General features: G+C 62.6%; 52 protein-coding genes, 1 other RNA gene and 2 pseudogenes (1 of these 55 running past the window's edge). 23 read left to right on the top strand and 32 right to left on the bottom strand.

Annotated features, from left to right (window positions below; translation table 11 throughout):
- Window positions 1-236 precede the first annotated feature (236 nt).
- Together VI26_RS24585 and VI26_RS13825 are read left to right on the top strand one after the other, a co-directional pair.
- Window positions 237-395 (top strand): hypothetical protein, encoded by a 159-nt coding sequence (locus VI26_RS24585; RefSeq protein ID WP_156183884.1) that lies wholly within the window; start codon window positions 237-239, stop codon window positions 393-395.
- A gap of 20 nt (window positions 396-415) precedes the next feature.
- On the top strand, window positions 416-3,172 hold the full coding sequence (locus tag VI26_RS13825) for an MHYT domain-containing protein (protein ID WP_156183883.1): 2,757 nt from the start codon (window positions 416-418) through the stop codon (window positions 3,170-3,172).
- Here the strand turns inward: VI26_RS13825 and VI26_RS24580 are convergent.
- Both VI26_RS24580 and VI26_RS13815 read right to left on the bottom strand, forming a co-directional pair.
- A complete protein-coding gene (locus VI26_RS24580) occupies window positions 3,099-3,653 on the bottom strand; it encodes a hypothetical protein (RefSeq protein ID WP_156183882.1) in 555 nt (184 codons plus the stop codon). The genes VI26_RS13825 and VI26_RS24580 overlap by 74 nt on opposite strands.
- A 195-nt stretch (window positions 3,654-3,848) precedes the next feature.
- On the bottom strand, window positions 3,849-4,703 hold the full coding sequence (locus VI26_RS13815; RefSeq protein WP_048410320.1) for an AraC family transcriptional regulator: 855 nt from the start codon (window positions 4,701-4,703) through the stop codon (window positions 3,849-3,851).
- A gap of 155 nt (window positions 4,704-4,858) precedes the next feature.
- Between VI26_RS13815 and VI26_RS13810 the strand changes: the two genes are divergently transcribed.
- Window positions 4,859-5,404, top strand: a complete 546-nt coding sequence (locus tag VI26_RS13810) for a GNAT family N-acetyltransferase (RefSeq protein ID WP_048410319.1) — start codon at window positions 4,859-4,861, stop codon at window positions 5,402-5,404.
- Window positions 5,405-5,426: 22 nt separating this feature from the next.
- On the opposite strand, the gene VI26_RS13805 is transcribed toward VI26_RS13810, so the two are convergent.
- The 3 genes from VI26_RS13805 to VI26_RS13795 are packed head-to-tail and all read right to left on the bottom strand — an operon-like array spanning window position 5,427 to window position 7,249.
- A complete protein-coding gene (locus tag VI26_RS13805) occupies window positions 5,427-5,783 on the bottom strand; it encodes a hypothetical protein (RefSeq protein WP_156183881.1) in 357 nt (118 codons plus the stop codon).
- 18 nt (window positions 5,784-5,801) lie between these two features.
- A complete protein-coding gene (locus VI26_RS13800) occupies window positions 5,802-6,341 on the bottom strand; it encodes a hypothetical protein (protein WP_048410318.1) in 540 nt (179 codons plus the stop codon).
- 5 nt (window positions 6,342-6,346) lie between these two features.
- Complete coding sequence (locus tag VI26_RS13795) at window positions 6,347-7,249, bottom strand: LysR family transcriptional regulator (RefSeq protein ID WP_048410317.1); 903 nt, start codon at window positions 7,247-7,249, stop codon at window positions 6,347-6,349.
- 271 nt (window positions 7,250-7,520) lie between these two features.
- Between VI26_RS13795 and VI26_RS13790 the strand changes: the two genes are divergently transcribed.
- The 3 genes from VI26_RS13790 to VI26_RS13780 all read left to right on the top strand — a co-directional run bounded on the left by VI26_RS13790 (window position 7,521) and on the right by VI26_RS13780 (window position 10,219).
- Window positions 7,521-8,390: an MBL fold metallo-hydrolase gene (locus tag VI26_RS13790; protein ID WP_048410316.1), complete on the top strand. Its 870-nt coding sequence runs from the start codon at window positions 7,521-7,523 to the stop codon at window positions 8,388-8,390.
- Window positions 8,391-8,656: 266 nt separating this feature from the next.
- Entirely contained in the window at window positions 8,657-8,845 is a 189-nt protein-coding gene (locus VI26_RS13785) for a hypothetical protein (RefSeq protein WP_048410315.1), read from the top strand.
- A 3-nt stretch (window positions 8,846-8,848) separates the two neighbouring features.
- On the top strand, window positions 8,849-10,219 hold the full coding sequence (locus VI26_RS13780; RefSeq protein ID WP_048410314.1) for an amidase: 1,371 nt from the start codon (window positions 8,849-8,851) through the stop codon (window positions 10,217-10,219).
- Between the two features lie 164 nt (window positions 10,220-10,383).
- On the opposite strand, the gene VI26_RS13775 is transcribed toward VI26_RS13780, so the two are convergent.
- Window positions 10,384-11,160, bottom strand: a complete 777-nt coding sequence (locus tag VI26_RS13775; RefSeq protein ID WP_048410313.1) for an enoyl-CoA hydratase — start codon at window positions 11,158-11,160, stop codon at window positions 10,384-10,386.
- A gap of 285 nt (window positions 11,161-11,445) precedes the next feature.
- A complete protein-coding gene (locus tag VI26_RS13770; protein ID WP_048410312.1) occupies window positions 11,446-12,354 on the bottom strand; it encodes a LysR family transcriptional regulator in 909 nt (302 codons plus the stop codon).
- A 110-nt stretch (window positions 12,355-12,464) separates the two neighbouring features.
- Between VI26_RS13770 and VI26_RS13765 the strand changes: the two genes are divergently transcribed.
- The 3 genes from VI26_RS13765 (at window position 12,465) to VI26_RS13755 (ending at window position 15,537) form a co-directional block, all read left to right on the top strand.
- A complete protein-coding gene (locus VI26_RS13765) occupies window positions 12,465-13,421 on the top strand; it encodes a DMT family transporter (protein WP_048410311.1) in 957 nt (318 codons plus the stop codon).
- Window positions 13,422-13,574: 153 nt separating this feature from the next.
- Window positions 13,575-14,051 (top strand): hypothetical protein, encoded by a 477-nt coding sequence (locus tag VI26_RS23285; RefSeq protein WP_053074421.1) that lies wholly within the window; start codon window positions 13,575-13,577, stop codon window positions 14,049-14,051.
- Between the two features lie 64 nt (window positions 14,052-14,115).
- Entirely contained in the window at window positions 14,116-15,537 is a 1,422-nt protein-coding gene (locus VI26_RS13755) for a hypothetical protein (protein WP_048410310.1), read from the top strand.
- 6 nt (window positions 15,538-15,543) lie between these two features.
- On the opposite strand, the gene VI26_RS13750 is transcribed toward VI26_RS13755, so the two are convergent.
- The 3 genes from VI26_RS13750 to VI26_RS13740 all read right to left on the bottom strand — a co-directional run bounded on the left by VI26_RS13750 (window position 15,544) and on the right by VI26_RS13740 (window position 18,062).
- On the bottom strand, window positions 15,544-16,635 hold the full coding sequence (locus VI26_RS13750; protein ID WP_048410309.1) for an SGNH/GDSL hydrolase family protein: 1,092 nt from the start codon (window positions 16,633-16,635) through the stop codon (window positions 15,544-15,546).
- Between the two features lie 116 nt (window positions 16,636-16,751).
- Window positions 16,752-17,243, bottom strand: a complete 492-nt coding sequence (locus VI26_RS13745; RefSeq protein ID WP_156183880.1) for a surface-adhesin E family protein — start codon at window positions 17,241-17,243, stop codon at window positions 16,752-16,754.
- A 312-nt stretch (window positions 17,244-17,555) separates the two neighbouring features.
- Entirely contained in the window at window positions 17,556-18,062 is a 507-nt protein-coding gene (locus VI26_RS13740) for a hypothetical protein (RefSeq protein WP_048410307.1), read from the bottom strand.
- A gap of 223 nt (window positions 18,063-18,285) precedes the next feature.
- Here VI26_RS13740 and VI26_RS13735 point away from each other — a divergent pair, with 223 nt between their 5' ends.
- Window positions 18,286-19,371: a chitosanase gene (locus tag VI26_RS13735; RefSeq protein ID WP_231581026.1), complete on the top strand. Its 1,086-nt coding sequence runs from the start codon at window positions 18,286-18,288 to the stop codon at window positions 19,369-19,371.
- Window positions 19,372-19,380: 9 nt separating this feature from the next.
- Here VI26_RS13735 and VI26_RS13730 read toward each other — a convergent pair whose 3' ends face one another.
- Both VI26_RS13730 and VI26_RS13725 read right to left on the bottom strand, forming a co-directional pair.
- Window positions 19,381-20,019 (bottom strand): CHAP domain-containing protein, encoded by a 639-nt coding sequence (locus VI26_RS13730; protein ID WP_048410306.1) that lies wholly within the window; start codon window positions 20,017-20,019, stop codon window positions 19,381-19,383.
- Entirely contained in the window at window positions 20,016-20,387 is a 372-nt protein-coding gene (locus tag VI26_RS13725) for a hypothetical protein (RefSeq protein ID WP_156183879.1), read from the bottom strand. Before VI26_RS13725 ends, VI26_RS13730 begins: the two co-directional genes overlap by 4 nt.
- 161 nt (window positions 20,388-20,548) lie before the next feature.
- On the opposite strand from VI26_RS13725, the gene VI26_RS13720 reads away from it, so the two are divergent.
- The 3 genes from VI26_RS13720 (at window position 20,549) to VI26_RS13710 (ending at window position 21,829) form a co-directional block, all read left to right on the top strand.
- Window positions 20,549-20,866 (top strand): hypothetical protein, encoded by a 318-nt coding sequence (locus tag VI26_RS13720; RefSeq protein ID WP_048410304.1) that lies wholly within the window; start codon window positions 20,549-20,551, stop codon window positions 20,864-20,866.
- 167 nt (window positions 20,867-21,033) lie between these two features.
- On the top strand, window positions 21,034-21,402 hold the full coding sequence (locus VI26_RS13715; RefSeq protein ID WP_048410303.1) for a LecA/PA-IL family lectin: 369 nt from the start codon (window positions 21,034-21,036) through the stop codon (window positions 21,400-21,402).
- A gap of 178 nt (window positions 21,403-21,580) precedes the next feature.
- Window positions 21,581-21,829, top strand: a complete 249-nt coding sequence (locus VI26_RS13710) for a hypothetical protein (RefSeq protein ID WP_048410302.1) — start codon at window positions 21,581-21,583, stop codon at window positions 21,827-21,829.
- A 31-nt stretch (window positions 21,830-21,860) separates the two neighbouring features.
- On the opposite strand, the gene VI26_RS13705 is transcribed toward VI26_RS13710, so the two are convergent.
- The gene (locus VI26_RS13705) at window positions 21,861-22,241 is read right to left on the bottom strand and encodes a DUF4180 domain-containing protein (protein WP_053074420.1); all 381 of its coding nucleotides are present in this window, start codon (window positions 22,239-22,241) and stop codon (window positions 21,861-21,863) included.
- A gap of 164 nt (window positions 22,242-22,405) precedes the next feature.
- Between VI26_RS13705 and VI26_RS13700 the strand changes: the two genes are divergently transcribed.
- Both VI26_RS13700 and VI26_RS13695 read left to right on the top strand, forming a co-directional pair.
- The gene (locus tag VI26_RS13700) at window positions 22,406-22,630 is read left to right on the top strand and encodes a hypothetical protein (RefSeq protein ID WP_048410301.1); all 225 of its coding nucleotides are present in this window, start codon (window positions 22,406-22,408) and stop codon (window positions 22,628-22,630) included.
- Window positions 22,608-22,931: a low molecular weight protein tyrosine phosphatase family protein gene (locus VI26_RS13695; RefSeq protein WP_048410300.1), complete on the top strand. Its 324-nt coding sequence runs from the start codon at window positions 22,608-22,610 to the stop codon at window positions 22,929-22,931. The genes VI26_RS13700 and VI26_RS13695 overlap by 23 nt, the downstream gene beginning before the upstream one ends.
- Before the next feature lie 61 nt (window positions 22,932-22,992).
- Here the strand turns inward: VI26_RS13695 and VI26_RS13690 are convergent, their stop codons facing one another.
- Window positions 22,993-23,694, bottom strand: coding sequence for a hypothetical protein (locus VI26_RS13690; protein ID WP_048410299.1), 702 nt, complete (start codon window positions 23,692-23,694; stop codon window positions 22,993-22,995).
- Window positions 23,695-24,030: 336 nt separating this feature from the next.
- On the opposite strand from VI26_RS13690, the gene ampH reads away from it, so the two are divergent.
- Entirely contained in the window at window positions 24,031-25,143 is a 1,113-nt protein-coding gene (gene ampH / locus VI26_RS13685) for a D-alanyl-D-alanine-carboxypeptidase/endopeptidase AmpH (protein WP_048410298.1), read from the top strand.
- Window positions 25,144-25,168: 25 nt separating this feature from the next.
- On the opposite strand, the gene VI26_RS13680 is transcribed toward ampH, so the two are convergent.
- Complete coding sequence (locus tag VI26_RS13680; RefSeq protein WP_048410297.1) at window positions 25,169-26,731, bottom strand: alkaline phosphatase; 1,563 nt, start codon at window positions 26,729-26,731, stop codon at window positions 25,169-25,171.
- 156 nt (window positions 26,732-26,887) lie between these two features.
- Here VI26_RS13680 and VI26_RS13675 point away from each other — a divergent pair, with 156 nt between their 5' ends.
- From VI26_RS13675 to VI26_RS13660, 4 genes are all read left to right on the top strand, one after another.
- The gene (locus VI26_RS13675; RefSeq protein ID WP_053074419.1) at window positions 26,888-27,676 is read left to right on the top strand and encodes a uracil-DNA glycosylase family protein; all 789 of its coding nucleotides are present in this window, start codon (window positions 26,888-26,890) and stop codon (window positions 27,674-27,676) included.
- 17 nt (window positions 27,677-27,693) lie between these two features.
- Entirely contained in the window at window positions 27,694-29,016 is a 1,323-nt protein-coding gene (locus tag VI26_RS13670) for an amidohydrolase family protein (protein ID WP_197081462.1), read from the top strand.
- Between the two features lie 103 nt (window positions 29,017-29,119).
- A complete protein-coding gene (locus tag VI26_RS13665; RefSeq protein WP_053074418.1) occupies window positions 29,120-32,212 on the top strand; it encodes a response regulator in 3,093 nt (1,030 codons plus the stop codon).
- Window positions 32,209-33,306 carry an HD-GYP domain-containing protein gene (locus VI26_RS13660; protein WP_048410295.1) on the top strand — a complete coding sequence of 366 codons (1,098 nt, stop codon included), beginning with the start codon at window positions 32,209-32,211 and terminating at the stop codon, window positions 33,304-33,306. The genes VI26_RS13665 and VI26_RS13660 overlap by 4 nt, the downstream gene beginning before the upstream one ends.
- A 138-nt stretch (window positions 33,307-33,444) precedes the next feature.
- Here VI26_RS13660 and VI26_RS13655 read toward each other — a convergent pair whose 3' ends face one another.
- Entirely contained in the window at window positions 33,445-33,888 is a 444-nt protein-coding gene (locus VI26_RS13655; protein WP_156183878.1) for a hypothetical protein, read from the bottom strand.
- Window positions 33,889-34,246: 358 nt separating this feature from the next.
- Here VI26_RS13655 and ssrA point away from each other — a divergent pair.
- Window positions 34,247-34,611, top strand: a transfer-messenger RNA (tmRNA) gene (gene ssrA, locus VI26_RS23910).
- 109 nt (window positions 34,612-34,720) lie between these two features.
- Here ssrA and VI26_RS13650 read toward each other — a convergent pair.
- From VI26_RS13650 to VI26_RS25325, 3 genes and pseudogenes are all read right to left on the bottom strand, one after another.
- A complete protein-coding gene (locus tag VI26_RS13650; RefSeq protein ID WP_048410293.1) occupies window positions 34,721-35,077 on the bottom strand; it encodes a hypothetical protein in 357 nt (118 codons plus the stop codon).
- Between the two features lie 265 nt (window positions 35,078-35,342).
- Window positions 35,343-35,504, bottom strand: a pseudogene (locus tag VI26_RS25330) (methyl-accepting chemotaxis protein); the annotation flags it as partial.
- A gap of 429 nt (window positions 35,505-35,933) precedes the next feature.
- A pseudogene (locus VI26_RS25325) lies at window positions 35,934-37,052 on the bottom strand (PAS domain S-box protein); the annotation flags it as partial.
- 30 nt (window positions 37,053-37,082) lie between these two features.
- Between VI26_RS25325 and VI26_RS24575 the strand changes: the two are divergent.
- On the top strand, window positions 37,083-37,463 hold the full coding sequence (locus tag VI26_RS24575) for a hypothetical protein (protein WP_156183877.1): 381 nt from the start codon (window positions 37,083-37,085) through the stop codon (window positions 37,461-37,463).
- Here the strand turns inward: VI26_RS24575 and argS are convergent.
- The 13 genes from argS to VI26_RS13580 all read right to left on the bottom strand — a co-directional run bounded on the left by argS (window position 37,441) and on the right by VI26_RS13580 (window position 55,142).
- Entirely contained in the window at window positions 37,441-39,159 is a 1,719-nt protein-coding gene (gene argS, locus VI26_RS13640) for an arginine--tRNA ligase (protein ID WP_048410291.1), read from the bottom strand. The two genes, VI26_RS24575 and argS, sit on opposite strands and share 23 nt — an antisense overlap.
- A gap of 167 nt (window positions 39,160-39,326) precedes the next feature.
- The gene (locus VI26_RS13635) at window positions 39,327-40,361 is read right to left on the bottom strand and encodes an MBL fold metallo-hydrolase (RefSeq protein WP_048410290.1); all 1,035 of its coding nucleotides are present in this window, start codon (window positions 40,359-40,361) and stop codon (window positions 39,327-39,329) included.
- Between the two features lie 95 nt (window positions 40,362-40,456).
- Window positions 40,457-41,953: a DUF3138 family protein gene (locus VI26_RS13630; RefSeq protein WP_048410289.1), complete on the bottom strand. Its 1,497-nt coding sequence runs from the start codon at window positions 41,951-41,953 to the stop codon at window positions 40,457-40,459.
- A 123-nt stretch (window positions 41,954-42,076) separates the two neighbouring features.
- Window positions 42,077-42,916 (bottom strand): ABC transporter permease subunit, encoded by an 840-nt coding sequence (locus VI26_RS13625; RefSeq protein WP_048410288.1) that lies wholly within the window; start codon window positions 42,914-42,916, stop codon window positions 42,077-42,079.
- Entirely contained in the window at window positions 42,913-43,821 is a 909-nt protein-coding gene (locus VI26_RS13620) for an ABC transporter permease subunit (RefSeq protein ID WP_048410287.1), read from the bottom strand. The genes VI26_RS13625 and VI26_RS13620 overlap by 4 nt, the downstream gene beginning before the upstream one ends.
- Before the next feature lie 291 nt (window positions 43,822-44,112).
- Window positions 44,113-45,213, bottom strand: a complete 1,101-nt coding sequence (locus tag VI26_RS13615; protein WP_048410286.1) for a polyamine ABC transporter substrate-binding protein — start codon at window positions 45,211-45,213, stop codon at window positions 44,113-44,115.
- Window positions 45,214-45,952: 739 nt separating this feature from the next.
- A complete protein-coding gene (yegQ, locus tag VI26_RS13610) occupies window positions 45,953-47,296 on the bottom strand; it encodes a tRNA 5-hydroxyuridine modification protein YegQ (protein ID WP_048410285.1) in 1,344 nt (447 codons plus the stop codon).
- Between the two features lie 33 nt (window positions 47,297-47,329).
- Window positions 47,330-47,749: a hypothetical protein gene (locus VI26_RS13605; protein WP_048410284.1), complete on the bottom strand. Its 420-nt coding sequence runs from the start codon at window positions 47,747-47,749 to the stop codon at window positions 47,330-47,332.
- Window positions 47,750-47,913: 164 nt separating this feature from the next.
- The gene (locus VI26_RS13600; protein ID WP_048410283.1) at window positions 47,914-48,129 is read right to left on the bottom strand and encodes a hypothetical protein; all 216 of its coding nucleotides are present in this window, start codon (window positions 48,127-48,129) and stop codon (window positions 47,914-47,916) included.
- 32 nt (window positions 48,130-48,161) lie between these two features.
- The gene (locus tag VI26_RS13595; RefSeq protein ID WP_048410282.1) at window positions 48,162-48,980 is read right to left on the bottom strand and encodes a ferritin-like domain-containing protein; all 819 of its coding nucleotides are present in this window, start codon (window positions 48,978-48,980) and stop codon (window positions 48,162-48,164) included.
- A 386-nt stretch (window positions 48,981-49,366) separates the two neighbouring features.
- Window positions 49,367-53,218 carry an ATP-binding protein gene (locus VI26_RS13590; protein ID WP_053074415.1) on the bottom strand — a complete coding sequence of 1,284 codons (3,852 nt, stop codon included), beginning with the start codon at window positions 53,216-53,218 and terminating at the stop codon, window positions 49,367-49,369.
- Window positions 53,219-53,229: 11 nt separating this feature from the next.
- Window positions 53,230-53,931 carry a response regulator gene (locus tag VI26_RS13585; RefSeq protein WP_231581025.1) on the bottom strand — a complete coding sequence of 234 codons (702 nt, stop codon included), beginning with the start codon at window positions 53,929-53,931 and terminating at the stop codon, window positions 53,230-53,232.
- Window positions 53,932-53,954: 23 nt separating this feature from the next.
- Window positions 53,955-55,142: an EAL domain-containing protein gene (locus VI26_RS13580; RefSeq protein WP_197081461.1), complete on the bottom strand. Its 1,188-nt coding sequence runs from the start codon at window positions 55,140-55,142 to the stop codon at window positions 53,955-53,957.
- Between the two features lie 376 nt (window positions 55,143-55,518).
- Here VI26_RS13580 and fliW point away from each other — a divergent pair, with 376 nt between their 5' ends.
- A protein-coding gene (gene fliW / locus VI26_RS13575; protein WP_048410279.1) for a flagellar assembly protein FliW crosses the window boundary here: on the top strand, window positions 55,519-55,836 show its 5' portion. 117 nt of this gene lie beyond the right edge of the window; 318 of the gene's 435 nt are visible here — the first part of the coding sequence; the start codon lies at window positions 55,519-55,521; the stop codon falls past the right edge of the window.

Genomic DNA, 55,836 nt, shown 5'->3' with positions numbered 1-55,836 from the left:
ATACACTGGTTTTCTTGGAGATATCAAAGACTTAATTACCGAAGACTGGATCAATAGAAACAAGCTTGAATCGATGAATTTTATTATCGATAGGCATGAGAATTACGTAAAGAGCGCACCGCCGGCCATTCAATTAACTGACGCAATGCCATGACAAGCTGTATTTAAAAATTAAATATAAGAGCACCAAATAACAGGCGACTATCTATTTACGTTGATCTTTTCATGAAGTTCGCATGAAAAACAAGTTCAACGGCATAAATATGCAGCAAGATGAAGGCACGGATCGCGCCGCCGCCTGTTGCCGGAGCACATCATGGATTGAGCGCCCACCGTTCGCCGGCTGCCGCCGATCGCGATCCCCCCATCTCGCCAGCGCCATTGTCTATACCTGAAGCAGGGTCCAAGAGCTTTATTGGCACCGCGTGATGAGACCAATGAAAATGGGGAGGCCATGCTCAGTTCATTCTTTATTGACGCTTACCAGTCCTATCTGTTCTTACCCACCCGCTACAACCCATGGCTAGTGACGCTGTCCTTGCTGGTCGCCATTTTCACTTCTTGCCTGGCATTGCAGATTGCCGGCCTGGCGCGCGAAGCCAGCGAACGCTGGCTGCGCCAGGTCGCCCTCGCCACCGGTTCTTGCGCAATGGGCGGCGGCATCTGGGCGATGCATTTTGTCGGCATGCTGGCGTTCAACGCGTGCAGCACCGTCAAATACGCCTTGCTGCCCACCCTCTTGTCCATGCTTCCCGCCATCGCGGCCTCCGGCATCGCCTTGCATTTGCTGTCCCAAGCCAAAATCGCCGGCAGGCAGTTATTGATCAGCGGCGTGCTGGTTGGATCTGGCATCGGCACCATGCACTATTCCGGCATGGCGGCCATGCGCATGGCGCCGCTGCTGCGGTATGACCCCATTTGGTTCGCCATTTCGATCTTGCTCGCCATCTTGCTGAGCACCTTGTCGCTTTGGATCCGCTTTGGTCTGGACAATAAAAAAATCGGCAAGGGAAAGATGACGCTGCTCAGCGGCATCGTCATGGGGGTCGCCATTGCGGGCATGCATTATTTTGGAATGGAAGCCGCCCGTTTCATCGGCATCGCTGATCCCAGCTTTCGCAATGCCATTGACGACAATGCCAGCTTGGCCATCGCCATCGCCATCATCGTGCTGATGCTGGGCACCATCGTATTCGCCGGAAATGTGCTCTTGCGTTACCGGCCCTTGTATCAGAGGGCGTTGAGCAATGAATTGAAACTGCAGGCCACCTTGAACACTTCGGTGGACGCCATCATCACCATTGATGAAAAAGGCCGCATCCAAACCGCCAATCCGGCGGTTGAACGCTTATTCGGCTGGCGGATTGATGAATTATTGGGTAGGAATATCAGCCTGCTCATGCCGGAACCACATCACTCCAAACACGATGGCTTCCTTGCCGAGTATATGCGGACGCAGATCGCGAAGCTGATCGGGAGAGAGCGTGAAGAAATCGCTCTCAAAAAGGATGGCACGCTATTTCCCATCCGCCTGTCGGTTGGCAAGGTGGTGCTGCCTGATCAAGTCATTTATGTCGGTTATATTGGCGACATCAGCGAGCGGAACCGCATACAGCATGAGCTGAGAGACAGCGAACGGCAATTTCGCACCCTGATCGACAACATCCCCGGCGTCACCTTCCGCAGCCACTGCCTGGAGCCCTGGAAAACGATTTTCATCAGCGACAATATCGAGGACTTATGCGGATGCCCGGCCAAGGCATTTGTGGATGGCCGAATTCAAATGCTGGACCTCATCCACCCGGAGGATAAGGAAAGAGTATGCCAGGCCATCCGCTCGGCACTGGATCAGCATCAACTCTATGTGGTCGAGTACCGCCTGCTTTGTCTGGACAAGGAGGAATGCTGGGTATTGGAAAGCGCGCGCGGCGTATACGATGAAGCGGGGACGCCGCTCTTGATCGATGGGGTGATTCTGGATATTTCCGAGCGCAAGGCGACAGAGTTCGCCCTGATTGAAGCCAAGAACCATGCGCTTTCAGCCGTCAAATCCAAAAGCGCCTTCCTGGCAAACATGAGCCATGAAATCAGAACCCCGATGACCGCGATTATCGGCTACACCGACTTGTTGCAAGGCACGCCGCTGGATGCCAAGCAAAAGGAGATGTTAAGGACAGTCAACCACTCAGCCAAAAGCCTGCTGGGCCTGCTCAACGATGTCCTCGATACCGCCAAGCTGGAACAAAATGCGCTGCAACTGGAAGAAGCCCCCTTCTCTTTGCGAGAAGTGGCCGAGCATGTGATCGACATCCTGAAATTAAGCGCGGACAAAAAAGGCATCGCCTTGCAGTTGAAATACCCGTCCATGACCCAGCACACTTTCTTTGGCGATGCGTTTCGGGTCCGGCAGATCTTGATCAATCTGGTGGGCAATGCCATCAAGTTCACGGAACGGGGCGGAGTTTGGCTGACGGTGCTATCCGAAAAAGATGATATCATCATAATGATTCGCGACAGCGGCATCGGCATGAACGAGGACACCTTGGCCAGGCTATTCCAGCCGTTCTCCCAGGCCGACGCGTCGACCACGCGCCGCTTTGGTGGCACCGGTCTTGGCACCAGCATTGCGCTGCAATTGGTGCAAAAGATGGGCGGGCGGATTGAAGTTCAAAGCACGGTGGACAAAGGCTCCATTTTTCAGGTTTATCTTCCTCTGCGCCCGGCGCCGCCGGAAAGCCTGCCCAACCCTGTCATCGCCAATACGGAGCACCGGCCCAAGCACGCTCGCCCGCTGAACATCCTGGTAGCCGATGACGATGCGATCAATCTGGACATCATCACCATGCTGCTGGAGGAATACGGCCATCGCATCTATACCGCGTGCAATGGGAAGGAGGTTATCAATGCCTGGCGGCATCATGATATCGACCTGATTCTGATGGATGTGCAGATGCCGGTCATGGATGGCATCGCCGCCTGTAAATTCATCCGTCAGGAGAGCGCGAACGATGACAAGAACGCCACGCCCATCATCGCCCTGACGGCGGGCGTGTTTCAGGAGGATCGCGAGGCCGCCATCGCCGCCGGCATGGATGGCTTCATGACCAAGCCGATAGACAGCATGCAATTGCAGGATGAAATCGAGCGCGTGATGAAACAGGTGGCCGGATAAGCCTGCCGCCGCAGGCTATTCGGACCAGGCGAACTCCGCTTGGCACCCGCTTGAATCCGGATATCCCGGCCCTGGCCAGCGCATCCGCCAAGCGCCTTGAAACCACGGGTTCGAAGCAATCCACATTCAGCAGGAAGAATATATCCAGGCCATGGGTTTTTGGAGCATGGATGCGCAGCGAGGCGCATGCGATGACTTTCGACGCCTCATCCAGAATGAACCGGGATTGCCCATAGTCGAAAGCCTCCTCCCAGCAATCAAACTCCAGGAAGACATACTCCTCCGCGGCCGGCGCTCCCGAGTGGCGGTCAATCTCCTCGGGCAGCGCCGCGAATCTTGCCTGAAAACCGGTCAGTACTTCCAACAGCTTCTTCGCCCCACAAAACCCGCATTCACCGTAAGCCAGTCCCGGCGCAGCCGCTTCACGCCGTTGATCAGGGTGATGTTGGCGCGGCAGCCCGCTATTCCATTGTCTACCCATGTGACTGCCCGCTTAGAACCTGTTTACGATCTCGCGAGCCAAGGTGAGACAAGGCATTGCGGCGGAGAAAGCGGAATGTACCCCTGGTACATGAGCGCTGAGCTTGGTTTCAACACCGTATCGCCGAAGCGCAGCAGACTTTGAACAGGTTCTTAGGACCTCAAGAAACAAGCGCAGCACATCAAGAGCCGGCCCTCATCGCGACGGCGCGCTCCCGCGCGCCGCTTTTCTATAGGCGGTCAACGACATACCGGTATGGCGCTTGAAATAACGGCACAGATAGGAGGCGTCCTCAAAGCACAGCTTGTCCGCTAGCTGGCCAATGGACAGATCGCCATAGGTCAGCAGCGATTTGATCTCCTGCACTACTTGCCGATCGATCAAGCCCTTGGGGCTGTCATTGAAGAATTTCCTGCTCAGCTGCGACAGGTAGAACGGCGTGATGCTGAGCGCCTCCGCGTAAAAGCTCACCTCGCGGCGCTGCGTCGAATGCCGGCCCACCAGCTCCCAAAAGCGCCAGCTCAGCATTTCGCCGCGGCTGAACTCCGGCTCGGCGCAGTCTTCCGCCGATACCCGCTCCGCGACCTTGAGGAAGAAATTCTGCAGCAGATTGCGCAGCATCGTCCGGCCATGCTGCGGACAATGGCCGGCTGCGTCTTCCATTTGCGCCAGCCACCCGCTCAGCAAGGCCGCGTCCGCCAAGGCGGGAATGCAATGCGGGTGCTGATGCAGGAAGACAAACAGGCTGTTCGGCAGCGGATAAGCCACTTCCGCCGCCCGGCTCTTGGGCATCAGACAGACAAAGGCCGCGAACCGCCGCGAGCGCCGCCGCAGCAGCGCAATCGTGTCTTCCGCCAACACCAGCACATGGTGCCGGCGCACCGCCCTTTCCTTGAAATTAATGGTGAAGCGCGCACAGCCTTCCACGCAGACCAGCAGCGCGATATAGGCGTGCCCGAAACCCAGCGGCAAGCCCAGGCCGTCCGCCAGCGTGCTCCTCGCAATCCGTATCGAATCATCCTGATTCAGTAGCTGGGGTACCACGCGCATATTAGAGAATCCCTGTAATTCCGGCGCCATCGCTCAAGGCCGTCAAGCATGATTGTTTCCAAAAGTACCGAAACCGCTCAGGAATGTCCATTCATCCCTCAGCCTGGACACGCTAATCTGCACGCATCCCCAAACGCCGATATGAGGGCATGACGATGAAACTGGAAACACCGCGCCTGATCCTTCGCCCCTGGCAAGACAGCGACGCCGCCGATCTCTACCAAGTGGCCAAGGACGCCAGGGTCGGCCCCATCGCCGGCTGGCCGCCGCACAGCAGCGTGGAGCACAGTGCCGAGATCATTCAAACCGTATTCAAACAGCCGGAGGTATACGCGCTGGAGCTGAGGGACGAGGGCCGCGTGGTTGGCTGTGTCGGCATCCTGGACAGCGCTGGCAGCAACTTCGAGATCGGCCCGCGGGATGGCGAGATCGCCTACTGGATAGGCGTGCCTTACTGGGGCCGGGGGCTGATCCCGGAAGCGGTGCGCGAGGTCATGCGCCACGCCTTCGAAACCCTGAACCTCAAGACGTTGTGGTGCGGCTACTTCGCCGGCAATGCCCAGTCCCACCGCGCCCAGGCCAAATGCGGTTTCCGCCACCACCATAGCGAGGAGAACAAATACAACCCATTCCTGGGCGACTACCGCACCGAACATATCAGCCGCATCACGCGGCGGCAGTGGCTAGCGCTGGGCCGATGAATCCGCGCCGCCCGTCCAGCCATCACGGCTCGGCCCGCCGCCAGCATGGGAAGCGAGCGTTTACGGCCATGGCCATCGCCATGATGGCGACATCGTGATCAAAGCCCGGCAGCGCCTGCAGCGCTTGCCGCAAGGCTTGCATCCCTTCCGCCGCATTGGAGATGCGGCATAGGCCCTTGGGGCCGGACAATAGCCAGAACACATCATCGACAAACGGGCCCTGGTCTGTGGTCTCGATATCGATTGCGTCCAGGTCCGCCCAATCAAACCGCGTCACCGCGCCGCGCAGCGGGGTATGGCTGATTGCGTGCTGGTCGAAGACGACGCGCTCCGCCGCGCGCCATGGCCGCCAGTTCAATAAGCGGGAAAGAAACAACATCATCACACTCCTCATCAGTCATTGGCATGGCCCGCTCTTGCCGCTGGACAAGTCCCGCAACGTGCATTCGGCCTCGACATAGCGGCGCCCATCATAACGAAGCCTGACCAAATAGCATCGGTCCACCCGGCATTGCGCTTCTTCGATGTCGAACAGCCCATGGCTGCTGCCGGGCAGGATGCTGAACGCGTCGGAACTACCGGCGTAAATCACCCGTTCTCCCTGTGTGATCCAGTGCATGAAGGCGTGGGCGCCGTAGAAAGCCGGGTAATAAGGCGCCGAACCGGGACGCACAAACCAGTAGCCATTGTGCTGACGGGACAGGCGGATGGGCCGGGCGACGAAGAATTGCCGGTAGTCTTGCTTCAGCCCATGCTCCTTGATCAGTTCGTCCACCTGTTCCCGCATCTCTTCGTGGGCGACGATGGCCTCCGCCAGCGCCGGCTCGACCCTGCTCCAGGATTCGGTTTCATCCTCGGTGGCGGAGGAAAAGCCGGCTCCGGGCGCGGCCAGCGCCAGCAGCGGCCAGGCCAATAGCAAAGCGGACAATGTTTTCATGGTTTTCACTTTTCCTGGCCCGTCTCGTGCCGCAACAGCGCCAGAAAACGCGCCAGCGCCGGATTGGCGGCGCCCTGGCGCCAGACAAAGGTCAGCGGCATCGGCAAGGACAGGTCTTGCAGCCGCAACAAGCGCGCCTGGGCCGGCGGACGACCCAGATTGGCGGAATTGACGATGGCGGCGCCAATGCCGGCGCAAACCAGCGACAGGATCGCCGTTTCGGTGCTCGCCTCCTGCGCCACCTTGAGATGCACGCCCAGTTGCCGGCAGGCGCTGTTCAAGCGGTCGTAATAGCCGGGATAGGCCGCGCGCGGCAGCATCACGAAGGGCCGCTCCGCCAAGCCGCGCAAGGCGATGGGGCGGGTTTCGTCGTAGTCCTCGTCCCAGCAGCGCGGCAATGCCAGCACCACGTCGTGCTCCAGCAGCGGCAGGCCGGCCAAGGCTTCGGGCAGGGGCTCGTATTGATAGATGAAACCGCCGTCCAGCGCGCCGTCGGCAATCGCGCGCAATTGCTCCGGCGTGTTGCGCACCTCCAGCGCGATCTGGACCTCGGGCGCTTCCGCCTGGAAATGGCTGAAAGCCCTGGGCACCAGGCCATCCCAGCCGGCGTTTTCCACGCAGCCCAGCCGCAACCGGCCCAGCAGGCCGGCGGCCACGCGGCGCGCGCTGTGGGCGGCCGCGTCCAGCGCCGCCATCGTCTGGCGCGCGTCGCGCAAATAGCTGTCGCCGGCCGCGGTCAGCTTGAGCCCGCGCGACGAACGCTCGAACAGCAGCAGGCCCAGTTCCTGCTCCAGGTCCTGAATCTGCCGCGACACCGCCGGCTGGGTGATGTGCAGTTGTTCCGAGGCCAGGCGCACGCTCTGGTGCTCGGCCACGGCGATGAAGTAGCGGAGATGGCGCAATTCCATGCGGGCTCTTTCGACTTGCGATGCTTTCAATTTATCACGAATTAAGAATTCGGCATTGGAAAGCATGAATGAATTCCGCGATAGTACAGGCCTGTTCCAAGACTCGCGAGCTAGGGCGAGACAAGGCGAAAGCGGCTGAGAAAGCGGAATGTACAAGCGGTACATGAGCATTTCGAAGACGGTTTCAACGCCGTATCGCCGACGCGCAGCAGATCGTAAACAGGTTCTAAGAGCCAAGCCGCCAACGGCATCATCACAAGCAGAGACAAAAATGAACGGCATCAATCCCACTTACCAAGTTGGCGACGCCAAGATCAGCCGTGTGACGGACACGCTGCTGCACGGCCTGGCCCCCTCCTATCTCTACGCCGACTGGGACGCGGCCTTGCTGGACGAGCAGCCGCAGTTGCGCGGCCTGCTGGACCCCGCCGGGCATCTCAGCCTCAGCGTGCATAGCTGGGTGGTGGAATGGGCGGGCCAGCTGTTCTTGATCGACACCGGCATCGGCAATGACAAGGAACGCGCGTTCAACCCCTTGTTTCACCGGCTGCAAACGCCCTTTCTGCAACGCCTGGCCGCCGCGGGCGTCCAGCCCGAGCAGGTGGACCATGTGCTGCTCACCCATCTGCACGCCGACCATGTCGGCTGGAACACGCGGCTGGTGGATGGCGAATGGCGCCCCACCTTTCCCAATGCCACCTATGCGCTGCCGCAGGGCGAGCTGGACTTCTTCGCCACGCCGGCGGCGGACAGCCGGCGCATGGTATTCGACGACAGCGTGGCGCCGGTGATCGCCGCCGGCCAGGCGCTTGCCATCAGCCGCGATGGCGGCGAGTATAGGGATGGCCTGCGCTTCCATCCCACGCCCGGCCATTGCGCCGGCCATATGGCGATCTCGCTGACGTCGCGCGGCGAAACCGCCCTGTTCACCGGCGATGTGATGCATAGCCCGATGCAGGTGTACCGCCCGGCATGGAATTCAGTGTTTTGCCGCGAGCAGGACGCGGCGCGGCAATCGCGGCGCTGGCTGCTGGATTTCGCTGCGGAACGCCGCGCCACCGTGTTCACCGCGCACTTTCCCGCCACTTCCGCCGGCCGGCTGGCGCGCCGGGATGGGGGTTTCCAGTGGCAATTCGTGTAAGAACCTGTTCAAAGTCTGCTGCGCTTCAGCGATACGGCGTTAAAAGCGAGCTCAAAATGCTCATGTACCACTTGTACATTCCGCTTTTTCACTCGTTTTCGCCTTGTCTCGCCCTTGCTCGCGAGACTTTGAACAGGCTCTAAGAGTCTGTTCAAGCCGCGGTTCTGCCCATACGGCAGATAAGCGATCGCCGCGGCACTCGCCGAGTCCATCCTCACCCCCAGCGGATATTGAGCCGCGTCCACACCCTCCAGAGGAGCCTAGCCATGACCCCCACACCCCTCTCCCCATCCGCGCTGGCCGCGCTGGCCAAGGACGCCGGCTTCAACTTTGACGCCGAGCGCCTGGAGGCAGTAGCCGCCACCCTGGCCTTCATCCGCGCGGAAATCGCCCGGCTGGACCGGCTGGACCTGGCCGACACCGGCGCCCATCCCTTTAATCCCGACTGGAGCTGAACCGTGCAAGCTTATCAATTGAGCATTGTGGACGCCGCCCGCCAGATCGCGGACGGCCAATTGTCGCCGGTGGAACTGACCCGCTCGGTGCTGGAACGCGCACAACAGCAGGAAACGCGGCTGTCCGCCTATGTCACCCTGGCCGCGGATCAGGCCATGGCCGCCGCGCGGCAGGCCGAGCAGGAGATACGCGGCGGCGGCTACCGCGGCGTCTTGCATGGCATTCCCTATACGCTGAAAGACCTGATAGACGCGGCCGGCCTGCCCACCACCGCCAGTTCGCGCGTGCGCCAGCACCATCGCGCCGAAACGGACAGCGCGGTGGCGGCCCAGCTCAGGCGGGCCGGCATGATACTGACCGGCAAGACGCACACCCACGAGTTCGCGTTTGGCCTGACCACGCCGCAGACCAACAATCCCTGGGCGCCGGAACGCTCTCCCGGCGGCTCCAGCGGCGGTTCCGCCGCCGCGGTGGCCTACGGCGGCGCGCTGGCGGCGCTGGGCACCGATACCGGCGGTTCCATCCGGGTGCCGGCGGCGTTGTGCGGGCTGGTGGGCCTCAAGCCCACTTACGGCCTGGTGTCCCGCCAGGGCGTGGTGCCGCTGTCCGATTCGCTGGACCATGTCGGGCCCATCACCCGCACCGTGGCGGACGCCGCTGCCATGCTGGACGCCATCGCCTCCGCGCGGCCGGCGCCGGCCGGCGGCTACCGCCAAGGGCTGGACCAGGGCTTGGAAGGCCTGCGCATCGGCGTGCCCGGCAATTATTTCTGCGATCATATCGCGCCGGACATCCAGGCCGGCTTCCAGGACCAATTGGCGGAACTGGCCGCCGCCGGCGCGGAGCTGGTGGCGGTCGAGATTCCGCTGGCCGATCTCATCCTGCCCATCCAATGGGGGCTGGTGGCGCCGGAAGCCGCCGCCCATCACCGGAACAGCTTGCGCAGCGTGCCGCAGCTGTATGGCGACGAGGTGAGGACCTTGCTGGAAGCCTGCGTGCTGGTGCCGGAGAGCGATCACACCAAGGCCCAGCGCGCCCGAGCCGCATTGCAGGCGGCCTGGCGACGGATGTTCGCCGACATCGACCTGCTGCTGGCGCCCACGGTGCCGCATACCGCGCCGCTTCACGGCCAGCACGGCTTCACCTGGCCGGACGGCACGGAGGAAAGCGTGGTGTCCGCCTATATCCGGCTGAGCACGCCGGCCAATGTGCTGGGCCTGCCGGCGCTGACCGTGCCGGTCGGGCTGGACCGGGCCGGGCTGCCGTTCGGGGTGCAGTTCATCGGCCGGCCTTACCACGACGCCACGGTGCTGCGCGCCGGCCAGGTGCTGGAGTCGCGCTGCCAGGTCCGCTTTGATCGGGTGCGTCGGTAAAGCGTCGCCTGGGCTGCGTTTAGAGCCGGTTTACGATCTGCTGCGCATCGGTGGAAAGATTGTGCGATGAGTGCCGTCTGCGGAATGCTCATCTAGCACCCGTACATTCCGCGTTCTCAGCCGCAACGCCTTGGCTCTCGAGATCGTGAACCGGCTCTTGGCGGCTAGCTCCGCTCCTTGTTGCGGCCCAGAAAGCCCCGCATCGCCTGCCGCGCCTCCGGGTAGTGGAAGGTCGCGCCGAAGGCCGGCACCGTCAAGGCGATATTGTCGGCCAGCGACGCACTCTCATCCCAGGCATTGCACAAGGTTTTCTGGATGCGCAGCGCATGCGCGGGACATTGCAGCAGGCCGGCAACGGCGTTTTCCACCGCCGCGTCCAGCTCTTCCGTTTCCACCACCTCGTCCACCAGCCCCCAGGACAGCGCCTTGGCGGCATCTATGGTCTGTCCGCTCAACAACCAGGCCCGCGCGCGGCCGGCGCCTATCTGGCGCGGCAGCAGCGCCGCATGGATCACCGACGGCAAGCCCAGCCTGACTTCCGGCATGGCGAAGCGCGCATCCGCCGCGATGCGGATGTCGCAGGCGGCGATGAATTCGACGCCGGCGCCCAGGCACCAGCCTTGCACTTGAGCGATCACCGGCACCGGCAGCTCGCGCACGCTATCGCACAAGGCCGCCAGTTCGCGGATGAAGGCCTGGGCGCTTTCCGGCTCCAGCTCCAGCATGTCCTTGATGTTGGCGCCGCCGATGAACACATGCTGACGCCCCAGGATCACCAGGCAGCGTAACCCGGCGATATCGCGCAGCGCATGGATGGCTCGGCTCAACGACCTGATTTCAGCCCAACCCAGGATGTTGGCCTTGCCCGCGCGCAACTCCAGCCTGGCAACGCCGCGTTGGTCGCAACTCAACGCATAGCAATCATCTTGATAAGCATTCATCGCCGTCGCCTCCGCCATCGATTAATTAAAATATTCAATTCATCCCGAGAAAACACCCACTGCCCGCCGCTTCAACCGGGATTGCCGACCCGGTCCAGCATACTGCGCGCCCTCTCGCACCGCCATCGCGCGCGGATAAGAGCCTGTTTACGATCTGCTGCGCGTGGTGAAACCTGACACGGTGAGTACCGCTTCGAAATGCTCATGCACCACGAGTCCATTCCGCTTGCTCAGCCGCGACGCCTTGTCTCGCCCTTGCTCGGACTTTGAACAGGCTCTAAGCGCTCACAAGCCGCCCAGTGAGCCGCCGCGCAGGCTTTTCACCATGGATTTGGAGGTTTGCAGGAAAGCCGCCACCGCCGGGCTCACATGTTTCTGACTGGGCACCGCCAGCCCCACCGAGCGCCCCACCACCGGCGACAGCGGCTTTTTCACCATGCCGGGACACAGCGCCATCAGCGGCGCCGGCACCGCGAGATCGGCGACGATGGACACGCCGGCGCCGCTTTCCACCATTTTGACGATGGTGATGATCTGGGCGTAGCGGTGCTTGACCATAGGGCGCAGGCCTGCGCTTTCAAACAACTTCTCGATCAAGGAGGTATTGCCCGCCAGCGTCATGATGAAAGGCATCGCGCACAGATCGGCCAGACGCACCGAGGGCTGGCTGGCCAGCGGATGTGCCGCCGGGATCAGCGCCACGAACTGGTCCGCCACCAGCGGCATGGTGTCGAAGCGCTCGTCGGGCAGTATCACGAAGCCCACGTCCACCCGGCGCTCGGCCAGCCATTGCGCCACTTCGTCGTCCTCGCCCTCTTCCACGAAGACATCGATTTCGGGATAGCTGGCCTTGAACTGCTCGAGTATGCGCGGCAACAACAACAGCGACGAGGTCGTGCCAAAGGAGCCGATGCGCAGCACGCCGCGGTTCAGGCCGCGCGCCGCCGACACTTCCTGGCGGATCGCCTCGGCCACGCCCAGCAGTTCGCGCACCCGCAGCAGCAGGCCGCGGCCGGCCTCGGTGGCCTCGATGCCGGCCTGGCCGCGCGTCAGCAAGGTCAGGCCCCATTCCTTCTCCAGTTGCCGGATCGCATGCGACACCGCCGACTGGCTGATGCCCAGCTTGTCCGCCGCCGCGGTGAAACCACCCAGTTCCGCCACCAGCGCAAAAATCTCCAACTGCGTGAACGTCATTCCCCGCCCTCATGAGCAAATGCTCATTTTTTCATGAATACAAACAATCAATAGTATATACACACCCACATAGCATTGGAGACCGGGTCTTGGACCCGGCATGCACACCCATGACACAATCAAGCACCGCAGCCGCCGTCATCGCGCCACCCTCGCCGCCGCCGGCAAGCGAACAAGCGGCCTTGCGCCCCACTCTGGCCGGCAAGCTGGTCCTGACCGCCATGTTCTGGGGCGGCACCTTCATCGCCGGCAGAGTGCTGGCGCAAGCCATGCCACTGATGAGCGCCGCCTTCTGCCGCTTCCTGGTGGCCGCCGTGCTGCTGGTGCTGGTGGCGAAAAAGTTCGAAGGCGGGCTGCCGCGCTTGAACCGCTCGCAACTCGCCACCACCGCCTTTCTCGGCTTCACCGGCATCTTTCTCTACAACCTCTGTTTCTTCGGCGCGCTGGCGCGCATTCCGGCCGGACGCACCGCCTTGTTCGTCAGCCTCAATCCCATCATGACCGCGCTGGCCGCCAGCCTGGTCTTCCATGAGCGGCTGGGACTGCGGCGCTGGGCCGGCATCGCCGTGGCCATGCTGGGCGCCATGGTGGTGATCACCCGCGGTGACTTCGCCGGCACCCTCCACGATTTCCACCAATCCTTCGGCGCCGGTGAAATGCTGATGAGCCTGGCGGTGCTGAGCTGGGCGGCCTACACCCTGGGTTCGCGCAAGGCGATGGAAACACTGAGCCCGATCGCGGCCACCACCTACGCCACCTTGTGGGGGCTGGCCTTCCTGTCCCTGGGCGCGGCCGGCGAGATCGTCTCGGTGCCGTGGGCGTCCTTCGGCTGGAAGATCTGGCTGTCCATCCTCTATCTCGGCGCCATCGGCACCGTGGTGGGCTTCATCTGGTACTACCAGGGCATCCGGGCGGTGGGGCCGTCGCGCACTGCCATCTTCACCAATCTGGTGCCGGCTTTCGGCGTGCTGCTGGGCGCGCTGTTGCTGGGCGAAAGCATTCTGGCGTCCATGCTGATAGGCGGCGCGCTGTCGGCCATAGGCGTATCGCTGACCAATCGGAAATGAGTGACGGCGCGGCCTGGCGCCGCGCCATCGGAAAAGCCCTTAGTACCAATACCTAAAATGCCCGATTTGGTTTGCAAAACGAATAAATCGTTTTGACAGTCCATATGGCGCCACCTAGGCTTCAATTCCCACACCACCTTAGGAAGAAGCCCCATGGCCAGCCCACTCACCCTGCTCATGCCGGTCATTCCCGGCACCAGCCTGGAAGCCATCGCCGCCACCTTGGCGGAATACGAACCCACCCTGCACCAAGCGCTGACGTCGATCGGCACCGTGCACTATGCGCGCACCTTGCTCTTGGACCGCTCCACCGCCAATCTGCAACCCACCGGCCAAGCCAGCGACAACTACGTGATCGCGGTGATCACCGAATACGACGGCAGCTTCAACGCCTATATCAATGACTTCGTCGCCCAGGTGGGCACCGTCTTCGACGCCTTGCTGCAATTCGTGGTGGGCGGCAAGGCGCTGATCCCGGTGGCCAATAATGTGGTGGCGTTCCAGGCCTTCATCGCCCAGAACGACGCGTCCCAGCATATTCCCAACAACGGCGGCGGCGGCAAGGACGACAACGGCTTGTACCAGGCCTACCCGTACACGGTGCAGACCATACTCGCCGCGCTGGATTGAAGCGCGCCCCAGGCGCAGGCGGTCAGCCGCTTGCGCCTGGCCCCCCCTTGCTGAAAGGCATGCGATGAACAGCCCCGCCCTCCCGTACGACGACATCCAAGGCACGATTCTGCGCGGCTACCGCGTGGACCTGGCCCGACATTTCATTCTGAGCATTAGCGACCAGGCCGCCGCCGGCGAGCTGATCCTGAAACTGGTGGAGGGCCGGGACGGCCTGCCGCGCATCACCAGCGCCGAGCGCTGGCTGCGGAAACCGAACAGCTTCCTGAACATAGGCTTCACCTGTCCAGGACTGAAACAGCTGGGCGTCGGCGACGAGCAACTGGCCAGTTTCGACCCGGCCTTCCAGCGCGGCGCCACCAATGAGACCACCGCCGGCATCGTTGGCGACATCGACGCCAGCGCGCCTGGCAAATGGATAGGCGGCCTGGCCAATGGCAAGCAGGTGCACATCGTGCTCAGCCTGTGGGTGGCCAAGGACCCGGCGCTGCTGGAAAGCCTCAGCGCGCGGCTGCGCCAGGCCTTCTCCGGCGCCGTCAGCGAACTGTCCGCCCATGACGCCCAGGCGCTGCCTGACAATCAAGTGCACTTCGGTTATCGCGACAGCATCGCTCAGCCCACCATCGCCGGCGCGCCGCCGCGCAAATGCCCGGCGCCGGATGATCAGGCCGTCATCGCCACCGGGGAATTCCTGCTCGGCTACAGCAACGAGGGCAAGGGCGTGTACTCGGTGCAACCGCCCGAACTCAGCCGCAACGGCAGTTATGCCGCTTTCCGCATCCTGGAACAGGACGTGGCCGGCTTTGACGCGTTCCTGAACGAATACGCGGCCAAGGCCGGCATCGATCCCGACCTGCTGGCGGCCAAGGTATGCGGACGCTGGCGCAACGGCAACCCGCTGACGCTGCGGCCGGACGAGGCGGGCGCCACGCTGCCGATAAGTCAATTGAACGACTTCAACTACGTCAATGCCCAGCCGTCCCAAGACGACACCCTGGGCCTGAAATGTCCGATAGGCTCCCACATCCGCCGCAACAATCCGCGCAATGGCGCGGTGGTGGGCACCGACAGCGCCCACCACCGCATCGTGCGCCGGGCCATGCCTTACGGCCCGGCCTACGACCCCGAGCATCCCTCGGCCGCGGCGCGCGGCCTGATCGGCTACTTCATCAACGCCAGCCTGAGCAATCAGTTCGAATTTCTCAGCAGCCAGTGGAACCTGCTCAGCGACTTCGTCAAATCCGCGACGGCGCCGGGCAACCCGGACGCCGGCAACGCGGTGTTCAACATCAGCGGAGAAGACGTTTTCCTCGGTGTCAACGACGCCGCGGACAGCAGCTTCACCCTGGCCGCGCCCGGCCGAGGGGGCAAGAACAACACCGTGTTGCAGGGTTTCTCGCGGATGATCACCACCCGCGGCGGCGCTTATTGCTTCCTTCCCGGCATCGGCGGGCTACGCTACCTGGCGCGGCTGGCCAGCGGCTGAGACGCGTCAGCCGGCCGCCGGCGGCCGCCCGTACTGCTCGCGGATGAAGTCCGTCATGTGCGCGGCCAGGATCTGGTGCACCTCCTGGCTGGGGTGCACCTCGTCGTGGAACAGATGACGGTGCGAGCTGTCCAGCGGCCGCGCGTCGCCGGCGAAGCCGAGCACGCGCGGCAGGTCGATATAGCCCTCGTGCTTATTGTGCAGGGTGTCGTACTCCACCTGCTCCGCCAGCTCCATCAGATAATCCAGCTTGGCGCCGATATCGAAGAAGCGGATGGTCACTCCGGCATCCTGGTAACGGGCTTGCAAGCTTTCCACCATCTGGCTCAGTTGCTGGTTATGCCGCTGCGACAAGTCGTGCAGCTTCTCGGCTTCCGCCTGCGGCTGCTTACGCGCATTCACGGTTTTGGACAGATCCGGCGCGCCGGCCACCAGGATATCCTTCACTCCCTTGGCCACCAGCTTGTCCACCTGCTGCTCATACGTCCGGATCACCTTGTCCACATCGGTCTTGCCGAAGGTCATATAGTCGTTGGAACCCAGCGCCAACACCGCCATATCGCCAGGCTTGAAGTCATGCTTGTTGATCTGGCGCTCCATATGGGAAATGAACATGAAGGTGGGATTCCACTTGGAGTACTTGCCGGCCACCGCGCCACCCTCGGCGTAATTCACCAGCGGTTTGCCCAGATAGGCCTTGGAGGCCAGGAAATCCGGCCAGGCGAAGCCATTGGTGAAACGCCCTTCATAATACTGGCCTGAAGACGGCATCACCCCCAGGCTCTTGCTGAGCATGCGGCCCTCGGAATCCGACAGGCTGTCGCCTATCACCACCAGCCGCTGAATATGCCCCAAGCCCTTGCCCTCCCCGGCGGCCCCCACCGGCGCCTTGCCCTGTACCGCCTGGTTTTTCAACGCCAGCGCGAACAGCGCCGTGTTGTCGAAGCTCTCCGAGTCCACCGCATCCGCCCGCGACAGCGGGGCGGGATCGTGTCGGCATTGCCGCAGCGACATCTTCAATTTGGAGACTTCAAGCCGCGCCTCTTCGTGCCGGGCGCAGTCCCAGCGCACCAGCAATTTACCGGGAGCGATTCTCATGGCGTGTGATTTCCTGTACGTGACTCAGTGACGCACAGAGTGCCAAACATCAATGGCATGGTCTTGCGCAAAACGATCATGCCAATGACGTGATTGCCTGCCGTGAAAAACGCCGCTCAATGGCCCTTGCCATGCTGAAACGCCAGCTGCTCGCGGACATAACGCCGCTGCTCCAGCAGAAACCCCTGTATCCCCTGGCGCATCGCCACCGCCATCTCCGGACGCTGCCGCGGCTTGCAGATATAGGTCCACAGGAAATCCTCCTGCGTATCCGGCTGGATGTCCTCCATCTGAGCCTGTTCGAACGCCTGCTCGCTCGAAGAGCCGTCCACGTCGAAGCGCACCGTCAGCGGCATCGCCAGCAGGCGCTGCTTGCAATGCACCTCGTACAGCGACTGCCGATAAGCGTAAGCCTCCGCCGGCTTGCCACGCTCGAAGCGAGGCGCGCACAAGGCCCAGAACTTGACCGTGCCGTCAGGAGTTTCGGCGATGCTGTCGCTGTCGATGAACAAAGCACCCTGATCGGGATTGAAATAAGTGAAATCCCAGCTCGAGGCATGGGCAGCGGAAACGAACAAGGCCAAAACCAAGGCAATAACTCTCAACATTATGATTCCCAATATCTTTCCAGCCGCTGCGGCTAAAGTCGCAGCGGTCTGGCATCATACCAGTTCCGGTTTTTTCTTGGGAAATGCCGGCCGCGGCAGCCGCAAACTCGAGCCTGCCGCTGGCGGCTTGCGGAGAGGTGTCTTAGAGCCTGCTCAAAGTCTCGCGAGCAAGAGCGAGACAAGGCGAAAACGAGCGAAAAAGCGGAATGTACAGGTGGTACATGAGCATTTTGAGCTCGGTTTCAACGCCCATTTCTATCCATCCCGCCGACGCGCAGCAGACTTTGAACAGGCTCTTAGAACCTGTTTCCATCACCGCCAATACACCCGCTTGGGCTTCTCCCAGGCGCTCTTGGTCCACACCTTGACGCCGAAGCGGCGGGCCAGCTCCAGCGCATGCTGCTTGTCCTCCTTCTTCAGACGGTGGTAGCGCACCGGGATATCCTTGGAGCCGCAACGCAATAGCGTCACCCACTGCACTTTCCACAAATGCCGCACCACCACCGCGCTGGGCGCTTGCCGGGTCACGACCCACTCGTCGCCCAGCAGCATCACCCCGTCCACCTGCTCCACCGGCATCGAATGCCAAGCCTCGGCCACCACCCGCCAGCCCACCAGCAGCAAGATGCCGACGGCCATCACATAGCCGGGCATCTCCCTGCCGTCGCTTTCGCCATTGGCGATGAACAACAGAAAAAAACCCATCAATAGCAAGGGGCTGTTCTTCAGCAACAGCCCCGGCAGCAAGGTGCTCACCTCCACCGCCGGCCGCACCGGCAGGCGCGCGCCGACAGCGCCGCGCTTATCATCCTCTTGCAAACCACCCTCCCTCTTCCAAAGCTCGCCGCTGGCCGAGGCCCGACGCGGAAAGCCCGCATTCTGCGATCAAGCCGTGCCCGGCATCAAGTTCGACGCGACCACCTCACGCCGCGCAGCCCGTTCCATTTGCCAGTGCCGCCCTCTTTCGCCACAAAAAATCATATGGCATTTTCTGCGTTTCAGCGGCGCGGCCCTTCGCCCGCGCGCTCACCTGGAGCATCCCTTGAAATCTCTAGCCATGATATTGAGCCTGGCCGGCTGCGCCTGGCTGACGCTGGCCAGCCACGCGCTGGCGCAAGGCGCGCCCGCCGGCAGCACGCAAAGACAGGCCGCGCGGCTGACGGTCTGCGCCACGCCGTGGAACGCCGCCATCCCCTATCCGGCCGGCAGCGTGGCCAGCCATCACGGCGTCAACTTCACCGCCGCTTACTGGACCCAGGGCAACCCGCCATTCGCCGGCAGCGGCACGGCGGAAATCGGCCAGCCATGGATAGCGGCTGCGCGCTGCGCGCCGCCGGCCAAGGCCAAGCCGGCCAGGCCTGACGACAACTTCTCCCCCGCCACGCTGAAATTCCTGCAAGCCAATACCGGCCTGGACGGCGAGCAATGGCACAACATCATGCAACTGGTGAACAAGCCGGAACAGGACTCGCTGGACTGGCCCAAGTTCTACGGTTACTGCGAAGACATCGACGATGAGCGCGGCTTCACCATCGGCATCTTCGGCGCCACCACCGGCGGCCCCCGCGATCAGGGGCCGGACGGCCCGGCGCTGTTCAAAGCCTTTGACGCCGCCAGCGGCGCCGGCAACCCTTCCGTCGCCGGCGGCCTGGCGCGCGCCGGCGTGCGCGGCGCCATGCAAGGGCCGGTGCTCAAGATCAGCGACAGTGAAAAAGTGTTCTGCGGCAAGATAGGCGCGCTGCAAAACAACGCCGCCTGGCGCGAGGCGATGTGGCAGACCTTTTACCAGGTCTATATCCGCTACAGCGTGCAACAGGCGCGCCAGCGCGGCTTCAGCAGCGCGCTGACCATAGGCTCCTTCGTCGACACCGCGCTGAACCAGGGCGCCAGCGGCGGCGCGGACAGCTTGCAGGGGCTGCTGTCCCGTTGCGGCGGCGGCGACGAAAAAACCTTTCTAAGCCGTTTCCACGCCGAGCGCAGCAAGGTGGTGGACAGCAATGAATACAATAAGCCGCCCAATGGCAAAAACCGCGTCAAGCAATGGAACACCTTGCTGAACATGGGCGAGACCGATCTGAAAAACGCCGACGCCGCGGTGCAGAAAGTCACCAACTGGAAGCTGAAATAAGCTCGCCGCTCAACCCTGGTCCGCCGGCGGGATGGCTTCGGCCGGCGCCGAGGCCTCCGGCGCGCGGCGCAGCCAGCCCAATACCCGCTGATGCCCCACGCGCGGCACGCCGTGCTCCATGAGCAAGGGCAGCCGCTCGCGGGCATCGCCGAACGGGCCGGGGTTCTGCTGAATGATCTCGATGAAATCCGGCCCGATCCGGCTGACGATGGCGACATGACCATAGCGGTTGAAAACCCAGGGCGCGAACACGATCAGGTCCTCTTCCCGCGGCGCGTCGCCGTCGCCATTGCGGTATTGCAGCAGGCCGCGCTCGGGATTGAGCGCGCCATTGTCCAGCCGGGGCAGGAAGAAGTCCCGGGCATGGCCCTTGTCCTGCGGCATTTTGTGGCCGAAGCGCTGATGGTAATAGCGTTTGACGAACTCCACGCACTGATAGCGCAAGCCCAGGTTGTAGCCATCCGGCGCCAGATTGCGCCCTTCCACATTCTGCACCCCGCCGTTGTAATACACGGCGACGCCGTTGAAGGCGTCCACCGGCTCGCCGACCGCGCGCGCCCAGTTGCTGTTCAGATGGGTGGCCGCCCAGTAAGCAGCGCTCAGCAACGCCAGCAGCGCCAGCGCCGCCTTGCCCTTGCCCAGCTTCATCGCGGTTCGGCCTCGGCTTTGACTTGCCCGTCCAGCCAATCATCCAGATGGCAGGACTCGCCGGAGCGGATCGCGTCCATCCCTTGCACCAGCAAGGCCGGCTTGCCATTCCGCTCCGCGAATTCGCCCAAGACCCGGGCCGAGGTGAGCGCCTTGCCCTCCAGCGCCGCCGGCGACACGCCTGGCCACGCCGTCAATGGCTGGCCCTCCGGGCTCAGCAATTGATAGACAGGCTTGCCCATGCTGCAGCGGGTCAGACGCAAGCCCCCTTCATGCACGCTCAACATGCCGATATAGAGATCCGCCGCCAGCGCGGCAAACGGCATCAGCGCGCCAAGCGCCGCCAGCATAGACTTTCGCGGGAACATGCTTTTCTCCTTGCGGCCGCCATCGGAATCGGCAGCCAAAAAATCGATCGGCATGTTAACAGTTGCCACCGTTATCGGCCAGCCGCAAGCGGAGGGCGGCTAGCCGTCGTCGGCCGCTCTTGCTATATTGGCGGCCTTCCATAGCCACACCCACGCCGCTCATGTCCATCCGCGTCCCACTCCTACTCGCCAGCCTGGCGCTGGCCGGCTGCAAGCCGCAGGCGATGCAGGCCAGCTATCACTGCGCCGACAGCAGCCGCTTCCACTTCAGCCGCCAAAGCCAGACCGTTGAATTGATCCGCGGCGAACAGCGCTTCCAGGGCTATATGGACGAACGCGGCCTGCTGACCTGGCCACGCGACGCAGCCGGCAAGGCGCTGCCGGACAGCTTTTTCATCACCCGCAAACAACCGGACGAGATGAAGCTCTACGGCGGCTTTGCCGGCACCGGCCTCGCCTGCGAGCTCGACAAGCGCTGATCCCCGGCGGCAATCGCGGTTGCCCTATCCCAATGGCCAGCAGAAAAAGCCGTCCCAGCCAACTTTAATGAAATAAGCATATAAAGTGACAGCAGGCGAATGCCGGCGGTCACGCGGACACCCTGCGCCGATATGCGTTCTCTCAAACGATTATCAGGAGATTCATCATGGCTTGGACCGGCACTGTCGCAGCGAACAACCCGAACGGGGAGCCCACCAGCATCACCTACAACCCGGGCGATTTGATCACCATCGTGGCTTCCGGCTGGGCCGGCTATGGCCCGCAACCCAACTGGGGCCCGCAGGGCGACAAGAACCAACCCAACCAAGGCCTGGTCTGCGGCGATGCCTACTGCGGCGCGCTGGTGATGAAGATCGGCAATAGCGGCTTCATCCCGGTCAATACCGGCCTGTTCCGCTGGAAAGCGCCGGCCAATGCCCAGGGCCAGATCACGCTGTATTACAACGATGTGCCCACTACCTACGGCAATAACTCCGGCTCCTTCCAGGTGAGCATAGGCAAAGACGCGGTCTGATCGCCCTCCGCCAGCCGACAGCCCCGCGACGGAGCTGTCGGCATTTCCTCCGATTGACGCTCCCGCCCACCACTGCTACCTTGCCCTTGGTGCTGAACACACCGACACACACTAGCGGCGACCCACGCCCGACAGACGTGGAATCTTGATCCATAGGCTTTGTATAGGAGCGATCTCCATGGATACCCGTCCCGCTTGCTCTCCCCATCTTTCCAAACTCGAAACCGCCGACGCGCTGGCCAACGGCCTGGACGCGCTCAATCTGCTGCGCCCGCTGCTGTTGAGCATGCGGCAACAGCTGGCCAATCCCCAGCCCAATCTGGGTCAGCTTGATGGCTTGTGCCAAGCGGCCAACTGGATAGCCGACGAATACCACAACTATCTGGAAGCGCTGCGGCAAGACGAAGCCCGCCGCACCAACAACTAAACCCACGGCCAAGTGGCCGGCGGCTCGGCGTTCAATGCTGCGCCGCCAGCCACGTCAGCGCCGCCTCCCGCTCGTCAAAGGCGCGGAACTGGCGCCCGTGGCGCGCTTCGCGCAGATATTCGCCAAAACGCTCGCCATGCGCGTTGCCGTCGGCGAACACCCCGGCCACCGCGATGCGGTAATTGACCAGCTTCTGGATGAATTCGCCGGCAAAACGGCTGCTCAGCTCGAAAAAATCCGCTGGCAGCGCGTCTTCCAGCAGCAGCAAACGCGGCGCATCGTGCTCGCCGCACAGCGCCACCAGCTCCAGCGCCTGCTCCAGGCGCTGCACGCCGGCGCGGCATTCGATCAAGCCGGTCTGTTGGATCGTGAGCAATTCGGCCTGCAAGGGCCGAGGCGCGGGCTTGGACATGGCATGCTTTCATTTGGTGATGAAAATACGCCAAATGATGCCACCGACATTGCAGGAGAAACAAGCGTGTCCGCTTGCATCCTTACGGCATTTATTGAATAATTTCGCCCTATTCCCGACGTGTTATCGCGGCTGCTGAACCCGATCAATACGCTGGAATCATCATGAGCCATCCCGACACTCGCGCGCTGCGCCGTCATCTGAACTTCTTCAAGCAAGCCGGCAAGCGCGCTCCCTCCGACTGGCCGCTGGAAAAGAACTGGAAGCATTTATATACCCGCCAGGTCAAACTGAACCGAGCGCGCCAACTGCGCATCGACTACCCCACGCGCAGCATGCGCCAACGCATCAACGAGGATTACGGCGATGAATTGGCTGTTTATCTGTAGCCGCAATCAATGGCGCAGCCCCACCGCGGAGGCGCTGTTCCGCCGTCATCCGCACATCCAGGCGCGCTCCGCCGGCACCAGCCCCAATGCGCGCAAGACCGTCTCCGCCGCTGACTTGCGCTGGGCGGACGCGGTGTTCGTGATGGAGGGCAAGCATCGCCAGCGGCTGCTGGCGCAGTTTGGCCGCTTGTTGGAGCACAAGCCGCTGCATGTGCTGGAGATCCCAGACGACTATCCCTATATGGACCCGGAGCTGATGGAGCTGCTGGAGCAATCGCTGGCGCCCCATCTGCCCGGCTGACATGCGCCCAAAACCAGGGCGGGCCTCCTTCCGGAGCCCGCCCTGTCTCATTGCCGCGCGGTCACAGGGTCTGGAAGTAGAAGCGGTAATCCCCCTGGCCAAACAGCATCGCCATGCTGGTCAGATTGCTATTCGCCGGCGTGCCCACCAGGGTCAGCACCGGAATTGAATCGTGACCGTATTGATAGGCCTGGGTCTGCGGGTTGTAGCCGAACTGATAGAAGGTATCCACGCTGCCCACCTTGAAGGCGTACAAACGATAGGTGCTGCCGTCGAACAACATGGACCAGCGGTGGAAGTCCGTGTCCGGCGGCGCACCGGTGACATTCAGCGTGGGGATGGAGTTATAGCCGTACTCGTAGTGGTTGGTGGCGCGATTGAAGCCGAACTGGTACAGCACCGTGGGCGCGCCCAGCCGCCGCAAATACAGCCGGTAGGTGCGGGTGCTGCTGTCGTAGAGCATGGCCAGGCTGCTGGCGTCCGCGTCCGGCGGCGCGCCGGTGATCTTCAGCTCCGGAATGGAGTGATAGCCGTACTCGTACTTGGACGTGGCCGGATTGAACGCGGCCTGGTACAAGGTGTCCGCGCTGCTGCCCTTGAAGCAGTACAGCCGGTAATACTCGCCGTCGTTGAGCATGGCCCAACGCGCCCAATTGGTGTCGCTGGGCATGTTGACGACCGCCATATTGGGTATGGAGCCGCCATAGGCGAATTTATACGTGCTGGTATTGGGCACATAGGCAAACTGATTGACTGATGACATGACGCTTTCCTCCGGTTGGGGCATTCCCTTGCGCGCGGGCGCAACTTGCCCGGCATGGGCAAATCGTTCGAACGGATGGAGAACCACTAGGTCGTCGATCAGGGGCGGGCACCTTGGCAGGCGAGGCGGGGCCGATAATGGCGGCGATAGGGACTTCATCGACTAGCCAGTAATAGCATCTCGAAAACCGGGCACGCCTGTACTTTTGGCCTGGGTCGGCCACCATGGTTACAGTTGTTACATATTGCGCGCTATGCCCCCCTCAGCGCCGCCCATAGAATACACGCCGTCGATAGCGCCGCCGGCGCGCCGCCTCACCCAAGGGAAACACAATAAATGAGAACAAAAGGATTCATCGGCCTGGCCCTGACCGCCCTGCCGGCGCTGAGCCAGGCCGCCATGCCCGTCGCCCAACTGAATCAGCACGCCGAGCGGATATTCAAGGACAGCCAGGCGGTGGGCATGGTGATGGTGGTGGTGGACAAGCAAGGCGCCCAACAGCGCTTCTACGGCGAAACCCGGCCCGGCAGCCGCCGCGCGCCGGACGCCGACTCGCTATTGCGCATCGCCAGCCTCAGCAAGCTGATGACCAGCGAGGTGCTGGCCTCGCTGGCCTTGCAAAACCGCTTGAAACTGGATGACCCCTTGCTGAAGTACGCTCCGGCGGGCGCCAGGCTGCCCAAATCCCTGAACGGCCAGCCCATCACCCTGCTGCACCTTGCCACGCATACCAGCGGTTTCCCGCGCGAGCTGCCCGGCGTCAAGCCGCGTGATACGCCGGTATTCGTCTGGCCGGACCAGCAGCAGCGCTGGCGCTGGCTGGCCAAGACCAAGGCCGGCTTCGCGCCGGGGCAGAACGCGCAATACTCCAATCTGGCTTACGACTACCTGGCCGATGCGCTGGCCAGCGCCGGCGGCAAACCCTATCCGGTCCTGTTGCGGGAAACCGTGACCGCGCCGCTGGCGATGAAGGACACCACCTTCAGCCCCAGCGCCGCCCAGTGCGCGCGCCTGCTGCGCGGCGTGGAAACCAGCCCCTGCGTCAACACCAGCGCGGCCATAGGCAGCGGCGGCGTTTACTCCACCGCCGCCGACATGCAGCGCTGGCTGCAAGACCTGGTGCGGCCGCAGAACGAGCAGCGCAAGCGCCTGTACCAGCAAACCTTCCAGATGCGCTATCAGCGCAATGAGCTGCGCAGCGTCGCCGGCATGGACGTGCCCGGCAAGGCCGACGCGCTGGGTCTGGGCTGGGTGGCGATGCGCGAACAGCCGGACCCGCGGCCCTTCCTGCAAAAAACCGCCGGCGGCGGTGGTTTCTTCAGCTATGTCGCCATCGATCCCGAACGCCAGACCGCGGTATGGGTAGCGCTGACCCGTGGCAAGCAGACGCGTTACCAGGCCATGAGCGACGGCGTCAATCAGCTGCTGCTGGCGCTGAACCGGCCGTAACAAGCTGTTCAAAGCCTGCCGTGCTTCAGGCCGGCGCCAGTTCCTGGGTAAACAGCGTCTGCCCGGCCACGTCCTTCAGCCGCACCGTCATCGCGCGGCTGCGGGCGTCGATGTCCACCTGGCCGAAGAATTGCAGGCCGGCCAGCGGCGACAGGTTCTGCGCTTCCGGCGCTTTCTGGTACACCACTTTGGGGCCGAACGTCATGTCCAGCGCATTGGGGCCGAAGGTGCCAGCGTTGAGCGGGCCGGAGACGAATTCCCAGAACGGGTTGAAGTCGGCGAAGGCGGCGCGCTCCGGGTGGTAATGGTGGGCGGCGGTGTAATGCACGTCGGCGGTGAACCAGACCACGTTGCGGATATCGCGGCGCTTGATCTCGCGCAGCAGCCAGGCCAGTTCCAGTTCGCGCCCCAGCGGCCGGCCGTGGTCACCGTTGGCCATCGCTTCCCAGCGCGGGCTGCCGTCCGCGTTGTTGCCATCGCCCACTTGCAGGCCCAAGGGCATGTCCGCCATCACCGCCTTCCACTGCGCCGTCGACGCTTGCAAACCCTCCAGCAGCCATTGCAGCTGCGCCCGGCCCATGAAGTCCGCGCCCGGCTCGCCTTCGCGCTGCAGATTGGCGCCGTTGGCGCCGCGATAGCTGCGCATGTCCAGCACGAACACGTCCAGCAATGGACCCTGCGGCAGATGGCGGTAGACCCGTTCGTCCTCGCGATTGCCATGGAGCCGCAGCGGCGCGTAGTCGAGAAAGGCGCGCGTGGCGCGCGCCTGCAGCACGCCGATGTTTTTTTCGCGGTAACGCGGATCGGCGGACAGGTCTTTGCCGTCCGACCAGTTGTTGACCACTTCGTGATCGTCCCATTGCCAGATCTGCGGCACTTCGGCGGCGAAACGCCGCACATTGGCGTCCATCAGATTGTAGCGATAGCGGCCGCGGTATTCGTCCAGCGTCTCCGCCACCTTGCTCACTTCCGGCGTCAGCAGATTGCGCCAGATCTTGCCGCCCTCCACCGCCACCTCGGCCGCCATCGGGCCGTCGGCATAAATGGTGTCGCCGCAGTGAACGAAGAAATCCGGCTGCTGCCGGCGCATGGTTTCATAAATGCGCATGCCGCCCCAGTCCGGATTGATGCCATAGCCCTGGCCGGCGGTGTCGCCGGACCAGACGAAGCGCAGATCGCGCGCCGCCAGCGGCGCGGTGCGGAAGCGGCCGAGCACCGGTTCCGACAGCGCGCGCGGCTGGGCGGCGTCCTCGTAGCGCACCCGCAGGAATAATTGTTCGCCGGCCGGCAGGCCGCGCAAATCCACGCGCGCGGTGAAGTCGCTGGCCTCGGTGGCCCACGGCCCGCGCAGCAGCTGGGGCGCGGCGAAGCGTTCGCTGCGGTCCCATTCCACCAGCAGCCGCGCGGTGCGGTCCGCGCGCGCCCAGACGATGGCGCGGTCCGCGCCCACATCACCGATCTGGATGCCGGAGCCGATGACAGGCCGCTGCTTGTCCGAGACGATGACGGCCGGCGCGGCCAGGACCGGCGCGGCCAGCAACAGCCCCCCGCTGGCGAGCGAAGTTTTCAGAAAGCGGCGGCGGTCCATGGCGTTCTCCTTGTCGGCTGGCACACAAAATGCCCAGCATGCCGTTCCAAGATGACGCGGCGATGTAGCGCTAGCGGATTTCACGTATTTCCTTCACGCGCTTGCTCGCATATACCTCAAACCAAGCCGCGCCACGCGGTTTTCGAGGAGACGCACATGCGCTGGGACCCCGGACCGCCGCCCTCTTTCGCCACGCTGTTCGAGCAAGCGCCGCTGGCCAGCTACCAGGCGCTACCGGCCAAGTTCCGCCTGGAATGGGGGCCTATCTATTACCGCGGCCGCCTGGACGGCAGCGCCAGGCTGCTGATCGTCGGGCAAGACCCATCCGCCGACGAAAACCTGGTGCGCCGGGCCATGGTGGGCACCGCCGGCCAGCGGGTGCAGGGTTTGCTGCGCAAGCTGGGCCTGGACCACGGCTACGTGATCGTCAACGCCAGCTTGTATAGCATCTATGGTCAGTTCGACGCCGAGATGGCGGGCTTCATGGATCAGGCCGCGGTGCGCGCCTGGCGCAACCGCTTGCTGGATCAACTGGCGCAGCCCGGCCTGCAGGCCGTGGTCGGCTTTGGCAAGGCGGCGGCTAAGGTGCTCGACGACTGGCCGGGCGCGGCCGCGTTCAAGGCCGCGCAGCGGCTGTTTCAGGCGCAGCACCCCACCGCGCGCGCGCCGGCCGCCCTGCTCAAGTCCTGGAACCAGACGCTGGCCGCCTTGGCGCCGCTGCTGACGCCGGACCCAGGCGTCACGCCGGATCCGTCGCCCTATCCGCTGAGCGGATTCCGCGAGCAGGACCTGGCGCGGATTCCGGCGGCGGACCTGCCGTTCGGCATGCCGGCCTGGCTGGGACAGGGCGATATGGCCACGCGGCTGATCAAGGGCCAGGCCAAGCTGAAAACCCCTGCCGCCAACGCCGCCATTCTATGGACGGCACAGGCGGATCAGGGTTGAACACGGGAGCGATCAAGATGAACCCCATGCCCTGGCTGCTGAGCGCCGCGCTGCTGTCCCACCCCGCCGCCGCTGAACTGTCCGTCACCCCGGGAACCGGCGGACAACTGGTGATTCGCGGCCGACTGGCCTTGCCGGAACAAGAGCTGGACGGCCGCCTGGTGCTGGCGGGCGACCGCATCGTCTGCGCCGGCGCGGACTGCGCGGAACCGGCCGACGCCACCGTGCTGCAAGTGAACGACGGCCTCATCCTCCCCGGCTTCATCGACGCCCACAACCACGTGGCCTACAACGCGCTACCCAAGTGGGCCCCGCCCAAGCGCTACCAGAACCGCGCTCAATGGCAGCGCGCCGCCGCCTACAAGGCGTTCAAGCGCCCCTACGACCAACTGAAGCGCAGCGGCCTGAGCTGCGAGATGGTGAAATACGGCGAGGCCAAGGCCTTGCTCAGCGGCGTCACCACCATTCAAGGCTCGCCCGCCGGCCGCTGTCTGCAAGGCTTGGTCCGCAATGCGGAAAACCCGCAGTCCGGCCTGCCGGTGTCCTCCGCCCATGTGCGCACCTTCATTCTGGATGTCGGCGGCGCGCCCAAGATAGACTGGAACGCCACCGACGCCTTCCTGATCCACGTGGCCGAAGGCGTGGACGCCGCCGCGCTGGCCGAGTTCGCCACGCTCAAGTCCAAGGGCTTGCTCACCGCCGGCACCGCGATCATCCACGGCACGGCTTTTGGCGACGAGGAGTTCCGCCAGATGGGCGCGGTGGGCAGCAAACTGATCTGGTCGCCGCAAAGCAATCTGGCGCTATACGGCCAGACCACCCGTGTCGACCTGGCCCTGCGCCACGGCGTGCCGGTGTCGCTGGGCGTGGATTGGAATCCCACCGGCAGCGACAATCTGTTCGATGAATTACGGGTGGCGGATCGCGTCAACCGCGAGCAGTTCGCCGGCGCGATTGCCGAACAGGACTGGCTGGCCATGATCACCCGCCATCCCTCTCAGGCACTGGCGCTGGATTCATACATAGGCGCGCTGCGCGCCGGCCTGAAGGCCGATATCGTCATTCTGTCCGGCGCCCGGGCCAGCGTCGGTCAGACGCTGCTGAACGCCAGGCTGCGCGACGTAGCCGCGGTACTGGTGGATGGCCGCCTGCTCTACGGCGACCGCGACGCAATGACGGCCGCCGGCCGCGCCGACTGCGACGCGCTGACGGTGGACGGCGCGCCCAAGCTGCTGTGCATGCAAACACCGGGGGTGCCCAAGGGCGGCCAGCGGCTGGACGAAGTCCGCGCCGCGCTGCTCAAGGTCTACCCCGGCGTCGCGCCGCTGGCCGCGCCTTGAACGTGTTCCGCCGCGCCGCCAAACCGATCCCCATATGCTATAAAACACAGGAATATGATTTGATCATAAAAGTCGATCTCATTGACTGATGGGGCACAGGCGCATGCGGCAAGATATCGCTCCCGGCACAGACGCGTTCCAATTCCTATCCACGCTGCCGCCCAGCGCCGCGCAGCGGCGATTGGCGCTGAGCGCCATCGCGGTATCCATGCTGGTGTTCGCCTGCGTGCTGCCTTTCGCCAAGCTGCCGCTGCTGAAAATCCCGTCCTTCATTCCCGCCTACCAGGCGGCGCTGGCGGTGTGCGATCTGGTGACCGCCGCGCTGCTGTTCGGCCAGTACGCGATTTTGCGCGCGCGCGCCTTGCTGGCGCTGGCCGTCGGCTATCTGTTCACCGCGCTGATGGCGATGACGCACGCGCTGACCTTCCCCGGCGTGTTCTCGCCCACCGGCCTGCTGGGCGCCGGCCCGCAAACCACGGCCTGGATGTATATGTTCTGGCACGGCGGCTTTCCGCTGATGGTGCTGTGCTACGCGGCGCTGTCCAGCCGCGGCGACCATAGGCGCGGCATCGGTCCGCTGCCGGCCATCCTGCTCTGCGTGGGCGCCACCGTGCTGCTGGCCGCGGCGCTGACCGCGCTGGCCACGCTGGGCCACCCGCTGTTCCCGCCCATCATGCAAGGCAGTCGCTACACCCCGGTCATGTTCGGCGTGGTGGCCACGGTGTGGGGGCTGAGCGCGCTGGCGCTGACGGTGCTGGCCTTGCGCTGGAAGCGCACCTTGCTGGATATCTGGCTGGCGGTGGTGATGACGGCCTGGCTCTGTGATATCGCGCTGTCGGCAATGCTCAACGCCAGCCGCTACGATCTGGGTTTTTACGCCGGCCGCGGCTATGGCCTGCTGTCCGCCAGCTTCGTGCTGATCATCCTGTTGCTGGAAAACGGCATGCTGTACGCGCGGCTGGCCGATACCGCCGGACAATTGCGCATCGCCAAGCGGCAGGCGGAAGACGCCACCCAGGCCAAATCGATGTTCCTGGCCAATATGAGCCATGAAATCCGCACACCGATGAACGCCATCATCGGCATGTCCTATCTGGCGCTGAAAACCAAGCTATCCCAACAGCAGCGCGACTATGTCGGCAAGATCCACAATGCCGGCACCTCGCTGTTGGGCATCATCAACGACATCCTGGATTTCTCCAAGGTGGAGGCCGGCAAGCTGGAACTGGAGCGGCAGCCGTTCTGGCTGGACGATGTGCTGGAGGCGGTGTCCTCGCTGGTGGCGCAAAAGGCCACCGAGAAATCGCTGGAGCTGCTGTTCGAAGTCAGCCGCGACGTGCCGCGCGGCCTGGTCGGCGATTCGCTGCGCCTAAGCCAGATTCTGATCAATCTGAGCAATAACGCGATCAAGTTCACCGAAAAAGGCCAGGTGGCCATCATCATCAATGCGTTGGAACTGGTGGGCGACAAGGTGCAGCTGCGTTTTTGCGTGCACGACACCGGCATCGGCATGAGCGATGAGCAGGCGCTGCGACTGTTCCAGCCCTTCAGCCAGGCGGACGGTTCGACCACGCGCCGTTTCGGCGGCACCGGCCTGGGCCTGACCATCGCCAAGCGGCTGGTGGAGCTGATGGGCGGCACCATCAGGGTGGAATCCGCTCCAGATTGGGGCAGCCTGTTCATGTTCAGCGCCTGGCTCGGCATATCTTCCGCCACCGACCCGCGCCGCCAGGGCTTGCCCGGCGAAATCTCCAGCCTGCGCGTGCTGGTGGTGGACGACAATGCCTCGGCGCGGGACATCCTGTCCGACCAGCTGCGCTCGCTGGGTTTTTCCGCCCATGCCTGCGCATCGGGTCCGGAAGCGGTGGCGGCGATTGCCCAAGCCAATCTGGAGCAACCGTTCGACGCGGTGTTCGTGGACTGGATGATGCCGGGCATGAACGGCGTGGAAACCATCGCCCAGATCCGTACCCTCAGCCGCAATGTCAAGGTGGTGCTGGCCACCGCCTTTGGCCGCGACGATGTGCGCGCCCAGGGCGAGAGCAGCGGCTGCGACGCGGTCCTGGTCAAGCCGGTCAGCCTGTCCTCGCTCTATGACGTGGTGCTGGGCCTGTTCGGCCCGCAGCGCGATCCGGGCATGACGGCGGCGCTGGCCGACGAGTTGCCGCGCCTGGACGGCGTGCGCCTGCTGGTGGTGGAAGACAATCTGGTCAACCAGCAAATCGCGATGGAACTGCTCAGCGATGCCGGCGCGCTGGTGACGCTGGCCAATCACGGTGGCGAGGCGCTGGCTCGGCTGGAAGCCATGGGCGCCGCCGGTTTCGACGCGGTATTGATGGACGTGCAGATGCCGGTGATGGACGGGCTCACCGCCAGCCGGCGCATCAAGGCCGACCCCCGAATCTCGTCCTTGCCGGTGCTGGCGATGACCGCCGACGCGCTGACCGAGGAGCGCGAAGAATGCATGCGCGCCGGCATGGACGACTACATCGCCAAGCCGATAGACCCGCACGCGATGTTCCAGACCCTGTTGCGCTGGGTAAAACCCTCGCGGCCGGGCGCGGACATCCGCCGCGCGACTTCCGCGGCGCTGGTGCTGCCGGACATCCCGGGCCTGGACCAGCAGGCGGGCCTGAAGCGCGTGGCCGGCAAGCGCGAGCTTTACTTGCACCTGCTGCGCCAATTCATCGCCGAAGAGGCCGATGCCGCCGCCAGGCTGTCCGCGGCGCTGGAAATCGGCGATTACACTCAAGCCGAACGCACCATCCACACCTTGAAGGGCGTCAGCGGCAGCGTGGGCTGCGTGCGCCTGCAAGAGGCGTCCACCGAGCTGGAACGCGCGCTGCGCGCGCGTGACGGCATACCGCAAGCGCTGGCGCCGCTGGCGGCGGAGCTGGAGCGGGTGATGACGGCGCTGCGCGCCGCGCTGGAGGCGGAGGACCGCTTCGCAGCCATCGCCGCGCCGGCCGCGCAGCCGGAGCTGCTGCGGCGATTGGCGGCGCTGCTGGCCGCCAGCGATGGCGACGCGCTGGGGCTGTTCCTGCAACACGCGCCGGCGCTGCGCGCGCTGTTTTCCGCCGAGGAATTCGCTGCCTTTGAGAAAGCGCTGACCCAGTTCGATTTCGTCCTGGCGCTGGCGCTATTGCGCGTCACCGCCGCCGCCCAGCACATTGCCCTACCGGAAAACATAAAATGATGGAGTCCGCGCCCCCCCGCCGCCAGACCGTGCTGATCGTGGACGACACGCCGGAAAGCCTCACCCTGCTCTACAGCCTGCTGAAAGACCAGTACCGCACCCAGATCGCCAACAGCGGAGAGCGCGCGCTGGAACTGCTGGCCGACGGCGAACTGCCGGACCTGCTGCTGCTGGACGTGATGATGCCGGGCATGGGCGGCTTCGAAACCTGCCGCCGGGTCAAGGCGGACCCGCGCACCGCGCGGATTCCGGTGATCTTTCTGACCGCGATGGGCGAGAACGAGAATGAGCAGGCCGGCTTCGACGCCGGCGCGGTGGACTACATCATCAAGCCGATCTCGCCGCCCATCGTGCTGGCCCGGGTCAAGACCCATCTCAAGCTCAAGGCCGCCACCGACCTGCTGGAAGACAAGGCCTCGCTGCTGCAAGGCGAGGTGGAAAACCGCATCCGCGAGGTGCAGAAGGTGCAGGACATCACCATCCTGGCGCTGGCCTCGCTGGCGGAAGTCCGGGACCAGGAAACCGGTAACCACCTGCGCCGGACACAGAGCTATGTGCGCGCGCTGTGCCAGCAACTGCGCGACCACCCGCGCTTTCAAGCGGCGCTGGACGACGAAACCATCAATGACTTGTTCAAATCCGCGCCCTTGCACGATATCGGCAAGGTCGGCATTCCGGATCAGATCCTGCTCAAGCCGGGCAAGCTGACGCCGGAAGAATTCGAGATCGTCAAAACCCACACCACCCTGGGCCGCGACACCATCGCGGCGGCGGAGCTGCTGCTGGACGCGCCCAGCAGCTTTCTGCGCCACGCCAGGGAAATCGCTTACAGCCACCAGGAAAAATGGGACGGCAGCGGCTACCCGCAAGGCCTGGCCGGCAGCGACATCCCGGTTTCGGCCCGGCTGATGGCGGTGGCCGACGTCTACGACGCGCTGATCTCGCGCCGGCCCTACAAGGCCGCGCTATCGCACGAACAGGCCGTGGCCATCATCCAAGAAGGCAGCGGCAGCCATTTCGACCCTGATGTGGTATCCGCCTTCCTCGCCATATCCGACACCTTCCGCGCCATAGCCGAACGCTACGCGGACTGATGTTCCGCGCCCGGCTCGGCAAGGATGTAACCACCCGATAAAACAACAGCCCCGCCATCGTTAAATGGCAGGGCTGATTCTCATCCCGGGACAAAACACCGTGGCCGCCGGCGTGTCCTGTCCCAGGCCTCTGGGCGTTCAGGACAGCAGCGACTTCACCGTGCTGCTGGTCTTGTGCTCAACCAGCAAGGGCTCCATGCTGTCGCGCTTGGTGATGTCCAGATCGTGCTTGGAAATGATTTCCTTCAACTGACAAGCCAGTTCCGACATGCTGTAGGTACCGGCCTCGATATCGATCAGCAAGCCGTCAACGCGGCTGCGGCTGAGCCGATTGCTCTTCCACTTGCGTTCAAAACCGCCTGCGGCGGCCAGGCTGGACAGCGCCGCGGCCACCGAGGTCAACACCGTGGAGTAGCCCTTCAGGTCGTGTCCCTGCACCTGCAGCAGCCCGCCCACCACCACGCTGCACAAAATCGACCCAAAAATGGCCGTATGATGGGCGAAGCTCCAAAGCCGTTGACCTTTGCCAAACCAGTTTCGCCACTTCAGGGCTTCCTGCCTGAGCGCTTCTTTATCCATCATATTTCCTCCTCGCTGAGAAGTAAGCACATGCGGCCAGTCATGAAGTCAACATAGTCAATCCAACTGAAGTTGCAAATATTGACTCGCAAAATCATGCTGGATTTGAAACCGCCCTGGCCTAATTCCAAGTGCAATGGAGAAATACCCACCGCTAAAAAGCCCGGCCCTCGTCTCCCGAAACCCTTTGGCACCATGGTTTAAATAATCTATCAATCTAGACCACGGTTTTACGGCCAGGCAAGCCGACATTAGCGCCCTCCACGCTGGCCGCTGGCGTGGCAGGATCAGAATGCGTACAAAAGCCGCCATGGAACTAGCTTTGGCCGCGCAATGTCTATATAATGCTACATTCTTATCTGGGGGCGACCTGGTTTCGACGGGGGTTGCGAAGCAGATGGGGGCATACCGGGATTTCAGTCACCCCGTAAAACACTGAGTTTATTTAGTCGCAAACGACGAAACTTACGCTCTGGCAGCCTAAGGGCTAGCTAGACACTACAACGGTTCGCAGATGGGCCGGGGGCGTCAAAACCCTGTAGTGTCACTTTACATCTGCTAGTGCTATGTCGGGTTACTTGGCATGGTGCGAAACAATAGGTAACTCGCCAAAGTCCAGCCTGTCCGTCGGCGTGGCAGCGGTTAAATCCAAATGACACGACTAAGTATGTAGAACTCACTGTAGAGGACTTTCGGACGCGGGTTCGATTCCCGCCGCCTCCACCACAAATTCTAGCAATATCAATTGCTTACGAAATCAAGCCCCGGTAAAACGGGGCTTTTTTTTGGCTATTTGGGATGGCTTGCTCAGCTTTTACCCCCCAAAGCCAACCATTCACTGCCCTTTGTTCCGTTCCAACAGGTCCTGGTAGCGCTCCAGGCTCTGGTCCACCCTGTCGATGGCAAACTTTGCCGACTCGGCGGCAAGCGGACCGGCGGCCTCCGCCACCTTGGCCGTGCTGCTCAACAGCAAGTCCGTCGCCATCACGCCAAGCGCGTCCTCAGGCACGCTCCCAATCTCGCCAAACGCATGCATCTGCTTCAGCAGGCGGGCTTGCTCTTCCGAACTGGCCCGCTTGATCTGCTCAAGAAAGGCAGCGTCGCGGCGCAGCGCGTCGCTTCCCTCTTCTCCTGCGCCGATCACTGGCGCTGCATCATTGGTTTGATGGTTATTGGCGGCTTCGTCCGACATGGGGGTCCTTTGTTCGCATGGTTTGGAAATGGATCGGCTATCGCAAGCATACCCACGACAATGCCCAAATGTCATTATCCGAGCATAATCCAAGCCAGAAGCAGGCTTTACCGTGCCGCCGAGAAACAAGTCCCCGGCAACCCGGATAGCCCTCCAAGCCCAGCGGAGCTCACATCGCCTATGCCCGAAGCCCTTATTCGTTGCCGCCGTCTTTCAGATTCTTCAAGGAGGCCTCCAGCGTCATGATGCGCGTGACCGATTCATCGACAAGCTGAGCAATCTCCTTGGCCGAGGAAGTGGATTCAATGGAGAGCTTTCTAACCTCATCCGCCACCACGGCGAAGCCTCTGCCGGTCTCGCCCGCCCTCGCCGCCTCGATGGCGGCGTTCAATGCCAGCAAATTGGTCTGGCTGGCGATGTCATTGATCGTGCCGATAATGGCGGAGATCTTTTGGCTGGACGCGATGACTTGCCGCATTTCCTCGTCCGTCACCCGTTCCGCCTCCATCTTGGCGGTCACATCAACCCCATACGTGACGATATTGCTGACCGCGCCCAGATGATCGCTGATCGGACACACCGTCATATTCATCAATACCAGATCGCCGCTCTTCTTCCGCAGCTTGAATTCCTGAACCACTAGTTCGCCCTGCAAAACGCGCTTGAAATTATCACTGCCAATGATCTCCGGCAGCACCCTGGCATGGCTGACCAATTCATCCACTGACTTGAGATCAAGATGCGACAACATATACGCGTTCGCATCGTACACCTTGCCGTCAAGATTCCATTCGCTGATCACATTCGACATGCCGATGGCTTCGAATCTTTTTTCATACTCAAGCTCTTTCACCTTTGTCTCGGTGATATCGGCCTGAACCGAGACAAAGTTCACCAGGGAGCCCTGTTCGTTGAATATCGGATTGATCGCCAAGGACACCCAATAAGGATGCCCGCTCTTGGTGTAATTAAGAATTTCTCCGGCAAACGCTTTTCTGCCGCGCAGTGCAGCGCCGATCGCCTGCACGGTTTTAGCATCGGTGCCCGCGCCTTGCAATAGCGACCCCGGTTTATGCCCGATGATCTCATCGTGCGTATAGCCGCTCATCTTGCTGAAGCCATTATTGGCAAACACCACCAAGCCCTCGCTATCGGCCACCAGCGCGGAATTGTCGGTATTATCGACGATCAGGGACATCAGCCTCAAATCTTCACGCGCCTTGACCATGGCGGTGATGTCTGTCGCATACTTGACGATTTTCAACACCTCGCCACTAGGATCGACGATAGGGTTGTAGGTGGCTTGAATCCAGACTTGCTGGCCGTCTTTTCTGACACGGCAATACTCCGCGGTCTGAAATACGCCGTCTCTCAGCTTGTCCCAAAATTTCTTATACTCCGGGCTGAGCCGCTCTTCGGCACGGACAAAGATCTGATGATGCTTGCCTCTGATCTCCGCAGGCGCATACCCCATCAAATGACAGAAATTGTCGTTCGCCACCAAGATCGCCCCATCCACATCAAATTCAATTACGGCTTGCGAGCGATTGATGGCCGCAATTTGCGAACTGAAATCGACATTCTTCCTGACGCTCTCGGTCACATCGCTGGCGAATTTTATGATGCGGCACACCCTGCCTCCCGACTTGATCGGGACATAGGAAGCCTGAATCCATAACGCCGCGCCATTCTTGTCCATCCGCTTGAAACAGCTGGTTTGGGATTCTCCGCGCTTGAGCTTATCCCAGAATCCTTGATAATCGTTTGAATACGCCTCCCGTTCATCGACAAAAATCCGGTGGTGCTTTCCCCGAATCTCCGGCAAGGTGTATTTCATCAAATTCAGGAATAAATCATTGGCATCCAGTATTGTCCCGTCCACATCGAACTGAATCACCGCTTGAGCCGAGTTCAACGCTTTTACAATATTTCCAGACTGGGCTCTGCTTAAAAACCTCGAAATGAAATTTAGCATTTTTCACCTTTTTGGCTGGAGTCCCGGCACTTGCTTTTAGAAAGCGGACAACAGCAATTTCTACGCCACAAACGCCAAGACAAGACCGATTTCATTGAACGGCACTTGCGCGACACGATGCCTGAAACTGTTCTTGCCAGAATCAATTTCGCGCGACAGCGCTCAATTGACAACAGATGCCAAACCTGGAACTCAAAAAAACAAAAACAATGGCTACCGAGCCCGCCATTCGGTCATGCATCTCTTTCACCATGGCACAATTTAATGAAAATTGCATATTGCAAAACACCGAGCCAAGCCGCCTTGTCGCCGGGAAAGTCCGCTTCGGCCATGAAAAATGCCGCCGGCGCAAAGCGCGGGCGGCATTTTCAAGCCAGGGCTGGCGGGTTTACATCGAGTCCAGCACCTTGATGCCGAGCAGATCCAAACCAGTCTTCAGCGTCTTGGCAGTCAACGCCGACAATTGCAGACGGCTGGCGCGGACTTCGCCCTCGCTCTTGAGGATGGGGCAAGCCTCGTAGAAGCGCGAGAACAGCGTAGCGATGTTGTACAGGTACTGAGACAGATAATGCGGGTAGCAGCCATCCACCACCGCTTGCAAGGTGTCCTCGAACTGCGCCAGCGCGGCGGCTAGGTGCTTCTCGGCCGGCTCGGTGATAACGATGGCGGCATTGGCGTCGTAGCCGTCGGCCTTGCGGAACACGCTCTGCACCCGGGTATAGGCATATTGCAGATAAGGCGCGGTATTGCCCTCGAAGGCCAGCATGGTGTCCCAGTTGAAGATGTAGTCGCTCATGCGGTTCTTCGACAGGTCGGCATACTTGACCGCGCCGATGCCCACGGCGGCGGCGATATCGCGGCGCTCGGCCTCCGGCAGGTCCGGGTTCTTCTCCGTCACCAGCGCGAACGCGCGCTCTTCGGCTTCCTGCAGCAGCTCGATCAGCTTGACGGTGCCGCCGGAGCGGGTCTTGAACGGCTTGCCGTCGTCGCCCATCATCACGCCGAAACCGACATGCTCCAGCTTCATGCTGTCCGGCGCGAAGCCGGCCTTGCGGCAGATGGAGAACATCTGGGCAAAGTGCTGGCTCTGGCGCGCGTCAACCACGTAAATCACGCGGTCCAGATTGAGGGTTTTGTGGCGATAACGCACCGCGCCCAGGTCGGTGGTGGTGTACAGATAACCGCCGTCCTTCTTCTGGATGATCACGCCCATGGGCTTGTCTTCCTGGGTGCGGAATTCTTCCAGGAACACAACCTGAGCGCCGTCGTCCTCGGTCAGCAGGCTAGCCGCGCGCAATTCTTCGACGATGACCGGCAGGTCGTCGTTATAGGAGGATTCGCCGCGCACATGCTCGCGCTTGAGACCGACGTTGAGTTTCTGATACACCGCCTCGCAATGCTTCAGCGACACGTCGACGAACTGCTCCCACAGTTTCAGCACGTCCTGGTCGCCGCCCTGCAGCTTGACCACGTAGTCGCGGGCGCGGTTGGCGAAGTCCTCACTCTCGTCGAAACGCACTTTGGCGTTGCGGTAGAAGGTTTCCAGATCGGACAGCTGCAGTTCGGCGTCGCCGGCATGGCTGGTTTCCACCAGATAGGCGGTCAGCATGCCGAACTGGGTGCCCCAGTCGCCCACGTGGTTGGCGCGCACCACGTCGTGACCGACGAATTCCATCACTCGGGCCAGCGCGTCGCCGATGATGCTGGAACGCAGATGGCCTACGTGCATTTCCTTGGCCAGGTTGGGCGAGGAGTACTCCACCATCACGCGCTGCGGCGCAACGCGGTTGATGCCTAGCTTGTCGTCTTTCAGGGCGGCTTCGCTTCGTCGGGCAAGATATTCAGGGGCTAGATGAATATTGATGAAACCCGGACCGGCGATTTCCACCTTGTCGGCGATGCCGGCAAGATCCAGCGCGGCGACCACTTTTTGGGCCAGTTCGCGCGGATTGGTCTTGAGCTGCTTGGCAGCGCCCATCACACCATTGGCTTGGTAGTCGCCGAATTCCGGCTTGGACGCCGGCTGCACCACGGCAGGCGCGTCCGGCGCGCCGGCTGCCGCCAGGGCGGCCTGCACCCGTTGATTGATCAGTTGAAGAATAGTCATTAGAGCCCCAAGAATTGCCGCGAAAACGAAAATTAGTCTTCGCTTCTGAAAAAAACTACTTGTTGATTGTATTCCCGCTTGCCATCAGGGGCAATGCTTGCGGCCAAGCCATATCGGCAAAGTGCTCGCCAAGCGGTCGCCCTTGGGATTTTCTGCCGGCATCCAGCTCAAAACCAGCGGGTTTCACCCATGGCCGGCAGTCGAAACACCTCGGGAGAGATATTCCATTGCGCTAAGGCGGCGGCAAGGTCGTCCTGCGGCTGGTCCAGTGGCTCGTCGGTGAGAATGAAGCTGCCCCAATGCACCGCCCAGGCGGCGCGCGCGCCGGTGTCCAGCAGAATGCGCACCGCCTCCTCCGGGTTCACATGCTGCGGATGCAGGAACCAGCGCGGCTCGTAAGCGCCTATCGGCAGCAGCGCAAGATCCACCGTGCCCAGGCGCTCGCCTATCAGTCGGAACAATTGGTCCTGATAGCCGGTATCGCCGGGATACCAGAACTGCAGCCCGTCGCCGCGCACGGCGAAGCCGCCCCACAGCGCGCGGTTCTCATCGCCGATCATCCAGCGCTTGCTCCAGTGATGGGCCGGCGTCAGCTCCGCTTCCACGCCATCCAAGCGGTAACGCTGCCACCAGTCCAGTTCGTGGATGTACGAAGCCGGCACGCCGGCCTGCCGCAGAATCACCCCCACGCCCAGCGGCGCGACGAATTGCGGGCAGCCGGCGGGCTGGCGCGCCAGCCGGCGCACAGTGTTGAAGTCGAGATGGTCGTAGTGATTATGGGTGATCAACACCAGGTCCAGCGCCGGCAGCGCCTCCAGCGTCATCGGCGGCGGCAGCTGCCGTTCCGGCCCCGCCCATTGGAACGGCGAAGCGCGCCGCGACCAGACCGGGTCGATCAGGATGTTCTTGCCGCACAGCTGGATGAAGCTGGTGGCGTGAGCCACCCAGGTCAGCGATGGACGATCCCGGTTGGCATTCAGCGCGGCCAGCTCCGACGCTTGGCGCGGAATGCGCTCCAGCCGGTGGCGCACCACCGGCATGCGGCGGCGCTGCCATTCCCAGCGCAGCACGTCCAGCAGCCGCGGCTGCTGGAAGGGAAACAGATTGCGGTAGCCATCGGCTCCGTGATGGGGCTGCTGCGGATCGGGGCGATACACCGGCAGCGGCCAGCGGTGTTGCAGCCAGGGTTTCAATCGCGACATGACATGGAAGTAGCGAGAAAGGGATGGGCATTGTCGCCCATGCCCGGATAAAACAAAAGGCGGCCCGTGCCGGGCCGCCCGTCTTGCTCTCGCGCTCAGAAACTGTACACCGCCTGCGCGCCCAACATATCGTTGCTGCGACGGAAGCGTCCGTCGTTGCGCAGAAACACGTCCTGACTGGCCCAGTCATGACGGTATTCGAACTTCAGCGTCAGCTGATCCGTCGGGTAGAACAGCAAATCCGCGGTCAGCGCCTGGCGGTTGGCGCCCTTGCAGTCGGAGGCGCCGCTGGCCACGCAGGCCTGCGACACGCCAAAGCCGTTGACACCGTCGTAGCCGTTGGCGTTGAGCGCCACGCCGGCGCCGCCGCCGCCGTTCTTGCTGTTGTTCAGGTAATCGTAACGCAAGGTGGCGCCCATCTTGCCCAGGATATCGGTCATCCATTTGCGATGCCCTAGCAAGGACACCCCATACCATTGCGCCGCGCCGCCGTTCCAGGCGGCGTTTTGCTGCCGCCCGTAATCAAACTCGGCGTTGTACTGGATATCGTTCAAGGCGTAGCTGGCGTCGACTTCGGTATAGAAGTAGTTGCTGTACGGATCGTTGCTGGCGCATTGGTAGCCAAAACCGCTGTTGCCGGCCAGGCAGCCATTGCTCACCGGCACCGGGTTGCCGGCGGGCTGGGCGGCGCTGGTCAGCAGCGTCTGGCGGCCTGCATTGAAGGACCAGCCCAGATCCAGCGCGCTGCTCCAGGTGTAATCGACCCGGCCAGTGAGCGTAGGCGTGTTATTGCTCTTGACGATGGGGTTGCCGTTATCGCTATTGCTGCCGGTGGTCGCCAGGTTGGCATGGGTGCGGTATTGCTCGTTGCCCAGCAGGAATTTCCACGCCCAGTCGCCATGCGCCCAGTTGAAGCCGGCGCCGACGTAGGAACCCGGCACGCTGAAGTCGTACAGCAACCCATGGGTCAGCGTGTTCATCTGGTTGGATTGCTGCATCTCATAGCCGCCGAAGCTATTGACCAGGCCCGCGGTCAGCGACCAGGTGTCCGACAGCGGGTAGGTGAACTGGGCGGTGTTGATGATGTTGTTGCCGCTGCCGCCATCCAGCAGGGTATTGCCGGAGCCGCGATTGGGCATGATGCTGATTTCGACGCTGGGCGCGGTGGGGCCGACGCCGAAGGTCTTCTTGATATCCAGATAAACGTCGCCGAAGGTGCTGTTGCTGTAGGCGTAGGTATTCTGGTGATTCAGGAACTGGAAGCCCGAGCTGTTGTTGGCGCGGTTATAGATATAAGTCGGGTCCAGGTAGCCGGTGACGCTGAGCCCGGCCAGCGGGCCATCGGTGGCGGCGTTGTTGAGCTTGTCCACCTTCAGCTCCATGCCGGCCACCCTCTCCTTCAGTTCGGCGTTGGCGTCGTCGGCCGGCGCCTTGGCTTCGGTGGCGGCGGCCACCGCTTGCTGCAAGGCCTGCATCTGGGTCTGCAAGGCCTGCAATTGCGCCTTGAGCTTGGCGATTTCATCCGCCTTGGCATCGGCCAGCGCCATGCCCGGCAGTCCTGCTATCAGCGCGCTGATCAGTATTCTCTTCATTTCCCACTCCCTTGTTGCATGTCTTTGGATACAACATTCGAGAACAGCCTGCGCTCATCCACGGACGCTCCGGCGCGGCCTAGCCGCGCCGGCATGCGTGTTTATATTGTTATGCCGCCAGGCTCAAGCCTGGGCGAAAGCCAGTTTCATCTCGCGCTCGCGCTTGCGCTCCGCCATGCGCATATAGATGTTGGCCGCCACCACGCCGGCCGACACCAGCACGATGAACAGCGTTGCCAGCGCGTTCATTTCCGGGTTCAGGCCCAGGCGCACCCGCGAGAAGATCACCATGGGCAAGGTGGTGGAACCGGGGCCGGACAGGAAGGCGGTCAGCACCAGATCGTCCAGCGACAGCGTGAACGACAGCAGCCAGCCCGACACCAGCGCCTGCGAGATCAGCGGCAGCGTGATCACGAAGAACACCTTCAAGGGCCGCGCGCCCAGATCCATCGCCGCCTCTTCCAGCGACAGGTTCAATTCGCGCACCCGCGATTGCACCACGATGGCGACATAGGACACGCACAGCATCACGTGACCGATCCAGATGGTGAACACCCCGCGCCCCTCCGGCCAGCCGAAGGCCTGCTCCATCGCGACGAATAGCAGCAGCAGCGAAATGCCCTGAATCACCTCGGGAATCACCAGCGGCGCGTTGATCATGCCGGCGAACAGGGTGAACATGCGGAAGCGCCCGAAGCGGGCCAGCACGAAGCCGGCCCAGGTACCTATCACCACCGAGGCGGTGGCGGTCATCAGCGCGATCTTGACGCTGAGCCAGGCGGCGTTGATCAGTTCGTCGTCCTGCAATAGCGCGGCATACCACTTGGTGGAGAAGCCGGACCATACCGTCACCAGCTTGGACTCGTTGAAGGAGTACAGCACCAGCAGCGCGATGGGCAGGTAGAGAAAACCGTACCCCAGGCCCAGCACCAGGAAGGACAGCGTCTTGTTGGGCTTGATCATCTCGCGGCCTCCATATTCTTGACCTGGTAATGCTGGAACAGCGCCATCGGCACCAGCAGCAACAGCACCATCGCGCAGGTCACCGCGGCCGCCATCGGCCAGTCCATATTGTTGAAGAACTCGTCCCACATCACGCGGCCTATCATCAGCGTGTCGGAGCCGCCCAGCAGTTCCGGAATCACGTACTCGCCCACCGCCGGGATGAACACCAGCAGGCTGCCGGCGATGATGCCGTTCTTGGACAGCGGCAAGGTCACTTGGACAAAGGCCTTCCACGGCTTGGCGCCCAGATCGTAGGCCGCTTCCAGCAGCCTCAGGTCCATTTTCACCAGATGGGCGTACAGCGGCATGATCATGAACGGCAGGTAGGAAAACACCATGCCGATATAGACCGCCCAATTGGTGTGATAGAGCCGCAGCGGCGTGTCGATCACGCCCAGCCACAGCAGGAACTGATTGAGGAAGCCATCGTTCTTCAGGATGCCGATCCAGGCGTAGACGCGGATCAGATAGGAAGTCCAGAACGGCAGCATCACCATCATCATCAGGGTGTTGCGCGCGCTGTCCGAGGCCCGGGCGATGTAATAGGCCATCGGGTAGCCGATCAGCAGACACAGCACGGTGGAGACGAAGGCCATCTTCACCGAGCTGATATAGGTGGCGAAGTACAAGTCGTCGCCCAGCATGAACTTGTAATGGCCGATGTTCAGCGCGATGGTGAATACGTCGTTTTCCAGCTTGGTGAGCGGGGTGTAAGGCGGAATGCCCAGTTGTTGCTGCGAGAAGCTGATGCCCACCACCAGCAGGAAGGGCAGCAGGAAGAACACCAGCAGAAACAGGAACGGCATGCCGATGACGGTGGTTCTACCCGACGGCAGCCAACGGCTTAGCTTGAGACTTTTCATGTCAGCACCACATGGCCGGTTTGATCCGGCTCGCTTGCATTGCTTTTGCGCCATCCTCCGCGCCCGTCTGATGCGGGCTGTCGATCGAACGGCCTCCTCTTGAACGCTTCTCCCGGATACCCACGGCCGCGGCGGCCGGACATCGCCTGTCTCACTCCTCCCGGTCATGCCGGACGCCGGGCGCTCGCGTCCCCGCCGGCCTGGCCGGCATGGCGTGCTCGCGCTCGGATTGACTATCGGCAGCCGCCGTCCCGGCTCAGGCGGGCGCGGCGGCGGTATTGGACGCCTGCCTCAGCGCCCCGTCTTCAGCTGCGTCCACAGACGGTTCTGCAGGCGCATGATGTCGGACGGCAAGGGCTTGAGCAGGAACAGCGTTTTCACGACGGACTCCGGCGGGTACACCCCCGGGTCGTTGGCGATTTCCGGCTTCACGTATTTGCGCGCGGCGGCGTTGGCGGTTGGATAAAACACTTCGTTCGTGATCGCGGCGTTGACTTCCGGCGACTGGATGTAGTTGATCCATTTAAGCGCGGCCTCGGGATGCGGCGCGTCCTTGGGGATCACCATCACATCGAACCAGAGCGGCGCGCCGCTCTTGGGTATCACATAGGCCAACTGGTACGGCCGCTTGGACTCCTGAGCGCGGTGCTTGGCGATGTTGACGTCGCCGGAGAAGCCCAGCGCCAGACAGATGTCGCCGTTGGCCAGGTCGTTGATATAGCCGGAGGAGTTGAACTGGGTGATGTAGGGCCGGATTTTCTTCAGCGCTTCGAAAGCGGCCTGGTAGTCGGCGGGGTTCTTGCTGTTGGGGTCCTTGCCCAAGTGGTGCAGGGTGACGGCGAACACGTCGTTGGCCTGGTCCAGCACCGATACGCCACAGCCCTTGAGCTTGGATACGTATTTGGGATCGAACAGGATGTCCCAGCTGTCCAGCGGCGCGTCCTTGCCCAGCGCCGCCTTGACCTTGCTCAGATTGTAGCCGAGGCCGTCGGTGCCGTAGGCCCAGGGCACGCCGTGGGCGTTGGCCGGGTCGGCGTCGACGATCTTGGCCATCAGCGCCTTGTCCAGATTGGCCAGATTGGGCAGCTTGGACTTGTCCAGCTTCTGGTAGATGCCGGCCTCGATCTGCTTGGCCATGAAGTTGGAAGTGGGCACCACGATGTCGTAGCCGGCGCGGCCGGTCAGCATCTTGGCCTGCAAGGTGTCGTCGCTGTCGTAGACGTCGTACTTGACCTTGATGCCGCTCTGTTTTTCAAACCCGGGGATGGTGGACTTGGCGATATAGTCCGACCAGTTGTAGACATTCAGCGCCTTGTCTTCGGCGTGCGCCGCCGCGACCGGCAGCAACATCAGCAATGAACACAGCGCTTTGCGAACCAGCTTATTCTGCATGACAGGCTTCCTAATGGAACGGGCCGCGCTGTCCGACGCCGGGCCTGTGGCCTGCGAGCATCGGGCGACCCGATAACGGCAACCTCAGCGCCACGCTCCCCGCCCGTTGCCGGGCCATGGCGCTGCTCCATTGTCCCCGGCCGCCTGGGCGGACCTGGGTCGAATGCGGCGCCAGCTTGCGATGGGCGAGCCGGTTTCCGGCGCCCCCCAGCGCGCTGCTGATGCCAACTTACACCCCGCAGCGCGCCATGCCAGCTATCCGCGCGTTACGGTTTGCAACTTTCGAGGTGCTAAGGGTCATGATTCGGGCCGTTCCGCCCCGCGTTCTAGTTGGCGGGTGTCAATGAACGGCCAGGGAAACCTGCACGCAAAGCTTGCGCTCCCATGCCGATGCGCGAGAACTGGCCGCCAAACGACCATTTCCGCTCACATCATCTCCTCTTGTCTCCACGCTCAGTGGATGTTTAATAAAATTTACATCTCTCTCTGATACGTCACTACTTTTTAACCATATTTTTTTATGCACGCAACTTTTATTGATCTTGCAGTGCAGAAAAATAAACACATGCGCCACAGTCCGATTCCAAATGTTCACTATTATCAACAATCCGAACTGTAACCCACGCCGATCACAGCACCCAAAACGCATGGCCGCGACGCAAGGTTGACCGTGGGCGTCGCCAGGACGAAAAAAAACAGGCGGCCGCGGCCGCCTGTTTTCGCACGATCCAACTCTGGGTCAGAACAGCCGCGCCAGCAGCGCCTTCTCCTTGCCCGCCATGTCGGGAATGCGCACCTGGATGCCGTTGCCGGCGGCCACCGCCACCGGCTCGCCATTGCGCGTCATCTGCGCCAGTTCGATGATCTGGTTGCCGCTGGGGTGGATGATTTCGATGCGATCGCCCACCGCGAAGCGGTTCTTCACCTCGATCAGCGCCCAGCCGTCGGCATCGACCTCGATCACATCGCCCACGTACTGGCTCTGCTTGGCCTTGGAATGGCCGGTGATGTAGTTCTGGTATTCCTGGGTCTGGTGGCGCTCCAGGAAGCCCGGGGTGTAACCGCGGTTGGCGAGACCGTCCAGCTCGGCCAGCAGGCCGAGGTCGAACGGGCGGCCGGCGACGGCGTCGTCGATCGCCTTGCGGTAGACCTGGGCGGCGCGCGCCACGTAGTACAGGCTCTTGGTGCGGCCTTCGATCTTCAGCGAGTCCACGCCGATCTTGGCCAGTTTCTCCACCTGCTCCACCGCGCGCAGGTCCTTGGAGTTCATGATGTAGGTGCCGTGCTCGTCTTCGATGATGGGCATCAGCTCGCCGGGGCGGCTGCCCTCTTCGATCAGATAGGTCTTGTCCGCCAACGGGTGGCGTTCGGCGCCGCCGCAGGAGGCGAAGCTCTGATTCGCCTCTTCCAGCGCCTTGTTGAAGTCGAACTTGATGGTCTGCACATCGCCGGCGTCGTCGCCCTGGGTGTCGTGCACCTTGTAATCCCAGCGGCAGGCGTTGGTACAGGTGCCCTGATTCGGGTCGCGATGATTGAAATAGCCGGATAGCAGGCAACGGCCGGAATAGGCGATGCACAACGCGCCGTGCACGAACACTTCCAGTTCGATGTCCGGGCATTGCTGGCGGATTTCGGCGATCTCGTCCAGGCTCAGTTCGCGCGACAGGATGATGCGCGACACGCCCAGCTTCTGCCAGAACTTGACGCCCATGTAATTGACGGTATTGGCCTGCACCGACAGATGGATGGGTACTTCCGGCCACTTTTCGCGCACCATCATGATCAGGCCGGGATCGGCCATGATCAGCGCGTCCGGCTTCATCGCGACCACCGGCTCCATATCGGCCATATAGGTCTTGATCTTGCTGTTGTGCGGCAGGATGTTGCTGGCGACGAAGAACAATTTGCCGCGCGCGTGGGCTTCGTCTATGCCCTGCTTCAGCTCTTCCAGCTTGAAGTCGTTGTTGCGGGCGCGCAGGCTGTAGCGCGGCTGGCCGGCGTAGACGGCGTCGGCGCCAAAGTCATAGGCGGCGCGCATCTTGTCCAGCGTGCCGGCCGGCAGCAGAAGTTCCGGTGCTTTCATTGTTTATTCTGGTGGGGTTCGTTGAGCGTGGGCTCAGTGCAGCAGACAGGACATCGGCAACGGCTCGCGGTCCGGCTCGACAAAGCCTTTGCGCGCCGACTCGTCGTCCAGGCGCTCTGAAGAATAATGTTGCAGGATCACCGCGCGGGCGTCGGCCAGCACGTCCGGACAGTGGCTGGCGAACGCCTCCCAGTCCTCGAGCAACCGGGGCTGGCTGGCCATCCGGCTGTACAGGATCACCAGGATCGCCATGGTCAGGGTGTGGTGATACTTCATCGCCGCGCCATTCACCATGGCAAAGCGCGACAACGCGCGCGCGCAGCGGGCTGCGGCTTCCGGCGCCGGGTATTGGCGGCGGTAGGCCCAGGCGGCGTACAGGTGCGCGCGGTGGTTGAAGTCGGATGCAGGCAGCGCATTGGTTTCCAATTGGCGCAGGAATGCCTGATGGTCCATGACTCGGTTTCTCCGAAAATTCCAAAAAGCAAAGGCTCCACCCGATGTGGAGCCCTGACCCTCGTTGATACGGGGGCGATTATGCGCGGCCTGCCGATGCCAGTCAAGTGCGCGCGCAGTCGCAAACGCGACATTAAGCCGCTGTTTTAAAATCCTTTTCTGGTTTAAGGTCTTTTCGCCAAAGCCAGCAGCGCGCTGAACTGGCCGATCAGCGCCAGCAGCATGAGCAGCGGACACAGAATGGCCAGCAGCGGCCCCGGGCCGCTGTCCAGGCCGCGCCACAGCGCCGAGCTGAGCGCGAAAACCAGGGTGCTGAGCAACAGCACCGTCATGGCGAAGCGGCGCTGCTTTTGCATCTTTTTAAACAAATTCAATAGCATGTTTGCTGATTCCGGATAAGGCCGCTGGCATGCTAGCCGGCGGCGGCGGTGTCGTCTTCGCTCAAGGCGCGCAGTATTTCCAGTTCCTGCGTGGAAAAACCCGCCCGTTCACGGGCGGCCAGATTATACGCGCCGCGGTAAAGCTGGACATCGTGACGCCGCAGCAGTTCCTGGAAACAGGTTTCCGGCTCCAGGCCGCGCTGGCGGCACAGCCGGGCAAACCAGGCGTTGCCAATGCGCACATGGCCCACTTCCTCGCGCAGGATGATGTCCAGCACCGCCACCGTGTCATGATCGCCGATGCCGGCCAGCCGCCGCTGTATGCCCGGCGTCACGTCCAGGCCGCGCGCTTCCAGCACCCGCGGCACCAGCGCCATGCGCGCCAGCGGGTCGTAATCGGTCTTGCAGCTCATCGCCCACAGGCCGTTGTGGGCGGGGAAGTCCCCGTAGTCGCAGTCCAACGCCCGCAGCCTCCGCCGCAGCATGGCGAAATGGCGCGCCTCCTCCGCCGCCACCTGCAGCCAATCGCTGACAAAAGCGTCCGGCATCTCGCGGAAACGCCAGGCGGCGTCCAATGCCAGATTGACCGCGTTGAATTCGATGTGGGCGATGGCGTGGATCAGCGCCGCGTGGCCCTGGCGCGTGGACAGGCTGCGCTTGGGCACCTTGGCCGGGTGCACCAGCTCCGGCCGCGGCGGACGCCCGGCCTCGGGCAAGGCATAGGGCGGCGGCGCGTCCGCGCGCGTCAGGGCGCCGCCGCGCCAGCCCTGCAGCGCGTCGACGGCCAGTTCCATCTTGCGTTCGATGTCGCGGCACAACAGCGCCGCTTCCAGTTGCGGGTAAAGGCTCATGGACAGGCATTCTAGCCGATGTCGGCGCCCCCCGGCAGCGCCCCTGGCCCTAGGGCCAAACCAGCCAACGGAGCCTGATCAATTCCCTGTTTCAACCATCCCTCGGAACGTGTTTACGATCTCGCGAGCTTAGAACCTGTTTACGATCTCGCGAGCTAGAGCGAGACAAGGCGAAAACAGCTGAGAAAGCGGAATGTACGTGTGGTACATGAGCATTTCGAAGCTGTTTTCAACGCCGTATCGCCGACGCGCAGCAGATCGTAAACAGGTTCTTAGGCGAGACAAGGCGAAAGCGAGCGAAAAAGCAGAATGTACTCGTGGCACATAAGCACTGAGCTCGGTTTCAACGCGGTATCGCCGACGCGCGGCAGATCGTGAACAGGTTCTTAAACGGAGTGGGTTTCATCCTGCCTGACCATCCAGGCGTCGAACTCGTCCAGCGCGGCGTCGAAGGCCGGCAGCAACGCGGCCACCTGGTCCAGCAATTGCGCCTTGCCGGCCTGTTCCAGCGCTTCGGCAGCCATGCCCAGCGCATTGATGCCCACCATGCGGCTGGCGCCCTTGACCCGGTGGGCGGCAAAGCTGATGCGGTCGCTCGAGCCGGCGGCGATGGCCTGGCGCAATTCGGCGACGTCTTCGGTATTGCCCTGCTGGAAATCGCGCAGAATCTCCAGCTCCACTTGCAGATCGCCATTGCTGTATACCTGCAGCACCGAGCGATCCACCGGCCCGTCCTGCGCCGCGCTCGGCTCCGGCGGCACCGAGCCGGTGGCGCGCGGGTCCTTGACCGCCCATTTCTGCAAGGCGTCGGACAAGGCCGAAATCGACAAGGGCTTGGTCAGGAAATCGTCCATGCCGGCTTCTCGGGTCTTGTCCTGTTCCTCTTTGGCGGCATTGGCGGTGCAGGCGACGATGGGAATGCGCCCCAGTTCCGGATGCTCGCGCTCATGCGCGCGCACCAGCCGCGCCAGCTGATAACCGTCGATGCCCGGCATGTGGCAGTCGGTCAGGATCATCGAATAGCGGCCGGACAGCCATTTTGCGAACGCGCGGTCGCCATCCTCGGCCCATTCCGCCGGATAACCCAGTTTTTCCAGCTGCTTCAGCGTCAGCTTGCGATTGGTGGGATTGTCCTCGGCGAACAGAATCGGTAGCACACGCATCGAGGAGGACAGACTCATCGCCTCGGGCTCTTCCTCGCGCGGCATTTCCGCCGGCACATGGACCTGCGGCAGGCTGACCGGCGCCACCACCTGGTCCAGCCATTCCACTTCCAGCAATAGCCGCGCGCAGCTGCCCTTGCCCAGCTGGCTTTCCAGTTCCACATGGCCGCCCATCAGGCCGGCCAGCCGTCGGCAGATCGCGAGGCCCAGACCGGTGCCGCCAAAGCGCCGGGTGGTGTCGGAATCCGCCTGGGTGAACGGCTGGAACAACCGCGACAGGCTGTCCTCGGACATGCCGATGCCGCTGTCTTCCACTTCGAAGCTCAGCGATTGGTAATTGGCCATCGAGCTGAGCACCTTGACCCGTATCGCCACGCCACCATGCACGGTGAACTTGATCGCGTTGCTGATGAAGTTCTGCAGGATCTGCCGCACCCGCAAGGGGTCCATCACCAGCGTCGGCGCCAGTTGCTCGTCCACATCCAGCTGGAAATCCAGGCCTTTCTTGTAGGCGTTTTCCTGGTACAGGCTGCGTATGCTTTCCAGGAAGGGGCGTGAGGCGGTCGGCGCGGTGACGATTTCCAGCTTGTCGGCCTCGATCTTGGAAAAATCCAGGATGTCGTCTATCAGCCGCAGCAAGGTTTGCGCGGAATCGTGTATCGTCGCCACCGCATCGCTCTGCTCGCCATCCAACCGGGTCATGTTCAGCAATTCCAGCATGCCCAACACGCCATTCATCGGGGTGCGGATCTCGTGGCTCATGGTGGCGAGGAAGGCGCTCTTGGCGCGGTTGGCGGCATTGGCCTGGTCGCGCGCCAGCCGCAATTCGAACTCGGCCATCTTGCGCTCGGTGATGTCGAGACAGGCCAGTATCATCACCCCTTCCACCACCTCGGTGGCCACCATCTGGCCCTCGAACAGCACCCAGATCGGCTGACCCGCGCCGGCCAGGCACTCCAGTTCGCAGTGGATGCGGGTACCCTGCCGCATCTGCTGCAGATGCTCGGTCAGCTCGATCCAGCCTTGTTCCGACGCCATCAATTCCATCAAATGCATGCCGGCCAGGCCGTAATCGCCGACATCGAAGATCAGTTCCGCGGTTTGGTTGGCGCGCGACACCTGTAACTGTTCATTCAGGCGCAGCAAGCCCACCGGCGAGGAGGCGAACACCGCCTCCTCCTCTTGCAGCACCGCGCGCAGCTGCGCCTCCGACACCTTGCGCCGCGCCTCTTCATCATAAAAACCCAGGATGTTGGCGTAGGCGCTGAGCAGCGGCTGCATGCCCACGCCCAGCCGATACACATCCGGTTGCAGCAGGCACACCGCGGCGGCGACATCGCCGCCCAGCATCACCGGCAGGGAGATCCAGGCCGAGCGTTCGCTCAGCAGCTGGAACAGCCAGCTGAGCGGAGCCGGCGCCTGCGCCACCTCGCTCAAGGATGGCAGCTCCTGCGGCCAATCTCCAGCCTGCAGCTGCAGCGATTGACCATCGCCATCCAAGGGCGACCAGGCCAGCAGCAGGCATTGCTCGGCGCCGGCATGCTGGCAGAACACGCGGTGCAGCGCTTCGAACACCTTGTCGCGCGGCTCCCGCGCCAGCAGCATGCCTTCGACCACGGAGATCGCCGACAGCAACTCCACACTGCGCTCCAGCGAGGTCTCCGCCTGACGCCGCTGCTGTTCATTGCGCACCGTCAGCATGCGCCAGCTGTGGTCGCGACTGTCGCTGAACCGGCTGAGGGAAATGAGCACATAGAAACGCTCGCCACTGGCCGGCAACCCTTCCCCGGTCAGCTCCACCGTGGTCTGATCGTCCAAGGCCTGCGTCAAGTGGCTGACGCCGCCCGGCACCTCCAGCAGGCTGTAAGCCGACATGCCGTGCAGCACTTCCTGCGGATAGCCGAACATCTTGCCGGCCCCGGGGTTGGCGATCTCGATGCGGCCATTGCGATTGACGATCAGCACCGCGTCGCCGGAAGCGTCCAGCATATGCTTCAACGCGGACAACGGCCGCAGCACGCGGCTCACCATATAGTGCAGCAGCACCAGCACCAGGCCCAAGGCCAGCGCGCCGAACAGGCCATCGCGCACCATGCGGAACAGAAAGACGCTGCGCCCTTCGTCGATGCGCTCGGCCGTCATCCGCTCCACCATGCCGAACGCGTTTTGCAAGACCGTGCTCAACTCCGCCAGGCTGGCATGGAAATCGGTGGCCTGATTGAATGACTGCACGCCGTCTATCTGCTCATGCTGCAGCTTGACCACCAATTGCAGCTTCAAGGTCAGTGTCACCAGATTATTGAACGCCGCTTTCAGCTCATCGTCGTGCGCCGCCAGGATGATGGGCCGCATCTGCTCCACCATCACCATCGCGGAGCTGAGCCGGAACGCCAGATCGTCCTCGATGTCGCGGTTCATCCGGTGCCCCAGCTGCTCACGGATGAGCAGCGCCACCGCGTTGCCGCGCAGTTGGCCGCCCAGCAACCACAGGTTCTGCTTGATCATCATCAGGCTGTTGAGGGTGGGATCGGCCTGGCTGGCCAGCTGCGCCATGTCCGCGGCCAGAATGCCTCCGGCTTCATTGCGCAAGCGCGATGTGACCAAGTACAGCAGATTGCTCATCGACTCGTTCTGAAAATCCCGCTGCCGCAACACGGCCAGGGACTCGGCCCGCAGCACTTTGAAATCATGGGCGAGACTGGACAGCCGCTTCTGACTGCTGACGTCCACACCGGCGATAACCGGCATGGAAGCCAGCGCCACCACGAACTTGGCATCGGTATCGCGGGCCAGACGCCGCAAATCATCCTGCTGCTGCTGCGTGGGCGGCACTTTCGCGGTCAACAGCAGCCGCAGCTGACTGCTCTCCAGATTTTCCGCGTTGAGCGCCAGATACAGCGCCGAGATGTCGCGGTTCAGCTCCGCCACATGCCGGGCCTGGCGGTAGGAGTCCCAAGACTCATTCAGCAGGCGCAGAATGGCGCCCGCCTGCAGCGCGCCCAGCAACAGCACGATCAGGATCACCGCGCGACGGATGGACTTGGTGTGTTCCTGGCGCGGCCTGGACAGCTTCATCGAAGCGGGGCTCAATGTTCGTTCGACGGCGCGGCTTCAGTCTCGGGGCTTTCCTCGACAAAGAGCCGCATCACGCCGTAACGATCGCTGAAATCGCGTAGCACCGCGATCTGGTTGGCGGAAATCGCCGCGCCGCGCGGCAGTAGCAGATGGCCATGCTTGCTGCACAGGTCCTGGGCCAGTACCGACCCCGCCTTGACCGCCAGCAGGCTGACCGCAGTGCCAGGCGGCGCTTCGGGCAGCGCCGGCGCATCGAACAGCCGGCCAAAGACCTTGCGGTCATACTCGCTGCCGGTGGCGACGCCATAATAGCTGAACGGGTCGATTTCCGGCCGCTTGCGCTGCATCGCCGCCACGATGGCCTTCTCCACGTCGGCCGGCTTCGGCGGCTTGACCACGAAACCGTCGGCGTGCAGTTGGCTGGCCAGTACCACATTGCTGCGGTCGGCGTGGCCGGACAGGAACACGAAAGGCAGATTGGATGGGTTCATGGTGTGACCGCAGCGCAGCTCTTTCAACAAATCCATGCCGTTCATCGGTGTCATCTGCACATCGCACAGCACTAGGTCCACCATGCGGATGTCGAGCAAGCGCATCGACGCGGTGCCGTCCGCCGCCTGGAAAATGGATTCGGAGCGCAGGCCCATCGCCTGCAAGGCCTGGCTGATCAGCGAACGCACCAGGGTCTGGTCGTCCACGATCAAGATCCGCATTCGGGAAAAATCCACCGCAGCACTCATTCCGCGCTCCCCTCCGCCGTCGCCGCCTGACGGCTCTGCCGCAGATAATCGCTCAGTTCGTTCTCGCGCAGCGGCAGCGCCACATAAGCGCCGCGCACGCATGGACAGCCCAGATCCTTAGCCAGCGCCACGCTGTCCTCCTCGTCGATGCCGCTGGCGGTGATCGCCCCCGGCGCCAAACCGTAAATGCGCAAAAAGCGCAATGCCTGCGGATCCGCGCCCAGCATGCCGCGTATCCATTGCAGGGTTTGCCGCGGAATGTTGACGTGATCGAAGGGCAGCTTGAGCATATTGCTCTGGGTCAGCGAACCGGAGCCGAAGGCATCGGCGATCAAGCGGAAGCCCAGGTATTTGATCTTGGCGACATTCTCGAACGCCAGCGCCGGCGACTGCGGCCCCAGCCCGTCGGCCAGCTCGAAGCCCAATAGCCGCGACGGCGCGCCGAACTGCTGCAGCAAGGCGTGGCAGTGGTCGAACACATGCTCGCTTTCCAGACAGGAGGTGTCGATGCGCGCATTGAAACCGCAGTCCTCGCCCAAGCCCTGCTGGCGCAAGCCGGACCACAGTCTGGCCATGCGCGCCACCAGTTCTTCCAGCACCAGCGCGGACACGCCCTTGCGCTGCGCCAGCACATTGAACAAGCCCGCGCCCCACTCCACCCGTCCCTGCGGCCGGATCAGCGCCGCCACGCCGAAACCGACCGGACTCAAATCGGGCAAGCGCAATATCGGCTCCAGCTCCAGCTTGAACTCGCCGGCGCAGATATCGGCGAAAAAGCTTTCCACCTCCAGCTGCTGCACCTGATAAGCGCGCTCAAGGTCGGAGAAGATGCCGTTGAGCGCGGCGAGAAAGGCTTCCGCCGAATAGGGTTTGGACAGAAAGCGGGTGCTGCCTATGCCCAAGCTGCCGGCCATTTCGCTGATGGTGTTCAGCGTTTTGCCGTCATATCCGGAAATGATCAGCAAGGCGGAGCGATAGCCGAGCAAGGCCACGTGTTTGATGAAGTCTATGCCGTTCATGCCCGGCATGCCGATATCGGTGACGATCAGGTCATAGCGGTTCTCTCCTATGCTGCGCAGCGCCTCGGCCGGGTCGCTGAACTCATCGATGGCCACCTCGTAACGACTGAAAAAACTGGCCTGGCGGGAAATCAGCTTGCGCAACACCAGCTGATCTTCAAGCACCAGAAACCGCTTGGCCGGCAAGCCCATGGGATCACCCTCCCCGCAATGCGCGCGGCGGCCGTTACGGCCGCCCGCGGCTCAAGCCAAATACGACATTCGAGTAATATTGATACTAGGTGCTGATGCCCGCAGCCACAACCACGGCTTGCGATATTCGATGCTGCGGCGCGGCAGCCTGGGGCGCGTCCACGCTCCTGCGCGCGGGAGCGAGACAAGACGAAAACAGAGGAGAAAACGGCGTTGGCAAGCGATCAAAAACAATCCGAGGCCTTGCTCTGCGTGCAGAGCTGACCCGCAATGGGCATTGCACAGGCTTTTATGCAATTGGCGCTACCGCCATGCATAATATGAGCATTGTCACGCCAGGAGGCACGCCATGCTGTTCCAGTCTAGCCAGCTCGGCCAGGTCGATATCGACGAGAGCACCATCATCACTTTCCCGCACGGCATTCCCGCGCTGGAGAGCTGCACCCGCTTCAAGCTGTTCCATAACGCGACCCAGGCTCAGCCGCAGGTGTTCTGGCTGCAGTCGCTGGACGATCCCGGCATCATCTTCAGCATCGCCACGCCGGAAGCGCTGGACATCCGCTACGAAATCGAACTGGATGACGCGGAAGTGGCGGAACTGCGCCTGCAACAGCCTCAGGATGTCGCCATCCTACTGATGCTGAGCAATCAGGCCGACGAACAACAC

The organism is Chromobacterium sp. LK1, from assembly GCF_001043555.1.
Classification (GTDB): domain Bacteria; phylum Pseudomonadota; class Gammaproteobacteria; order Burkholderiales; family Chromobacteriaceae; genus Chromobacterium; species Chromobacterium aquaticum.
This window is presented reverse-complemented; position numbering and strand designations above follow the sequence as displayed.

What these genes read in the sequence shown, in the direction of transcription:
- VI26_RS24585 (WP_156183884.1), top strand. Translation starts at nt 237, where the DNA reads ATGAAAAACAAGTTCAACGGCATAAATATGCAGCAAGATGAAGGCACG.
- VI26_RS24580 (WP_156183882.1), bottom strand. Translation starts at nt 3,653, where the DNA reads ATGGGTAGACAATGGAATAGCGGGCTGCCGCGCCAACATCACCCTGAT.
- VI26_RS13815 (WP_048410320.1), bottom strand. Translation starts at nt 4,703, where the DNA reads ATGCGCGTGGTACCCCAGCTACTGAATCAGGATGATTCGATACGGATT.
- VI26_RS13810 (WP_048410319.1), top strand. Translation starts at nt 4,859, where the DNA reads ATGAAACTGGAAACACCGCGCCTGATCCTTCGCCCCTGGCAAGACAGC.
- VI26_RS13805 (WP_156183881.1), bottom strand. Translation starts at nt 5,783, where the DNA reads ATGTTGTTTCTTTCCCGCTTATTGAACTGGCGGCCATGGCGCGCGGCG.
- VI26_RS13800 (WP_048410318.1), bottom strand. Translation starts at nt 6,341, where the DNA reads ATGAAAACATTGTCCGCTTTGCTATTGGCCTGGCCGCTGCTGGCGCTG.
- VI26_RS13795 (WP_048410317.1), bottom strand. Translation starts at nt 7,249, where the DNA reads ATGGAATTGCGCCATCTCCGCTACTTCATCGCCGTGGCCGAGCACCAG.
- VI26_RS13790 (WP_048410316.1), top strand. Translation starts at nt 7,521, where the DNA reads ATGAACGGCATCAATCCCACTTACCAAGTTGGCGACGCCAAGATCAGC.
- VI26_RS13785 (WP_048410315.1), top strand. Translation starts at nt 8,657, where the DNA reads ATGACCCCCACACCCCTCTCCCCATCCGCGCTGGCCGCGCTGGCCAAG.
- VI26_RS13775 (WP_048410313.1), bottom strand. Translation starts at nt 11,160, where the DNA reads ATGAATGCTTATCAAGATGATTGCTATGCGTTGAGTTGCGACCAACGC.
- VI26_RS13770 (WP_048410312.1), bottom strand. Translation starts at nt 12,354, where the DNA reads ATGACGTTCACGCAGTTGGAGATTTTTGCGCTGGTGGCGGAACTGGGT.
- VI26_RS13765 (WP_048410311.1), top strand. Translation starts at nt 12,465, where the DNA reads ATGACACAATCAAGCACCGCAGCCGCCGTCATCGCGCCACCCTCGCCG.
- VI26_RS23285 (WP_053074421.1), top strand. Translation starts at nt 13,575, where the DNA reads ATGGCCAGCCCACTCACCCTGCTCATGCCGGTCATTCCCGGCACCAGC.
- VI26_RS13755 (WP_048410310.1), top strand. Translation starts at nt 14,116, where the DNA reads ATGAACAGCCCCGCCCTCCCGTACGACGACATCCAAGGCACGATTCTG.
- VI26_RS13750 (WP_048410309.1), bottom strand. Translation starts at nt 16,635, where the DNA reads ATGAGAATCGCTCCCGGTAAATTGCTGGTGCGCTGGGACTGCGCCCGG.
- VI26_RS13745 (WP_156183880.1), bottom strand. Translation starts at nt 17,243, where the DNA reads ATGTTGAGAGTTATTGCCTTGGTTTTGGCCTTGTTCGTTTCCGCTGCC.
- VI26_RS13730 (WP_048410306.1), bottom strand. Translation starts at nt 20,019, where the DNA reads ATGAAGCTGGGCAAGGGCAAGGCGGCGCTGGCGCTGCTGGCGTTGCTG.
- VI26_RS13725 (WP_156183879.1), bottom strand. Translation starts at nt 20,387, where the DNA reads ATGTTCCCGCGAAAGTCTATGCTGGCGGCGCTTGGCGCGCTGATGCCG.
- VI26_RS13720 (WP_048410304.1), top strand. Translation starts at nt 20,549, where the DNA reads ATGTCCATCCGCGTCCCACTCCTACTCGCCAGCCTGGCGCTGGCCGGC.
- VI26_RS13715 (WP_048410303.1), top strand. Translation starts at nt 21,034, where the DNA reads ATGGCTTGGACCGGCACTGTCGCAGCGAACAACCCGAACGGGGAGCCC.
- VI26_RS13710 (WP_048410302.1), top strand. Translation starts at nt 21,581, where the DNA reads ATGGATACCCGTCCCGCTTGCTCTCCCCATCTTTCCAAACTCGAAACC.
- VI26_RS13705 (WP_053074420.1), bottom strand. Translation starts at nt 22,241, where the DNA reads ATGTCCAAGCCCGCGCCTCGGCCCTTGCAGGCCGAATTGCTCACGATC.
- VI26_RS13700 (WP_048410301.1), top strand. Translation starts at nt 22,406, where the DNA reads ATGAGCCATCCCGACACTCGCGCGCTGCGCCGTCATCTGAACTTCTTC.
- VI26_RS13695 (WP_048410300.1), top strand. Translation starts at nt 22,608, where the DNA reads ATGAATTGGCTGTTTATCTGTAGCCGCAATCAATGGCGCAGCCCCACC.
- VI26_RS13690 (WP_048410299.1), bottom strand. Translation starts at nt 23,694, where the DNA reads ATGTCATCAGTCAATCAGTTTGCCTATGTGCCCAATACCAGCACGTAT.
- ampH (WP_048410298.1), top strand. Translation starts at nt 24,031, where the DNA reads ATGAGAACAAAAGGATTCATCGGCCTGGCCCTGACCGCCCTGCCGGCG.
- VI26_RS13680 (WP_048410297.1), bottom strand. Translation starts at nt 26,731, where the DNA reads ATGGACCGCCGCCGCTTTCTGAAAACTTCGCTCGCCAGCGGGGGGCTG.
- VI26_RS13675 (WP_053074419.1), top strand. Translation starts at nt 26,888, where the DNA reads ATGCGCTGGGACCCCGGACCGCCGCCCTCTTTCGCCACGCTGTTCGAG.
- VI26_RS13670 (WP_197081462.1), top strand. Translation starts at nt 27,694, where the DNA reads ATGAACCCCATGCCCTGGCTGCTGAGCGCCGCGCTGCTGTCCCACCCC.
- VI26_RS13665 (WP_053074418.1), top strand. Translation starts at nt 29,120, where the DNA reads ATGCGGCAAGATATCGCTCCCGGCACAGACGCGTTCCAATTCCTATCC.
- VI26_RS13660 (WP_048410295.1), top strand. Translation starts at nt 32,209, where the DNA reads ATGATGGAGTCCGCGCCCCCCCGCCGCCAGACCGTGCTGATCGTGGAC.
- VI26_RS13655 (WP_156183878.1), bottom strand. Translation starts at nt 33,888, where the DNA reads ATGATGGATAAAGAAGCGCTCAGGCAGGAAGCCCTGAAGTGGCGAAAC.
- VI26_RS13650 (WP_048410293.1), bottom strand. Translation starts at nt 35,077, where the DNA reads ATGTCGGACGAAGCCGCCAATAACCATCAAACCAATGATGCAGCGCCA.
- argS (WP_048410291.1), bottom strand. Translation starts at nt 39,159, where the DNA reads ATGACTATTCTTCAACTGATCAATCAACGGGTGCAGGCCGCCCTGGCG.
- VI26_RS13635 (WP_048410290.1), bottom strand. Translation starts at nt 40,361, where the DNA reads ATGTCGCGATTGAAACCCTGGCTGCAACACCGCTGGCCGCTGCCGGTG.
- VI26_RS13630 (WP_048410289.1), bottom strand. Translation starts at nt 41,953, where the DNA reads ATGAAGAGAATACTGATCAGCGCGCTGATAGCAGGACTGCCGGGCATG.
- VI26_RS13625 (WP_048410288.1), bottom strand. Translation starts at nt 42,916, where the DNA reads ATGATCAAGCCCAACAAGACGCTGTCCTTCCTGGTGCTGGGCCTGGGG.
- VI26_RS13620 (WP_048410287.1), bottom strand. Translation starts at nt 43,821, where the DNA reads ATGAAAAGTCTCAAGCTAAGCCGTTGGCTGCCGTCGGGTAGAACCACC.
- VI26_RS13615 (WP_048410286.1), bottom strand. Translation starts at nt 45,213, where the DNA reads ATGCAGAATAAGCTGGTTCGCAAAGCGCTGTGTTCATTGCTGATGTTG.
- yegQ (WP_048410285.1), bottom strand. Translation starts at nt 47,296, where the DNA reads ATGAAAGCACCGGAACTTCTGCTGCCGGCCGGCACGCTGGACAAGATG.
- VI26_RS13605 (WP_048410284.1), bottom strand. Translation starts at nt 47,749, where the DNA reads ATGGACCATCAGGCATTCCTGCGCCAATTGGAAACCAATGCGCTGCCT.
- VI26_RS13600 (WP_048410283.1), bottom strand. Translation starts at nt 48,129, where the DNA reads ATGCTATTGAATTTGTTTAAAAAGATGCAAAAGCAGCGCCGCTTCGCC.
- VI26_RS13595 (WP_048410282.1), bottom strand. Translation starts at nt 48,980, where the DNA reads ATGAGCCTTTACCCGCAACTGGAAGCGGCGCTGTTGTGCCGCGACATC.
- VI26_RS13590 (WP_053074415.1), bottom strand. Translation starts at nt 53,218, where the DNA reads ATGAAGCTGTCCAGGCCGCGCCAGGAACACACCAAGTCCATCCGTCGC.
- VI26_RS13585 (WP_231581025.1), bottom strand. Translation starts at nt 53,931, where the DNA reads ATGCGGATCTTGATCGTGGACGACCAGACCCTGGTGCGTTCGCTGATC.